At 65.3% G+C, this 56,815-nt stretch carries 47 protein-coding genes, 1 tRNA gene and 1 pseudogene (1 of these 49 cut by a window edge); 18 read left to right on the top strand and 31 right to left on the bottom strand.

Going from position 1 to position 56,815, the window contains the following annotated elements:
* On the bottom strand, positions 1–991 hold the 5' portion of the coding sequence (locus PSEMO_RS12810; protein WP_075803447.1) for an amidase. The gene continues 710 nt to the left of window position 1, outside the view; 991 of the gene's 1,701 nt are visible here — the first part of the coding sequence; it begins with the start codon at positions 989–991; the stop codon falls past the left edge of the window.
* Between the two features lie 303 nt (positions 992–1,294).
* Positions 1,295–1,369 (bottom strand) — tRNA-Gln (locus PSEMO_RS12805).
* A 326-nt stretch (positions 1,370–1,695) separates the two neighbouring features.
* On the opposite strand from PSEMO_RS12805, the gene PSEMO_RS12800 reads away from it, so the two are divergent.
* Positions 1,696–2,322: a LysE family translocator gene (locus PSEMO_RS12800; protein ID WP_075803446.1), complete on the top strand. Its 627-nt coding sequence runs from the start codon at positions 1,696–1,698 to the stop codon at positions 2,320–2,322.
* Between the two features lie 3 nt (positions 2,323–2,325).
* Here the strand turns inward: PSEMO_RS12800 and PSEMO_RS12795 are convergent, their stop codons facing one another.
* Together PSEMO_RS12795 and PSEMO_RS12790 are read right to left on the bottom strand one after the other, a co-directional pair.
* Positions 2,326–3,363 carry an LLM class oxidoreductase gene (locus PSEMO_RS12795; RefSeq protein ID WP_075803445.1) on the bottom strand — a complete coding sequence of 346 codons (1,038 nt, stop codon included), beginning with the start codon at positions 3,361–3,363 and terminating at the stop codon, positions 2,326–2,328.
* A gap of 19 nt (positions 3,364–3,382) precedes the next feature.
* On the bottom strand, positions 3,383–4,015 hold the full coding sequence (locus PSEMO_RS12790; protein WP_256721115.1) for a glutathione S-transferase family protein: 633 nt from the start codon (positions 4,013–4,015) through the stop codon (positions 3,383–3,385).
* 134 nt (positions 4,016–4,149) lie between these two features.
* Here PSEMO_RS12790 and PSEMO_RS12785 point away from each other — a divergent pair, with 134 nt between their 5' ends.
* Complete coding sequence (locus PSEMO_RS12785) at positions 4,150–5,040, top strand: LysR substrate-binding domain-containing protein (RefSeq protein ID WP_075803443.1); 891 nt, start codon at positions 4,150–4,152, stop codon at positions 5,038–5,040.
* 70 nt (positions 5,041–5,110) lie between these two features.
* On the opposite strand, the gene PSEMO_RS12780 is transcribed toward PSEMO_RS12785, so the two are convergent.
* The 3 genes from PSEMO_RS12780 to PSEMO_RS12770 are packed head-to-tail and all read right to left on the bottom strand — an operon-like array spanning position 5,111 to position 8,263.
* A complete protein-coding gene (locus tag PSEMO_RS12780; RefSeq protein ID WP_075803442.1) occupies positions 5,111–5,665 on the bottom strand; it encodes a DUF3237 domain-containing protein in 555 nt (184 codons plus the stop codon).
* Positions 5,666–5,677: 12 nt separating this feature from the next.
* Entirely contained in the window at positions 5,678–7,519 is a 1,842-nt protein-coding gene (locus PSEMO_RS12775) for a CocE/NonD family hydrolase (RefSeq protein WP_075803441.1), read from the bottom strand.
* Positions 7,520–7,534: 15 nt separating this feature from the next.
* Complete coding sequence (locus PSEMO_RS12770) at positions 7,535–8,263, bottom strand: TorF family putative porin (RefSeq protein WP_075803440.1); 729 nt, start codon at positions 8,261–8,263, stop codon at positions 7,535–7,537.
* Positions 8,264–8,482: 219 nt separating this feature from the next.
* On the opposite strand from PSEMO_RS12770, the gene PSEMO_RS12765 reads away from it, so the two are divergent.
* On the top strand, positions 8,483–9,352 hold the full coding sequence (locus PSEMO_RS12765) for a helix-turn-helix domain-containing protein (RefSeq protein WP_075803439.1): 870 nt from the start codon (positions 8,483–8,485) through the stop codon (positions 9,350–9,352).
* Positions 9,353–9,482: 130 nt separating this feature from the next.
* On the opposite strand, the gene PSEMO_RS12760 is transcribed toward PSEMO_RS12765, so the two are convergent.
* From PSEMO_RS12760 to PSEMO_RS12750, 3 genes are read right to left on the bottom strand one after another with little or no spacing between them, the layout of a single operon-like run.
* Positions 9,483–10,778 carry an NAD(P)/FAD-dependent oxidoreductase gene (locus PSEMO_RS12760; RefSeq protein WP_075803438.1) on the bottom strand — a complete coding sequence of 432 codons (1,296 nt, stop codon included), beginning with the start codon at positions 10,776–10,778 and terminating at the stop codon, positions 9,483–9,485.
* Positions 10,779–10,792: 14 nt separating this feature from the next.
* Positions 10,793–11,878 carry a polyamine ABC transporter substrate-binding protein gene (locus tag PSEMO_RS12755; protein ID WP_075803437.1) on the bottom strand — a complete coding sequence of 362 codons (1,086 nt, stop codon included), beginning with the start codon at positions 11,876–11,878 and terminating at the stop codon, positions 10,793–10,795.
* Positions 11,879–11,924: 46 nt separating this feature from the next.
* Positions 11,925–13,283, bottom strand: a complete 1,359-nt coding sequence (locus tag PSEMO_RS12750; RefSeq protein WP_075803436.1) for a glutamine synthetase family protein — start codon at positions 13,281–13,283, stop codon at positions 11,925–11,927.
* 290 nt (positions 13,284–13,573) lie between these two features.
* Here PSEMO_RS12750 and PSEMO_RS12745 point away from each other — a divergent pair, with 290 nt between their 5' ends.
* Positions 13,574–13,879, top strand: a complete 306-nt coding sequence (locus PSEMO_RS12745; RefSeq protein WP_075803435.1) for an NIPSNAP family protein — start codon at positions 13,574–13,576, stop codon at positions 13,877–13,879.
* Between the two features lie 69 nt (positions 13,880–13,948).
* Positions 13,949–14,161: a DUF3079 domain-containing protein gene (locus PSEMO_RS12740; RefSeq protein ID WP_075803434.1), complete on the top strand. Its 213-nt coding sequence runs from the start codon at positions 13,949–13,951 to the stop codon at positions 14,159–14,161.
* 3 nt (positions 14,162–14,164) lie between these two features.
* Here the strand turns inward: PSEMO_RS12740 and PSEMO_RS12735 are convergent, their stop codons facing one another.
* From PSEMO_RS12735 to PSEMO_RS12720, 4 genes are all read right to left on the bottom strand, one after another.
* Positions 14,165–15,922 carry a glycoside hydrolase family 15 protein gene (locus PSEMO_RS12735; protein ID WP_075803487.1) on the bottom strand — a complete coding sequence of 586 codons (1,758 nt, stop codon included), beginning with the start codon at positions 15,920–15,922 and terminating at the stop codon, positions 14,165–14,167.
* Positions 15,923–16,171: 249 nt separating this feature from the next.
* On the bottom strand, positions 16,172–18,364 hold the full coding sequence (locus tag PSEMO_RS12730; RefSeq protein ID WP_075803433.1) for an OsmC domain/YcaO domain-containing protein: 2,193 nt from the start codon (positions 18,362–18,364) through the stop codon (positions 16,172–16,174).
* A gap of 100 nt (positions 18,365–18,464) precedes the next feature.
* Complete coding sequence (locus tag PSEMO_RS12725; RefSeq protein ID WP_075803432.1) at positions 18,465–19,769, bottom strand: NtaA/DmoA family FMN-dependent monooxygenase; 1,305 nt, start codon at positions 19,767–19,769, stop codon at positions 18,465–18,467.
* Positions 19,770–19,897: 128 nt separating this feature from the next.
* Entirely contained in the window at positions 19,898–21,967 is a 2,070-nt protein-coding gene (locus PSEMO_RS12720; protein WP_075803431.1) for a TonB-dependent receptor, read from the bottom strand.
* Positions 21,968–22,155: 188 nt separating this feature from the next.
* On the opposite strand from PSEMO_RS12720, the gene PSEMO_RS12715 reads away from it, so the two are divergent.
* Positions 22,156–22,935 (top strand): IclR family transcriptional regulator, encoded by a 780-nt coding sequence (locus PSEMO_RS12715; RefSeq protein ID WP_178391995.1) that lies wholly within the window; start codon positions 22,156–22,158, stop codon positions 22,933–22,935.
* Between the two features lie 91 nt (positions 22,936–23,026).
* Here the strand turns inward: PSEMO_RS12715 and PSEMO_RS12710 are convergent, their stop codons facing one another.
* On the bottom strand, positions 23,027–23,821 hold the full coding sequence (locus tag PSEMO_RS12710) for an ABC transporter ATP-binding protein (protein ID WP_075803429.1): 795 nt from the start codon (positions 23,819–23,821) through the stop codon (positions 23,027–23,029).
* 222 nt (positions 23,822–24,043) lie between these two features.
* On the opposite strand from PSEMO_RS12710, the gene fepB reads away from it, so the two are divergent.
* The 3 genes from fepB to PSEMO_RS12695 are packed head-to-tail and all read left to right on the top strand — an operon-like array spanning position 24,044 to position 26,982.
* A complete protein-coding gene (gene fepB / locus PSEMO_RS12705) occupies positions 24,044–24,943 on the top strand; it encodes a Fe2+-enterobactin ABC transporter substrate-binding protein (RefSeq protein WP_075803428.1) in 900 nt (299 codons plus the stop codon).
* Between the two features lie 3 nt (positions 24,944–24,946).
* Positions 24,947–25,960, top strand: a complete 1,014-nt coding sequence (locus PSEMO_RS12700) for a FecCD family ABC transporter permease (RefSeq protein WP_256721114.1) — start codon at positions 24,947–24,949, stop codon at positions 25,958–25,960.
* Positions 25,957–26,982 carry a FecCD family ABC transporter permease gene (locus PSEMO_RS12695; RefSeq protein ID WP_075803426.1) on the top strand — a complete coding sequence of 342 codons (1,026 nt, stop codon included), beginning with the start codon at positions 25,957–25,959 and terminating at the stop codon, positions 26,980–26,982. The genes PSEMO_RS12700 and PSEMO_RS12695 overlap by 4 nt, the downstream gene beginning before the upstream one ends.
* A 117-nt stretch (positions 26,983–27,099) precedes the next feature.
* Here the strand turns inward: PSEMO_RS12695 and PSEMO_RS12690 are convergent, their stop codons facing one another.
* Genes PSEMO_RS12690 through PSEMO_RS12680 form a run of 3 tightly spaced genes read right to left on the bottom strand, consistent with a single transcriptional unit; the run spans position 27,100 to position 31,707 of the window.
* Entirely contained in the window at positions 27,100–28,386 is a 1,287-nt protein-coding gene (locus PSEMO_RS12690; RefSeq protein ID WP_081430248.1) for a di-heme oxidoreductase family protein, read from the bottom strand.
* Positions 28,383–29,675 (bottom strand): ABC transporter substrate-binding protein, encoded by a 1,293-nt coding sequence (locus PSEMO_RS12685; protein WP_075803425.1) that lies wholly within the window; start codon positions 29,673–29,675, stop codon positions 28,383–28,385. The genes PSEMO_RS12690 and PSEMO_RS12685 overlap by 4 nt, the downstream gene beginning before the upstream one ends.
* On the bottom strand, positions 29,662–31,707 hold the full coding sequence (locus PSEMO_RS12680; protein WP_075803424.1) for a TonB-dependent receptor plug domain-containing protein: 2,046 nt from the start codon (positions 31,705–31,707) through the stop codon (positions 29,662–29,664). Before PSEMO_RS12680 ends, PSEMO_RS12685 begins: the two co-directional genes overlap by 14 nt.
* A gap of 291 nt (positions 31,708–31,998) precedes the next feature.
* Here PSEMO_RS12680 and gcvA point away from each other — a divergent pair, with 291 nt between their 5' ends.
* Positions 31,999–32,919 (top strand): transcriptional regulator GcvA, encoded by a 921-nt coding sequence (gene gcvA / locus PSEMO_RS12675; RefSeq protein ID WP_075803423.1) that lies wholly within the window; start codon positions 31,999–32,001, stop codon positions 32,917–32,919.
* A 123-nt stretch (positions 32,920–33,042) separates the two neighbouring features.
* On the opposite strand, the gene PSEMO_RS12670 is transcribed toward gcvA, so the two are convergent.
* The 6 genes from PSEMO_RS12670 to PSEMO_RS12645 all read right to left on the bottom strand — a co-directional run bounded on the left by PSEMO_RS12670 (position 33,043) and on the right by PSEMO_RS12645 (position 41,267).
* Entirely contained in the window at positions 33,043–34,065 is a 1,023-nt protein-coding gene (locus PSEMO_RS12670) for an HlyD family secretion protein (protein ID WP_075803422.1), read from the bottom strand.
* Complete coding sequence (locus PSEMO_RS32525; protein ID WP_075803421.1) at positions 34,062–36,146, bottom strand: hypothetical protein; 2,085 nt, start codon at positions 36,144–36,146, stop codon at positions 34,062–34,064. The genes PSEMO_RS12670 and PSEMO_RS32525 overlap by 4 nt, the downstream gene beginning before the upstream one ends.
* A 14-nt stretch (positions 36,147–36,160) precedes the next feature.
* Positions 36,161–37,489, bottom strand: coding sequence for a glycosyltransferase family 2 protein (locus tag PSEMO_RS12660; protein WP_075803420.1), 1,329 nt, complete (start codon positions 37,487–37,489; stop codon positions 36,161–36,163).
* On the bottom strand, positions 37,489–38,856 hold the full coding sequence (locus tag PSEMO_RS12655) for a TackOD1 domain-containing metal-binding protein (protein ID WP_075803419.1): 1,368 nt from the start codon (positions 38,854–38,856) through the stop codon (positions 37,489–37,491). The genes PSEMO_RS12660 and PSEMO_RS12655 overlap by 1 nt, the downstream gene beginning before the upstream one ends.
* Before the next feature lie 94 nt (positions 38,857–38,950).
* Positions 38,951–39,601, bottom strand: a complete 651-nt coding sequence (locus PSEMO_RS12650) for a cupin domain-containing protein (protein WP_075803418.1) — start codon at positions 39,599–39,601, stop codon at positions 38,951–38,953.
* Between the two features lie 1,078 nt (positions 39,602–40,679).
* Positions 40,680–41,267, bottom strand: coding sequence for a nucleotidyltransferase family protein (locus PSEMO_RS12645; RefSeq protein WP_075803417.1), 588 nt, complete (start codon positions 41,265–41,267; stop codon positions 40,680–40,682).
* Between the two features lie 59 nt (positions 41,268–41,326).
* On the opposite strand from PSEMO_RS12645, the gene PSEMO_RS12640 reads away from it, so the two are divergent.
* From PSEMO_RS12640 to PSEMO_RS12630, 3 genes are read left to right on the top strand one after another with little or no spacing between them, the layout of a single operon-like run.
* Positions 41,327–41,830, top strand: a complete 504-nt coding sequence (locus PSEMO_RS12640; RefSeq protein WP_075803416.1) for a (2Fe-2S)-binding protein — start codon at positions 41,327–41,329, stop codon at positions 41,828–41,830.
* On the top strand, positions 41,827–42,819 hold the full coding sequence (locus PSEMO_RS12635) for an FAD binding domain-containing protein (protein ID WP_075803415.1): 993 nt from the start codon (positions 41,827–41,829) through the stop codon (positions 42,817–42,819). The genes PSEMO_RS12640 and PSEMO_RS12635 overlap by 4 nt, the downstream gene beginning before the upstream one ends.
* Positions 42,816–44,987 (top strand): xanthine dehydrogenase family protein molybdopterin-binding subunit, encoded by a 2,172-nt coding sequence (locus tag PSEMO_RS12630; RefSeq protein WP_075803414.1) that lies wholly within the window; start codon positions 42,816–42,818, stop codon positions 44,985–44,987. Before PSEMO_RS12635 ends, PSEMO_RS12630 begins: the two co-directional genes overlap by 4 nt.
* A 19-nt stretch (positions 44,988–45,006) precedes the next feature.
* Here PSEMO_RS12630 and PSEMO_RS12625 read toward each other — a convergent pair whose 3' ends face one another.
* From PSEMO_RS12625 to PSEMO_RS12610, 4 genes are all read right to left on the bottom strand, one after another.
* Positions 45,007–46,035 (bottom strand): XdhC family protein, encoded by a 1,029-nt coding sequence (locus PSEMO_RS12625; protein ID WP_075803413.1) that lies wholly within the window; start codon positions 46,033–46,035, stop codon positions 45,007–45,009.
* A 242-nt stretch (positions 46,036–46,277) separates the two neighbouring features.
* Complete coding sequence (locus tag PSEMO_RS12620; protein WP_075803412.1) at positions 46,278–47,591, bottom strand: c-type cytochrome; 1,314 nt, start codon at positions 47,589–47,591, stop codon at positions 46,278–46,280.
* 10 nt (positions 47,592–47,601) lie between these two features.
* Positions 47,602–49,830, bottom strand: a complete 2,229-nt coding sequence (locus PSEMO_RS12615; RefSeq protein WP_075803411.1) for a xanthine dehydrogenase family protein molybdopterin-binding subunit — start codon at positions 49,828–49,830, stop codon at positions 47,602–47,604.
* Positions 49,830–50,288 (bottom strand): (2Fe-2S)-binding protein, encoded by a 459-nt coding sequence (locus PSEMO_RS12610; RefSeq protein WP_075803410.1) that lies wholly within the window; start codon positions 50,286–50,288, stop codon positions 49,830–49,832. Before PSEMO_RS12610 ends, PSEMO_RS12615 begins: the two co-directional genes overlap by 1 nt.
* A gap of 268 nt (positions 50,289–50,556) precedes the next feature.
* Between PSEMO_RS12610 and PSEMO_RS12605 the strand changes: the two genes are divergently transcribed.
* The 5 genes and pseudogenes from PSEMO_RS12605 (at position 50,557) to PSEMO_RS12590 (ending at position 54,244) form a co-directional block, all read left to right on the top strand.
* Positions 50,557–51,444: a hypothetical protein gene (locus PSEMO_RS12605; RefSeq protein ID WP_075803409.1), complete on the top strand. Its 888-nt coding sequence runs from the start codon at positions 50,557–50,559 to the stop codon at positions 51,442–51,444.
* On the top strand, positions 51,434–52,450 hold the full coding sequence (locus PSEMO_RS12600; protein ID WP_075803408.1) for a GGDEF domain-containing protein: 1,017 nt from the start codon (positions 51,434–51,436) through the stop codon (positions 52,448–52,450). Before PSEMO_RS12605 ends, PSEMO_RS12600 begins: the two co-directional genes overlap by 11 nt.
* Positions 52,451–53,176: pseudogene (locus PSEMO_RS34285) on the top strand (PAS domain-containing protein); the annotation flags it as partial.
* A 93-nt stretch (positions 53,177–53,269) separates the two neighbouring features.
* Positions 53,270–53,728, top strand: coding sequence for a methyl-accepting chemotaxis protein (locus tag PSEMO_RS34280; protein ID WP_372239119.1), 459 nt, complete (start codon positions 53,270–53,272; stop codon positions 53,726–53,728).
* 96 nt (positions 53,729–53,824) lie between these two features.
* Complete coding sequence (locus PSEMO_RS12590; protein ID WP_075803406.1) at positions 53,825–54,244, top strand: hypothetical protein; 420 nt, start codon at positions 53,825–53,827, stop codon at positions 54,242–54,244.
* 9 nt (positions 54,245–54,253) lie between these two features.
* On the opposite strand, the gene PSEMO_RS12585 is transcribed toward PSEMO_RS12590, so the two are convergent.
* Genes PSEMO_RS12585 through PSEMO_RS12575 form a run of 3 tightly spaced genes read right to left on the bottom strand, consistent with a single transcriptional unit; the run spans position 54,254 to position 56,609 of the window.
* Positions 54,254–55,144, bottom strand: coding sequence for a LysR substrate-binding domain-containing protein (locus tag PSEMO_RS12585; RefSeq protein WP_075803405.1), 891 nt, complete (start codon positions 55,142–55,144; stop codon positions 54,254–54,256).
* Entirely contained in the window at positions 55,144–56,052 is a 909-nt protein-coding gene (locus PSEMO_RS12580; RefSeq protein WP_075803404.1) for a LysR family transcriptional regulator, read from the bottom strand. The genes PSEMO_RS12585 and PSEMO_RS12580 overlap by 1 nt, the downstream gene beginning before the upstream one ends.
* Complete coding sequence (locus PSEMO_RS12575; RefSeq protein WP_075803403.1) at positions 56,052–56,609, bottom strand: GNAT family N-acetyltransferase; 558 nt, start codon at positions 56,607–56,609, stop codon at positions 56,052–56,054. Before PSEMO_RS12575 ends, PSEMO_RS12580 begins: the two co-directional genes overlap by 1 nt.
* Between the last annotated feature and the right edge of the window lie 206 nt (positions 56,610–56,815).

Raw genomic sequence — 56,815 nt, 5'->3', positions numbered from 1 at the left:
CAAGCGCCTGGCGGGCCTGTTTCCACAGGTCGATCACCGAAGCGCGGGTATTGATGCGCTGGCCGGTCGGGCCGCCGATACCCGGTTCCTCGGAGGTGCCGGCGGCTTCGTCGGCATTGATGTACATGCGCGGCACACCGAGGCGCTTGCCAGCCAGGTCGCTGGCGCCCACGGCCAGTTCGGCATAGGACGCCGGGCGCACCGAGGCCACGCTCGGGATCGGCACCCAGGGTTGCAGGCGCCACAGGTCGCCGCGGGTGTCGGTGTCTTCGGCGACCACCACATCCAGCACTTCCAGCAGGTCGGCCATGGTCCGCGCGTAAGGCACCACCACGTCCATGGTCGGGGTCAGCGGCCAGTTGCCGCGTACCGAGATCACCCCACGGGACGGGGTGTAGGCGCACAGGCCGTTGTTCGACGCCGGGCCACGACCGCTGGACCAGGTTTCCTCGGCCAGGCCGAAGGCGGAGAAGCTGGCGGCGGTGGCGGTACCGGCACCGTTGGACGAGCCGGAGGCGAACGGCGCGGTCAGATAGGCGGCGTTGTACGGGCTTTCCGCACGGCCATAGACACCGCGCTGCATCCCGCCATTGGCCATCGGCGGCATGTTGGTCTTGCCCAGGCAGATCGCCCCGGCAGCGCGCAGGCGCTCGATGGTGAAGGCGTCCCGGTAGGCCATCAGGCTGGCGAAGGCCGGGCTGCCGGAGGCGGCGGTCAGGCCCTTGACCAGGTAGCTGTCCTTGGCGGTGTAGGGAATGCCGTCCAGCGGGCCGAGGGTTTCACCGCGGGCGCGACGGGCATCGGAGGCAGCGGCTTCGTTCAAGGCCTCGGCATTGCGCACCACCACCGCGTTCAGTGCGGTCGGCGTGTCTGCGCCATCGTAGGCATCGATCCGGGCAAGGTAGGCCTTGACCAGCTCGACCGCCGTGGTCTGGCCGGACTCGAGCGCGGCACGCAGTTGGGCAATGGAAACTTCGGTGACCTCGATCATGCAGCTTGCTCCGGTGGCTGACAGGTAACAGGGAAGGGGATTCCCTCACGCAGGGACATCACGCTTTTCAAATTGTTTTCTCGTTGGATACCCCGTTGTGTGGTTTTACACAACGGCTAGGCCTAAAGCGGGTGATATTTTTAACACTTGGCGATCAACAAGGGAATGGGGCGCGATGCAAACCCAGTGATTTAGCCGATAGGCCGCACTGTATCCGTTGAGTGTGTAGAAAAATATGAACAGTCGATCGCCGTGTGCTTGAGCACCGGAATCAGGAGAGGAGGGAGAGAATAGAAGAAAAAATGGCAGGGGCGGCTGGATTCGAACCAACGCATGGCAGGATCAAAACCTGCTGCCTTACCGCTTGGCGACGCCCCTGTTGCGACGGACAAAAGCTTGTCCTGATGCAGATCCCGCTGCTGGTCACTGTGTGTCCGTCGCGGGATGGGCGGCAATTTAACAAGATTTGTTACGGGTGGGAAGTATTTTTTGCAAAGAAAAGCGTTTTTAAACAGCGACTTAGTTGGAAACAAGGCGCAGGTCCGATCTGCGCGGACCTTGTGGGAGCAGGTTCACCCGCGATTACGTCGGTGAATTCACCATAGCAATCGCGGGTAAACCCGCTCCCACAGGGTCCGCGTTGCTATGCAAATCAGGTTAAAGTCCCATCACCCTGGACCTTTCCACACATCAAGGAGGATGTAATGTTCCCCATCGACATCTGGCTCGCCTATACCGCCGCCTGCCTGCTGCTGGTGATCGCCCCCGGCCCCGACAATCTCCTGGCCATCGGGCGCGGCCTGAGCCAGGGCCGCCTGGCCGCCATCGTTTCCGGCATTGCATCGGGCACCGGCATCCTGTTCCACACCACCACCGCAGCCCTGGGCCTGACCCTGCTGATGCAGACCTCTGCCGTGGCCTTCTGGGTGGTGAAGATCATCGGCGCCGGCTACCTGCTGTGGCTGGGGATCAAGGTGCTGCGCTCGCGCAACCTGATCAACTTCGCCCCGGCGGCGAAGCAACCGTTGCGCAGCATTTTCATTACCGGCTTCCTCTCGGCGGCGCTGAACCCCAAGCCGGGGTTGTTCGTGCTGGCGTTCATTCCGCAGTTCGTCAATCCGCAACTGGGCTCGGTGACCGTGCAGATGTTCGTCTATGGCCTCTGGTTCGCTTTCCTCACCGCCGTCGGCTTCGCCTTGATGGGGGTATTCGCCTCGGCACTGACCAACGCCATTCGCAACCGCCCACGGGTGGTCAATGGCCTGAATATCGGCGCCGGGGTGACTTTCGTCGCCTCCGGCGTTTCGGTGGTGACATTGAGTCAGAAGTGATCGTTACCAATCGCTTGGCAACGCAGGTGGCCCTGGCAGCGAAGGGAAGTGCGGCAGCACTTCTTCAGCCAGTTCCTGGATGACCTCGGTGGGCGGTCTTTGCGAGTGCTGGATACCCAGCGCCGCATGGTTCACTCCCGCCGCCTGCCAGCGTTCGAGCAGATCAAGAAGGCCCTTGCGACCGGTTCGCAGTACATAGCCGCCTTGCAGCGGTGTGCGTGGATAGTCCGGATCATCGACCAGATCCAGCCATTCATTGGTCATATGCGGTCGGAAGCCGCCGTCGCGGATCAGCTCGCGCCAGGCACGGATCTTTTCCGCCAGGTGTTGCGGCCCGCGTTCGTTGTGGGTCGCATCCGGGTAGGTGAGCCAGCCGTCGGCATGTTCGGCGATCCATTCCAGCGATTGGCCGGACGAGCCGGTGACGATCAGCGGGATGCCTCCCGTCGCCGGGTCGGGTAGCAGCTGTGCCCCGGTGAAGCGACCGAGTGGCGAATCCAGGGTCAAGGGGCCAGGGCCCAGCAATTGACGGAAGCACCTCACCGCTTCGGCGAAGCGTTCCCCCCGCTGCGCACGATCGATACCGTAGGCAGGAAACTCGATTGGCCGGTCGCCGGACGCAATCCCCATCACCAGACGCCCGCCAGACAGTCGGTCGAGGCTGGCCGCCGCCTTGGCCAGGTCAATGGGGTGGCGCAGGGTAAAGATGGCACTCCCGGTCGCCAGCGCCACGTTCTGCGTGCGCGCGGCAAGAAAGGCCAGGTAGGTGAACGGATCGAAGACCTGGCCCGCATCGCCGAAGGATGGATCGTATAAAGGTACGTCACGGACCCATACGGCGGCGAAACCAAGCCGGTCGATCGTGCTGGCCAGGTCGGCCTGGCCCGTCAGCACCTCCATGCGCCCCTGGTAAAAGCGCAGGGGCAGGAACAGACCGAGCGTCAGGCGCTCGGGGGCGAACATGCGCCGGTAGCCGGGATGGCCGTGGAACCTGGCCATTGGTGCGCCGGTCAGGCGCGGAGTAACAAACGCGTCGTTCATAAGTGACCTTCCTTGTGCCTCAGGCACCCGTAGCCGGTGCGGGAATGACAATGCCGCGCTGCACCGCCGGACGGGCGGCGACCCGTTGGTGCCAGGCATCGAGATGACGGTGATGGCTGAAGTCGAAGCCCACCAGCCGGGCGATATGGCTCCAGCCGAAATGCGCGATATCGGCGATGGAGTAGTGCTCTCCCGCCAACCAGGTGCGGGTAGCCAGGCGCTGGTCGAGCACGCTGAAAGCCGCCTCGGTCAGCGCCCGGTAGCGCTCGATGGCGGCGGGCAGGGGCGTCTCGGCAAACAGCTCGAAGTGCACGCGCTGGCCGAGCAGCGGGCCGACGCTGGCGGCATGGAACTGCAGCCAGGTGATCGCCTCCCAGCGCTCCCGCGCAGTGTCGGGCAGCAATTGCCCGCTGAGGTCGGCGAGGTACAGCAGGATGGCGGCCGATTCGAAGAGCGTGATATCGCGCTGGTCATCGCGCAGTACCGGGATGCGTCCGTACGGGTTCAGCGCGAGGAATTCCGCCGTGCGGTGTTCGTCGTTATCGATGCGGACGTGGTGCAGCTGATAAGGCAGCCCGAGCTCCTCCAGGGCGATGGTGATCTTGAAACCGTTGGGCGAGCTGTCGGTATACAGGTGAAGCATTGGCGGCATCCTTGTTCGGGGCGGTTTCGCTTGAGGAGTGAGCTGGCCTAAACTGCCAGGCACTCCGTTGTGGCAATGTTCCCTGATGAAGCCAATGCTGGAAAACGATGAATCATGAAGCCTGAATTTAGAAAAACTAAACCATGAACAGCATTCTTCCGTTGCTGGCCCTGCGCGCCTTTACCCAGGTCGGGCGCTTCGGCAGCGTCAAGCACGCCGCCGAGTCCCTCGGCGTGACCCCGGGTGCGGTCAGCCAGCAGATCCGCCAACTGGAAGAGCGGCTCGGCGTGCCGCTGTTCAATCGCGGGCGCAATGGCATGCACCTGACCGAGGCCGGGCAGAAGGTCTGGCCGCAACTGCTGGCCGCCTTCGAACAGATCGAGAGCGCCCTGCATACGCTGGAAGCGGACCGCCTGCGCCCGACCGTCACGGTCAGTACCGTGCCCTCGTTCGCCGCCTCCTGGCTGGTTCCGCGACTGGGCCGCTTCACCGAGCGGCACGGGCATATCGAGGTGCGGGTCGAGGCCTCGGGGGCACTGGTGGACCTGCGTCAGGAGCGGGTGGATATCGCCATTCGCCACGGACTGGGCGACTATCCGGGGTTGTCCTGCGAGCCACTGATGGCTCCGGTGCTGCTGCCGGTGGCGAGCCCGACGCTGTTCGCTTCACGGACCGGCCTGGTCGAACCGGCGGATTGCCTGGAGTGGCCTTTGCTGCAGGACGCCGATCGCGCCGATTGGGTGTTGTGGCTGGGCGCCCATGGTGTCGCCCAGGACCCGCGAGCCGAACGAGGGACGGCCTTCGATGACGATTACCTGCTGATTCGCGCCGCCGTGGCCGGGCAGGGGCTGGCGCTGGTGCCCGAGCAATATGCGGCGGAGGAAATCGCTGCAGGACGCCTGGTGCAGGTGCTGGACAAGCCATGGCCGGCACGGTTTGCCTATTACCTGGTCACCCTGGCGGAAGGGGCGCGGCGCCCTGAGGTGGAGGCGTTCATGGCCTGGATACGCGACGAGGCAGCCGACGTTCAGTGACGCACAAAAAAGCCCCCGCGACCTGACATCGCGGGGGCAAACGAGTGGACACCCCTATGCTGCGCTGCCGTTACACACCGTCCACCCGGTAAACCCCGATCAGCACCTCCTTGTCATTCACGTCGTCGATGGTCCCGACGTAGGTGTAGTCCTCCAGCCAGTCGTACTTGCCCGCTGGGGTGCTGAAGCTCGGCACGGTGCGGCAGTAGAAGTCGGCCTGGGTCAGCTCCTCGCCCTTGGCCTGTTTCGCAAGGCCCGCAGCGGTCGGCCGCCAGAGCCCGTAGTTGTGGATGATGATCACCTGGCCGTCTTCGGTCTTGAGGCGATAGAGCGCATCGATCTTCGTCACCCCGTCATTACGCTCCACCGACATGTCGGCGCCGCCGGGAATCACCTCGCCCTTGAACCCGCTCGCAACGAAGTGCCCGCCGATGATCGGGTAGTTGATCCGGTGGCCTTCGGCACCTTTGCCCATGTCCTCGTCGGCGCCGAGCTTGACGTTGATCTGCATGACCAGCTCAGTCTTGACCCGGTCCGGCTTGCTGTCCTTGAGTTCGCCGGCCTGGACGACGCCGACGAGCAGGCCGAGGGCGGTGACCAGCAGGGTGTGCGTGGTTGTTTTCATGAGTGCGCTTCCTTATTTGAGTGGGTCGGGACGGCAGGGTTGCTTGAGCAGGCTGTCGCAGGCCGGCTGGGCCTTGGGAATGGCGACGCCCTTGAGTTCGCCAAGCACCAGCGCTGACGGGTGTTCGGCGTCGTGCAGCAGCTTGGGCCGGGCGGGCAGGGCGAAGGTGTCGAAGCCGTAGCCGCCGGTGCGACCCGGCGCATCGATCCAGATACGGATGCGCGAACCGGCACGGAACGGGTGGGAGAACGGCGGGATTTCCACCCGGCCCAGGGTTGGCGTGTCCGGCAGCATCGGTTCGACCGCGTCCGGGGTATCCAGGCGCCATGGGCGCAGGGCGGTGGACTTGTGGTCGTCGAGCTTGCGCGACGACATGCGCAGCCAGCCGCGCTGCACGAAGACTTCCTGGCCGTCAGGCAGCAACTGGGTCAGGGTCACCTGCACGTCCATGTCCGGGCCCATCGGCGTCGACAGCCAGAGGTCGGCGCTGGCCGTGCCGTAGCCGAGCACATCGCGCTGCAACGGCGCGCTGGTGTAGGCCAGGCTGCCGTCCTTCCAGCCGGGCTTCTGTGCGCCCCAGGCGTTGTCTTCCTCGTAGGTGTTCACGTCCGGGCCGGCTACCGGGTAGGTGTACTCGTCCGGCTCGCCGCTGGGCTGGCCGTTCTCCAGCAGCTTGCCGTCGCCGGCCAGGGCGAAGCGCAGCGGGGTGATGTCCAGGGGCAGGCGCGGCCGTTCGATGACCCAGCCCGGGGTCGCGGTTTCGTTCAGGTCATGGGGCGTGTCGCGTTTCGGGCTGGTGGTTTCCTGCCAGATTTCCACGTGCGCGGTCTTGTCGAAGCCGTTGCCCTCGCCCTTGACGAAGTGGTCGAAGAAAGCCACCAGCTTGTCGCGGAAACGGGTCGCTTCGTAGATATCGTGGGGGCCGTTGGTTTGCACGGTCCACAGTTGCTCGGGCTTGAGCGTCTCGTGGTAATAGCCTTCGCGGGCCATCACCGCTTCGTCCTGCCAGGCCTCGAAGGACAGCACCGGGACCTGGATGCGGTGGGTGCGTGAGCGGATGTTGCGCTGTTCGGTCCATTCGTCCCGCAGCGGATGGCGGATCAACTGGTAGGTCAGGGCATGCTTGCCGATCTCCGCCTCGTTGCGTGCCAGCTGGGCCAGGCAGCGGCTGTCGTTCTCGCTCTGCGCGCTGGCCTTGACCGCTGCCCAGCGCTGGGCCAGGTACCAGTGCCAGCCGGTCACGAATTCCGGCGCCGGCACGCCGCCCGGTGCCCAGCTGTCGCCCCGGGCATCGCCGAGGACCATGCCCGGCGCAATGGCCTTGAGGCTGGCGGGGCGCTCCGAGGCGGTCATCAGTTGCGACATGCCCGACCAGGACCAGCCGAACATGCCGACCTTGCCATTGGACCAGGCCTGTTTCGCCACGAACTCCACGGCATCGCGGCCATCGGTGCCGTAGGCCGGGCCGAGGAAGTCGAAGGTGCCCTGGGAGCAACCGCTGCCCCGGGCCTGCACGCCGACTACCGCATAGCCGAGGGCGACCAGTTGCTTGTCGAGATCGACCGAGAAGGTCTCGTCGTCCGCCAGGTAGGCGCTGCCGCCGATGCTGCCGGAGTCGTAGCCGCTGTAGCGCACCAGCACCGGGAACTTGCCCGAAGTCGCCGGGAGCAGGGCGGAGTAGCGCAGTTCGGTGCCGTCGGCGGTCTTGATGTAGCCGGTCTCGCGCTTGGCCCAGAAGGGCTGCCACTGGCGGGCGGGAATGTCGCTGACGTCCTGCCCGGGGATGTCCTGGGCAGCGTGCGCGCAGGCACAGAACAGCAGGGCGGCGGCCAGCGCCGTGGTACGGAAGATCATGGCGGTTTCCTTGGGTCAGAAGAGCTTCGAAGCGGAGAGCATCACGGTCGCCGAGCAGATATCGTCGACGCCCTGGGTGGACTGGCATTCGGCCCTGGACAGGTCGGTATCGACATAGGCCAGGCGCCAGTCGATATCCAGCAGGGTCCTGTTCAGGCCCACTTCCCAGTCGTGGTAGGTGCTGCGGGTGCTGCCGTCGTGGCTGACGTAGACCGGGTCCTTGGCGTCGGAGTAGCCGTAGCGCAGGTCCAGCGAGGTTTCCCAGGGCAGCTCGAAGCGGTAGCCGGCCCAGAGCACGCTGCGGTCATCGCCGTAGGGCTTCACTTCCTTGGTGTATTTCATGCCGAAGGTGGCGTTCCAGGCACTGAGCACGCCGATCCATTCGCCGTAGTTGAAGGCGCTGTCCTTGGGGTAGTCGTACTCGTAGTAGATCAGCGAGGCGGCGATGTCCTCGTTGAAGCTGTGCTCGATGCCGGCGTAATAGTCGTATTCGCGACGGGTATCACTGTCGAAGTCGACGTTGGAGGTGAACACCCCGAGCAGCAGCCCGCTGGAGTGCCGCAGGCTCAGGTCGAGTTGCAGGGCCGGGCGGTTGAGGGTCTGGGAGACACCGCCGGTGCGGTAATCGCTCATCGCCGCGACCAGTACGTCGAGGGTGAAGTCGTCATTCAGTTCGATGGCCTGGACCGGCAGTGTCAGACCCAGGGCCAGAAGCGCGCCGAGGCGCCTGGTGGTTGCTTTCATGTGCTCCGCTCCGTTTATTATTCTTGATGGCAGATGTGCACTAACTGGTTATTGGTCTTACTTATTTTTTTTGGGTGAAGCCTGTTCGTGACTCGGTTTTGTGTCGTGAACAGGCTTAATTTATGGCTTTGCGACCTATGGTCTCTATCCGTCTTGCGCACGAAAGCCGTCCGGAACTAACCTGATGATTAATAAAATTAACAATATGGGATGTGGGCTATGACGATCAGGGTGCTGGAGGCGCAGGAGGTGAACGAGCACCGCGTCGCCCTGCCGGGCTGGCAGGAGCAGTACACGCAGATGTCTGCCGGGCGTTTCCAGGGGCGTCTTGTGCATGCCGAGACGGCGGGCGTCGAGTTGTACGAGGAGCGCATGAACCTGCGGGTCGAGCAGGAATTCCATGCGCCGGCCGATGCCCTGGTGTTCAGCTTCGACATGAGCGACAACGCCCTCTACCTGCTCGACGGCCAGACCCGCAATGCCTGGGTCACCCCCGAGAATTACCGCGAAGTGGCGGTGGTGTTGAAGCAGCCGGCGACCTGGCAGCGTTCGGCGGCGGAGTTTCGTCGGCTGGTCCTGCAGCCGCTGCGTTCCAGTGGCTGCAATGCCTTCGCCAGCTCACTCAGTGGCGTGCTCGCCGAAGCGGTGCGCGGAGAGGTGGATGTGGATGCGCCGGGGTTTGCCCGGCAGATCGCCGATGGTTGCTTCCAGTTGCTCGACGAGGCCATGGACGTGGGCGGGCGCGGGCGGGCGGAATGCCATATGCGCCGGGTGGTGGAGCGGGTCAAGGAGGTGGTCAACGACTGCCCGCAGGACAGTTTCGGCGTGCAGGACCTGGCGGATGCGGCGGGGGTCTCGGTGCGGCATCTGCAGCAATCGTTCCTGCGCTATGCCGATATGCCGCCGACGGTGTGGCTGCGTAACCGGCGCTTGAATGCGGTGAGAAGGGACCTGCTGGCGGCGGACCCGGGGCAGGTGACCGTGGCCGAGGTGGCGATGCGCTGGTCGTTCTGGCACCTGGGGCGGTTTTCCCAGTCGTACCATGGGTTGTTCGGGGAATATCCGAAGGAGACGCTGAAGCGGGGGTGAGGGCTTGGGGCCTTGTGCCGGTTTTCAGGGCCTCATCGCTGGCAAGCCAGCTCCCACAGGGTTCAGCGGCGCCGCGGACACTGTGGGAGCTGGCTTGCCAGCGATGAGGCCATCAAATACACCACATCAATCAGCCAACCATCTCCTTCACCCGATACCACAACATCCCCAGCGCCAGCAGCGGCGAGCGCAACAGCTTGCCCCCGGGGAAGGTCAGGTGCGGCACCGCGCCGAACACATCCAGCCCCTTGCTCTGCCCGAGCGAAATCGCCTCCGCCAGCAGCTTCGCGCTCCAGTGCGTGACATTCAGTCCATGCCCCGAATACCCCTGGGCAAAGAACACGTTCGGATGCTGCGCCAGCCGCCCGACCTGCGGGAAGCGGTTGGCGGTGATGCCGATCATCCCGCCCCACTGATAGTCGATGCGCACATCTGCCAACTGCGGGAAGACCTTGAGCATCTTCGGCCGCATATAGGCGCCGATATCCTTGGGGTCGGTCCCGGAATAGTGACAGGCGCCGCCGAACAGCAAGCGCCGGTCCGCCGTGAGCCGGTAGTAGTCCAGGCCGACCTTCTGGTCGCACAGCGCCAGGTTCAGCGGAATCAGGCTGGACGCCACGGCCTCGGACAATGGCTCGGTAACGATCACATAGCTCCCCGCCGGCAGCACCTTGCCACTCAGCTTCGGCTCCAGCTCATCGAGATGGGCATTGCAGCCCAGCACCAGGCTGTCCGCCCGCACCCGGCCATGGGCGCAGTGCACCACCACCTGGTTTCCATGCTCGATCCGTACGACCGGGCTCTGCTCGAAGATCTTCACCCCCAGCCGGCTGGCCGCCCGGGCTTCGCCGGTGACCAGGTCCAGCGGGTGCAGATGCCCCGAGCCCATGTCGATCAGCCCGCCGGCATAGCAGTCGCTGGCGACCACCTGGTGCATGCGCTTCGGCTCCACCAGCTCGATCGGGTGCGGATACCCCGAACTTGCCAGTGACTCGTACTCTTCACCCATCGCCGCGAACTGCGCCGGGGTATTGGCCAGTTCGCAGAAGCCCCAGCGCAGATCGCAGTCGATAGCGAACTCGTCGATGCGTTCGGCGACCAGGGTCACCGAATCCACCCCGGCCCGCTCCAGATAGCGCACGCCTTCTTCGCCGACATATTTGGCGAAGCCACTGACATCGTGGCCGATGCCACGAATCAGCTGCCCGCCATTGCGCCCGCTGGCGCCCCAGCCGATGCGCCGGGCCTCCAGCAGCACCACCGAGTGCCCGCGCAAGGCCAGCTCCAGGGCGGTGTTGACCCCGGTCAGGCCGCCACCGATCACGCACACATCGGCCTGGATCTCGCCGTCCAGCGCAGGGTAGGGCTGGCTGTCGCGGGCGGTGGCGGCGTAGTACGACGCCGCATGCTCAGCGCTTTGCATCATCAAGGGATCTCGACTCATTGGTTGAACTTGACCTTGCTCCAGCTGCGGGTCATCAGGCGCATGATCTTCGGCGACGGGGCCTTGGAGATATACAGCTTGTCCAGCACCGCCTGGGGCGGATAGACCTCGGGATTGTTCAGGGTCTCGGGGTCGATGAACGGCCTGGAGTCGGCATTGGCGTTAGGGTAACCCACATAGTCGCTGATTCCGGCGATCACCTTCGGCTCCATCACGTAGTTGATGAAGGCCAGGGCCTGGTCGGGGTTCTTCGCGTCGGCGGGAATCGCGATCAGGTCGAACCACAGGTTGCTGCCTTCCTTGGGAATGCTGTAGGCGATCTTCACCCCGTTGCCGGCCTCGCGGGCGCGGTTGGCCGCCTGCAGCACATCGCCGGAGAAGCCGAACGCCACGCAGATATCACCGTTGGCCAGGTCCGAGATGTACTTGGAGGAGTGGAAGTAGGTGACGTAGGGGCGCAGTTCCAGCAGGCGCTTTTCCGCCTTGGCGTAGTCGGCCGCGTTGGTGCTGTTGGGGTCCAGGCCCAGGTAGTTGAGGATCGACGGGATCAGCTCGTCGGCAGAGTCCATGAAGGCCACGCCGCACTTCTGCAGCTTCTTCAGGTTCTCCGGCTCGTACAGGGTGGCCCAGGAGTCGATATGGTCGACGCCCAGCACTTCCTTGACCTTGTCGACGTTGTAGCCGATGCCGTTGGTGCCCCACAGGTAGGGCACCGAGTGGCGGTTGCCGGGGTCGTTCTGTTCGAGCAGCCTGAGCAGCGCCGGGTCCATGTGCTTCCAGTTCGGCAGCTTGCTGCGGTCCAGTTCGAGGAACACCCCGGCGTCCACCTGGCGGGTCAGGAAGTGGTTGGACGGTACGACGATGTCGTAGCCGGTCTTGCCCGCCAGCAGCTTGCCTTCCAGGGTCTCGTTGGAGTCGAAGACGTCGTACACCGGCTTGATCCCGGTGGCACCCTCGAAGCCGGCGAGGGTGTCCGGGGCGATGTAGTCGGTCCAGTTGTAGATGCTGACACTGGGCTGCGCGCTGGCCAGCAGCGGCGCGGCGAGCAGGGCGAGAGGGGCAAGACGTTGCAACAGCTTCATGGCGACTCCTGATCCGTTTTTATTGTGTGCGGCGGGGCGATCGATGTCAGACGCTGAGCAGCAGGAACTCGCGTTCCCACGAGCTGATCACGCGCTTGAAGTTCTCGTGCTCGGTGCGTTTCACCGCGACATAGCCCTGGACGAACTTGCGGCCCAGGTACTGTTCCAGCACCTCGCAGTTCTCCATCGCTGCCAGGGCGTCCTCGATGGTGATCGGCAGGCGCAGGCTGCGGCGCTCATAGGCGCGGCCCTGGACCGGTGCGCTTGGTTCGATCTTCTCGACCATGCCCAGGTAGCCGCACAGCAGGCTGGCGGCGATGGCCAGGTACGGGTTGGCGTCGGCGCCCGGCAGGCGGTTTTCCACGCGCATGGCTTCCGGCGAGGACGGCGGTACGCGCAGGCCGGCGGTGCGGTTCTCTTCGCCCCACTCGACGTTGACCGGCGCCGAGGTGTCCGGCAGGAAGCGGCGGAACGAGTTGACGTTCGGCGCGAACATCGGCAACACCTTGGGAATGTACTTCTGCAGGCCGCCGATGTAGTTGAGGAACAGCTCGCTCATGCTGCCGTCTTCGTTGACGAAGATGTTCCGGCCCGACTCGCTATCCACCACGCTCTGGTGGATATGCATGGCGCTGCCCGGCTCGTCGGTGATCGGCTTGGCCATGAAGGTCGCCGCCACGTTGTGCTTGAGTGCGGCTTCGCGCATGGTGCGCTTGAACACGGTGATCTGGTCGGCCAGGCTGAGGGCGTCGCCGTGGCGGAAGTTGATCTCCATCTGCGCCGGGCCGTCTTCGTGGATCAGCGTATCGAGGTCCAGGCCCTGGGCTTCACACCAGTCGTAGACGTCTTCGAACAGCGGGTCGAATTCGTTGGCGGCATCGATGGAGAAACTCTGGCGTCCGCTTTCCGGGCGGCCCGAGCGGCCGATTGGCGCTTCCAGGGGGAAGTCCGGGTCGCTGCTGCGCTTGGTCAGGTAGAACTCCATTTCCGGCGCGACGATCGGCGTCCAGCCTTTCTGGGTGTACAGGCGCAGCACGCGCTTGAGCACGTTGCGCGGCGACAGCTCGACGGGGTTGCCGCGCTTGTCGTAGGTGTCATGAATCACCATCGCGGTGGGCTCGATGGCCCAGGGCACCAGGAAGATCGCCTCCGGGTCGGGGCGGCAGAACATATCGATGTCCGCCTCGTCCAGCAGGTCGTAGTAGATCTCGTCCTCGACGAAATCGCCGGTGACGGTTTGCAGCAGGACGCTCTCCGGCAGGCGCATGCCGCCTTCGGCGAGAAACTTGTTGGTGGGGGAAATCTTGCCGCGGGCGATGCCGGTGAGGTCACTGACAATGCATTCGACTTCGGTGATCTGGTGTTGCTTCAGCCAGGTGCTCAGCTGATGCGCGGGGGTGTTCATGCAAACCTCTGACGGGTTAGTTGGAAGGCACGCGACCGGCGTGGGCCGGTGGGCGCGTGACTAGTCTTGGTCAGAGGCGGGGGGCGGTTCTATCCGTTTTCCGCAGGAATGGCTGGTGTCGCTCTTTCGGGCCTCATCGCTGGCAAGCCAGCTCCCACAGGGTTCAGCGGCGCCGCGGACACTGTGGGAGCTGGCTTGCCAGCGATGAGGCCCGAAAGAACAGCAACTTTGTTCAAGGCCGGAACGCCTCCGGTCAATACACTTGAGTCCTTCATCCCCAAGGACTACTCATGATCACCTGCCAGGTTCGCTACATCATCGACCCCTATCAGCTACCGGCCTTCGAAGACTACGGCCGCCAGTGGATCCGCCTGGTCCAGCGCCTCGGTGGCCAGCACCACGGCTATTTCCTGCCTGCCGAAGGTGCCAACAACATCGCCTACTGCCTGTTCAGCTTCCCCGGGCTTGCAGAGTACGAGCAGTACCGCAAGCAGGCGGAGACCGATCCCGAGTGCATGGCGGCGGTAGCCAAGGCGGTACAACTGAAGTTCATCCTCAGCTATGAGCGGACCTTCCTGCGCCCCGTGCTGGAGTGACGCGTATCAATATCCCGGGCCATCCAGCGGAGTAGGGTGATACTGCCCCAACCCAGCAGGGAGCCCACCATGGCCAAGCCGTTTCCCGTCAATCCCAAGCACCCCGAGCGCATCTGCTGGGGTTGCGACCGCTACTGCGCTACGGCCGAGCTGGCCTGCGGCAACGGCGCCGACCGCACCATGCACCCCGCCGAGATGCTCGGCGAGGACTGGTACGAGCACGGCGACTGGGGCCTGGAAATCAGCGGCAAGATCGCGACCGACAAGCAGTCCCCGTCCTGACCCTCAACCCGTGTGCTCCTGGCCGCCAATGGCCAGTGCGGCGCGAATCAGGGCCAGGTGGGTCAGGCCCTGGGGCAGGTTGCCCAGGTACTCGCCGCTGTTTGGATCGATCATCTCCGCATAGATCCCCACCCCATGGGCCAGCCCCATGACCGCCGCCTCGAAGGCCCGGGTCGCGTCCTCCCGTTGACCGAGCAGGGCACGGGCCTCGACCAGCCAGAAGGTGCAGGCCAGGAAGCAGCCTTCCTCGCGATACACCTCGCTGTAGCGATAGTGGAAGGCGCCGCAGCCCAGTTCGCGCTGGATGGCATCCAGGGTGCTGTTCAGGCGCTCCCGCGTCGGATAACCGAAGTGCACGGCCAGGGCCACCGAGGCATCCAGCTGTTCGCTGCCGGGGTAGAACTGGTAGGCCTGCAGTTTCTCGCTCCAGCAGTGTTTCTCGATCCAGTCATGCACGCGCTGGCGCTCGCGGTCCCAGCGATCGCGGCAGGTGGTCGGCAGGTGGCCGTCGTCGGCCAGCTCCACCGCCCGGCTCAGGGCCTGCCAGCAGGCGATCTTGGACAGGGTGTAATGCTGCTCGTCCGGCAGTTCCCAGATACCGGAGTCCGGCTTGCGCCAGCGATCGGCGCACTGGTCGGCGATGCCGGAGAGGATCCGCGCGCTGACCGAATCGAGGATATTGCCGCAGTCGATGAAACAGCGTGCGGTCTGGAAGATATCGCCGAAGATGCCGTGCTGGGTCTGGTTCACCGCGTCATTGCCGATCTGTGGCGGCGAGTTCTTGTAGCCGGGCAGGTGCACCGGGCGGGTGCCCTTGGCGAGGTCGCCTTCGAGGGTGAAGAGCACCTGCGGACCGTGCTCGCCAAGGCGGTGCAGCAGCCAGGTAAAGGCCGCCTTGGCTTCCAGTTCGGCACCGATACCCAGAAACGCCTCGATGGTGTAGCCGGCATCGCGCACCCAGGCGAAGCGGTAGTCCCAGTTCTTCGGCCCGCCGATACGTTCTGGCAGGGAGGTGGTGGCGGCGGCCATGATCGAGCCGGTGGACGAGGACAGCAGTAGTTTCAGCGCTAGCGCGCTGCGGATCACCAGGGGTTGGTAGGCGCCTTCATAGTTCAGGCCGTCGCTCCATTGCTTCCATTCGCGGTGGGAACCGTCGATCCGCGCGTCGATCAGGTCCAGCGGCGGCACCACCAGCGGTTCGTCGCGGCCGCAGATGATCGCCAGCAGGGTCTTTTCCCCGGCCTTGAGGCTGAGACGGGCGCGCAGGCCGAGATCGTCCTTGCGTTCGACGTCCAGCAGGGCCTTGTCGTAGCAGACCAGGCCGAGGATGTGCCCGGCATGGAAGACGCAACCGTTGTGGTTGGCGGCCAGGAAGGGGCTGACGGTATCGGCCTGGGTGCCGAAGTCGATGCGGATGGCGAAGTCCATCTGGCCTTCGAGCACTTCGATGCGCCTTGCCAGTTCGCCCCAGGGCAGACGGCCGGCGGGGCCGCTGTTGAGGGATTCGGTGAGGAGGGCGCGGCCGGTAGCGCCGATGACCAGGGTTTCCAGGACGTTGCTGCCGGGCCGGTAACGGCGTTCGATGCGGTACTTGCCCTCGGGGGTGATGGCGAAGCGGCCGCCTTCAAGGGGCGAAAGCAGGCGGTCGAACAGCGGTGGGGAGTCCATGTGCGGCACGCACCACCAGTCCACCGAGCCGTCCCAGCCCACCAGGGCCACCGAGCGACCGTCGCCGAGGGCGGCGTAGCCTTCCAGCGGCAGCCAGCCGCCGGCGTCCCGTTGCGGTTCGCCGAGCTGGTAGCCGTTCATCACGCTGTCGTCCACGGGGAGGGTCTCCGAAATGCAAAGGGGTCATTCGGAGAGATTCGTGGGGGAGGGGTTTGGTTCCGGGAGGTGTGTTGTTGCTGAGGGCCCTATCGCTGGCAAGCCAGCTCCCACAGTGTCCGCGTCGCTGCTGAACCCTGTGGGAGCTGGCTTGCCAGCGATGAGGCCCGAGAGAACACTACAGAATCAGGCTTTTGCCGCCCGAGCCGCATGCAGCTTCTTGTAGCTCTCGATCAACCGCAGATGCCGGTCCAGGCCTTCCAGCTTCATGCTGGTCGGGGTCAGGCCGTGGAAGCGCAGGCTGCCTTCGACCGAGGCCAGCACCGCATCCATCCGCGGATTGCCGAACATGCGGCGGAAGTTGACCTCGTAGTCGGCCATTTCCAGGTCGCTGTCCAGCTCCACTTCCAGCACCACGTTGAGCGCCTGGTAGAACAGCCCGCGCTCGACGGTGTTGTCGTTGTACTGCAGGAACATCTCCACCAGTTCCTTGGCATCGTCGAACTTCTTCAGCGCCACCTGGATCAGGATCTTCAGTTCCAGCACCGTGAGCTGGCCCCATACGGTGTTGTCGTCGAACTCGACGCCGATCAGCGTCTTGATCTCGGTGTATTCGTCCAGCTCCGACTCCAGCAGGCGCTCCAGCAGGCTTTCCAGGGCATCGTCGTCGAGGCTGTGCAGGTTGAGGATGTCCTCGCGGAAGAACAGGGCCTTGTTGGTGTTGTCCCAGATCAGGTCGTCCACCGGGTAGATTTCCGAGTAGCCCGGCACCAGGATGCGGCAGGCCGGGGCGCCCAGATGGTCGTAGGTGGCCATGTAGACCTCCTTGCCCATGCCTTCGAGGATGCCGAACAGGGTCGCGGCTTCCTCGGCGTTGGAGTCTTCGCCCTGGCCGGAGAAGTCCCACTCGACGAACTCGAAATCGGACTTGGCACTGAAGAAACGCCACGAGACCACACCGCTGGAGTCGATGAAGTGCTCGACGAAGTTGTTCGGCTCCATCAGCGCATGGCTTTCGAAGGTCGGCTGCGGCAGGTCGTTGAGGCCCTCGAAGCTGCGGCCCTGGAGCAGTTCGGTGAGGCTGCGCTCCAGCGCCACCTCGAAGCTCGGGTGGGCGCCGAAGGAGGCGAACACACCACCGGTGCGCGGGTTCATCAGGGTCACGCACATCACCGGGAATTCACCGCCCAGGGAGGCGTCCTTGACCAGCACCGGGAAGCCTTGTTCTTCCAGGCCCTGGATACCGGCGAGGATGCCCGGGTACTTGGCGATGACCTCCTGCGGCACATCCGGCAGGGCCAGTTCGCCTTCGAGGATCTCGCGCTTCACCGCCCGTTCGAAGATCTCCGACAGGCACTGCACCTGGGCTTCCACCAGGGTGTTGCCGGCGCTCATGCCGTTGCTCAGGTAGAGGTTCTCGATCAGGTTCGACGGGAAGTACACCACCTCGCCGTCGGACTGGCGCACATAAGGCAGCGAGCAGATGCCGCGCTCGATATTGCCCGAGTTGGTGTCGTACAGGTGCGAGCCGAGCAGTTCGCCGTCCGGGTTGTAGATCGCCAGGCAGTACTCGTCGAGCAGCTCTTTCGGCAGGGCGTCCTTGCGCCCTGGCTTGAACCAGCGCTCGTTCGGGTAATGCACGAACCCGGCATTGGCGATTTCCTCGCCCCAGAACTGGTCGTTGTAGAAGAAGTTGCAGTTCAGCCGCTCGATGAACTCGCCCAGGGCCGAGGCCAGCGCGCTTTCCTTGCTCGAACCCTTGCCGTTGGTGAAGCACATCGGCGACTGCGCATCGCGGATATGCAGGGACCAGACGTTGGGCACGATATTGCGCCAGGAGGCGATCTCGATCTTCATGCCCAGGCCCGCGAGGATCTCCGACATGTTGGCGATGGTCTGCTCCAGCGGCAGGTCCTTGCCCGGGATGAGCGTGCGGGTCTCGCCGTCCAGGCCCGGCATCAGCAGGGCCTGGGCGTCGGCATCGAGGTTCTCGACCTCCTCGATGATGAACTCGGGGCCGGTCTGCACCACTTTCTTCACGGTGCAGCGGTCGATGGAGCGGAGGATGCCCAGGCGGTCCTTCTCGGAGATATCCGCCGGCAGCTCGACCTGGATCTTGAAGATCTGGTTGTAGCGGTTTTCCGGGTCGACGATGTTGTTCTGCGACAGGCGGATGTTATCCGTGGGGATGTCGCGGGTCTGGCAGTACAGCTTGACGAAATAGGCCGCGCACAACGCCGAGGAGGCCAGGAAGTAATCGAACGGACCCGGTGCCGAGCCGTCGCCCTTGTAGCGGATGGGCTGATCGGCGATCACCGTGAAGTCGTCGAACTTGGCTTCGAGTCGGAGGTTGTCGAGAAAATTGACCTTGATTTCCATGCGGGTTCCGTAGCGGGCGAATCGATTTTGGCGGCCATTATCCGGTTTTTCGCCGGGAAGTCTTGTCCTTTCACCCGCGGCCGCCGGGCGGGCAGGGAGGTTAGTCCTCCTCCAGATGATGGACAAAGGTCGCACCGCTGTAGGCCTTGCGGAACAGGCCCAGTTCCACCAGCCGTGGCATCACCTGCTCAAGGAACAGGTGCACCGATTCCACCGAGCCGCCGGGCGCCGCGATAAACCCGTCCATGGCCCCGGCCTCAGCCCACTCGACGATGCTCGCTACCGCGTCGTCCACCGTGCCGATCACCTGCCAGTGGGCGGCCGAGATCACTTCCGGCTTCAGCAACAGCTGATCTACGGTCAGCGACTCCCGCTCGATCAGGCGGCGCAGCAGGCTGGTGTGGGTGCGGCTGTTGGTCTTGGCCAAGGGCGGCGGCAGGTCGTCACGGGTCACCGGGCGATCCGCCGGCCAGTCGCTGAGGTCGAGGCCGGTCATTTCCTTGATCGAGGCGAACTTGCGCTGGCGGTCGAGGCGGGCATGGGTTTGCATGAACAGGGCGCGGGCTTCTTCCCGGGTCGGCGCCAGGTACAGGCTCAGGCCGGGCAGCAGGCGGACATCCCGGGGATCGCGGCCATGGGCCTCGGCGCGGCGTGACAGGTCCTGGCGCAGGTCGATGGCGGCCTCGATATCCGGGGTCGGCGAGAACACCAGGTCGGCCACCGAGGCGGCGAAGTCGCGCCCGGATTCCGACGCACCAGCCTGCACCAGGGGAATCCGCGCGCCGCCGAAGGCCGGCAGGTTGAGCGGGCCCTTGACCTTGAAGTGGGGGCCTTCGTGGTTGACCGGGTGGATCAGCGAGGTGTCGGCGTATTGACCGGCGGCGCGGTCGAGCTTCAGCGCCTCGTTGGGGAAGCTGGCCCACAGTTGCCGGACCAGTTCGGTGAACTCGGCGGCGCGTTGGTAGCGCTGCTCGGCGTCGGGCATGCGCTCCAGGCCGAAGTTCTCGTGGCCCTGCAGGGCGGTGACGATGTTCCAGCCGACCCGGCCCTTGCTGATCCAGTGCAGGGATTGCAGTTGCCGGGCCACCACGTAGGGCGGGTAGAAGGTGGTGGAGACGGTGGAGACCAGGCCGATATGGGTGGTTGCCTGGGCGACGGCGGCGAGCAGCACGGTGGGGTCGAGGCTGGCGAAGCCGGGAGCGTGTTCCATCACTTCAACGGCCAGGCTGCTGACGTCGGGGCGGAACACGAAGTCCAGGTGCGCGGCTTCGGCGCGACGGGCCAGGTCGATGGCGAAATCGGCGCTGAAGAGGTGCTCGATATTGCTGTTGTCGCGCCGCCAGCCGTCGCCGCTGAGCCAGGTGGGGGCGAGGGAGAGGCCGATGTGGAGCTTGCGGTGGGTCATTGAGAAATCCTTTGATGGCTTTACACAGACCCCTGTGGGAGCTGGCTTGCCAGCGATTGCTGTAGTGAATTCACCATAGCTATCGCTGGCAAGCCAGCTCCCACAGGGTCAAGCGGTGCTCTGACGATTTAGAAGGAACCCTTGACCCCGACCCCGAACATCCGCGGCGTGGTCATGCTCGCCTCCGTCCCGCCTATCCCGCGGTTCTGCTGCATGTACAGCGGCGACCGATCATCGAAGACGTTCTTCACATAGCCATACAGCTCCACTTCCTTGCTGTAGCGGTAGCCCATGCGCATATCGGTCAGGGTGTAGGCGTCCACGGCATAGGCCTTGGTGTTGGCGGTGTCCGAGTAGTAGCCATCCACGTGCCGCACCTGGGCCGAGACGTTCAGCCTGTCGGTGACATCCCAGCTCGGCCCGAAGCTCAGGCTGTAGCCCGGCGAACGGGCGAATTCATTGGCCTCGTAGCTGTCGTTGCCGGAGATCCTGTCGATCCGCGTGCGCAGGGTGCCGGCGCTGGCTTTCAGGGTCAGGTTGTCCAGCACCCGGTAGTCGGCGCTGAGTTCCAGTCCGTAGGCGTGGGCCTTCTCGGCATTGATGGTGTAGGACTGGGTGATGCCGGTGGAGATCACCACCGGGATGTTGTACTGGGCATCCTTGTGGTCCATGTAGAACAGGTTGCCGCTCAGTTGCAGACGGTCGTCGAGCAGGCTGGCGCGGGTGAACAGCTCATAGTTCCACACCGACTCTTCCTTGAACGACATCCAGTTGCGGGTGGTCAGGTTCAGCGCCACGCCGCCCGGGTTGTAGCCACGGCTGACCATGCCGCCGACGGTCCAGTCCGGGGTCACGGCAAAGGCCAGGGACAGCTTGGGTAGCAGGGCAGAGAAGGTCTTTTCGTAGTCCAGCGGAGTCGGCGCCAGTACCGAGCGGCCTTCGCGTTCGATGCGGTCTTCCTGGTAGCGCAGGCCGCTGCCGAGGGTCCAGCGGTCGGTCAGGCGGTAGCTGACATCGCCGAACACGCCGAGGTTTTCCTTGCGGTCATCGAAGGTGGACAGCCCGCTGAGCAGCAGGCTCTCGTCGGACTTGGTCTTCGCCACGTAGATCCCGGTGGTGCCGCTGACCGCGCTGTCCTGGTCGCCGAAGTTCAGGCGGGTTTCGTTGGACAGGCTCTTCTGCTGGATATCGGCGTCGCCGTTGCCGGGAATCCCGGTGTAGCGCTGCACATGGGACAGCGAGTACTGCGCCTGGTTGAGCAGCTTGAGGCCGTTGTCGAAGTCGTAGCTGACATCGAGGATGCTGGTGTTGGTCGACTGCTCCCAGCTCGGCATGGTGGTCGTGGTGTGTTCCAGCTTGTGGTACGGCGCCGCCGCAGCTTCCTGGCTCGGGCGGTTGGCGTCGCCGTGGGAGAAGGTGTACTTGGCTTCCAGCCCGGGCAGGGCGCTGGGCAGCCAGAGCAGCTTGGCGCGTGCGGTGATGGAACTGAAGTTCTTGTCCGCCTTGCCTTTCTGGAAATTCGGGTTGGTGTAGTCGATGAAGGTGTCGCGGGCCGAGTGATCCACGGTGATCCGCCCGGCCAGGTCATTGCCCATCAGCGGCCCGGAGGCCATCAGTGAGGTGCGGTGCGAGTCGTAGTTGCCGACTTCGGCCTGGTAGGCGGCTTCGGGGGTGAAGCTCGGGTCCTTGGTATTGACGATGATCGCCCCGGCAATGGCATTGGCGCCTTGCGAGGTGGTCTGCGGGCCGCGGAAGACCTCGATGCTGTCCAGGTCCCAGACCGAGGTGGCGCCGAAGTACATCTCGTTGTAGTTCAGGTAGTGGCCGTCGAGGTTGATGGTCGCCCGCGGCACGGTGCCGCCCCAGAACACGTTCTGCCCGTTGTTCGGGCCCTGGCTGTCCATGCCGCGGATCACCGGGGCGCCGACGCTGTCGGTGTAGATCACGTTGGGCACGTCGTTGAGCACTTCGGTGACGGTGGAGCTGCCGGTCTTTTCCTTGTCGATTTCCTGCCCGGTCTTCACCGTCACCGAAGAGGCGGTGTCCTTCAGTTCGCGCTCGACTTTTTCACCGGTGATCACGATCGGCTCGAAGGTCAGGCTGGCGGGTTCCGCCATGGCCGACGTGGCGCCGAGCAGGGTCGACAGGGTCAGGACGCTGAATCCGCCGGTGAGGGTGAGAGGGGAGTAGGGCTTCAAGGGTACTGCTCCTGAATGAGAATGGTTGCGATTTGCCGAAAGGCTATCACGCAGCCATCACATTCCTCAATAAAGAATTCATTCCGCAATGTGGTTTGTGCTTTTTGCCTCGGGCAAAATCGGTATCATGCCCAGCGCGACGGAAACCAAGCCTGAGGAGAGGTCATTTGAACAACGACGAGTCCACCCTGGACGACGCCCCGCAAGCCCCCGGCGAAAAGCGCTCTGGCACTATCCAGTCGGTGGCCATCGCCACGCGTTTTCTCCAAGTGCTGGCCAGTGCCGAGCGCGAGCTGGCGTTGGGTGAAGTGGCCCGGCGCACCAATACCGGCGGGTCCACCACCCACCGCTATCTGCAAAGCCTGGTCAAGGAAGGCCTGGCCCGGCAGGATCCGGCCACGGGGCTCTATGACCTCGGGCCGACGGCGCTGAGCATTGGCATTGCTGCGCTGAAGCGGGTGGATGCGGTGGAAATCGCCGCCAGCCACATGAAGGCCCTGGCCCACCGCCAGGCGGCCAGTGGTGGCGTGGCGATCTGGACGGAGCGCGGGCCGACCCTGGTGCGCTGGTATCGCAGCGCGTATTTCTCGGTGAACCCGCTGGCGCTGGGGGATATCCTGCCGCTGGACAACACCGCCTGCGGGCTGGTGTTCCAGGCGTTCCTGCCCAAGGCCACCATCGATGCGGCGCGCAAGCAGCAGCCGGCGCATTTCCGCGGCACGCCGCCGAGCAAGGCGGTGCTGGACGAAGTGCGCAACAGCTGCTGGGCGGAGCTGACCAGTCACCTGCTGTCGAACGTCACTGGGCAGGCTGCGCCGGTGTTCGATGCGCAGGGGGAGATTGTGTGCTGCATGACTACGGTGACGGATCTCGGGCGCTTGAATTCGCCCGAGGACCGGGATGCGCTGTTCAGGGAGGCGGGGGTGGTGAATCAGGCGACGGGTGGGGCGGCTTCAGGGTTGTGGTGATGCATCCGGCCTCATCGCTGGCAAGCCAGCTCCCACAGGGTTCGCGGCGCACACAAGACCTGTGGGAGCTGGCTTGCCAGCGATGAGGCCCTTAAGAGCGACTCCGGGCCAGCCCCTTCGCCACCAACATCGGCGTCCCCGTCACCGGATCCTCGATGATCAACGCCTCCAGCCCGAACACCCGCTCCACCAACGCCTCGGTAAACACCTGCGCCGGCGCCCCGCTGGCAACGATCTCGCCATCCTTCATCGCCACCAGGTGCGTGGCATAGCGGCAGGCCTGGTTCAGTTCGTGGAGCACCGCGACGATGGTCCGGCCCTGGCGGTTCAGTTCGGCCAGCAACTCCAGCAACTCGATCTGATGAGCGATATCCAGGTAGGTGGTGGGCTCGTCGAGCAACAGGATCGGCGTCTGCTGCGCCAGGACCATGGCGATCCACACCCGCTGGCGTTGGCCGCCTGACAATTCGTGCAAAGGCCGCTCGGCCAGTTCCTCCACCCCCGTCGCCTGCATCGCGTCCTGCACCGCCTGCTCGTCCGCTTTCGACCACTGTCGCAGGAACGACTGGTGCGGATAGCGCCCGCGCGCCACCAGGTCGGCCACGGTGATGCCGTCTGGCGCCGTTGCGCTCTGTGGCAGCAGGCCGAGGATCCGCGCCACTTCCCGGGCCGGGAATTCACGGATCGGACGCTGATCGAGCAGCACCTCGCCGGCGCTCGGCACCAGCAGGCGGGAGAGGGCACGCAACAGGGTGGACTTGCCGCAGGCATTGGGACCAACGATCACGGTGAAGGAGCCGTCGGGGATGGCGATGCTCAGGTCGCTGGAGAGGGTCCGCTGCTCATAGCGCAGGGTCAGCGCATCGGCCCGCAGGCGGTGCGTCATGGCGGGGATTCCTTGAGGATGATGGCGCGGCAGTATTGCATGCGTGGAACTTATTCCGCAATATGGAATGCGAAAGCCTCTCAATCGTATCGTTACCCTTGAATTCGTGGTGTCCCAATCGCTGGCAAGCCAGCTCCCACAGGGTCCGCAGCGCTGCTGAACCTTGTGGGAGCTGGCTTGCCAGCGATTGGCCCGACCAGACAGCGGACCTGAACCTGCCCAATGAAAACCCTGACTCCTCTACTGCGCCTCGCCGCCACCACCCTGGCCCTGATGGCCGGCCTGGCCCAGGCGGTGGAAACGCCGAAGCGCATCGTCTCGACCACCCCCAGCGTCACCGGCATCCTTTTGGCGATGAACGCCCCGCTGGTGGCCAGTGCCGCCACCACGCCCAGTCGCCTGTCCGACGCCAAGGGCTTCTTCACCCAATGGGCGAAGGTCGCCGATGAGCGCGGCGTCGAAGTCCTCTACAAGAACCTGGTCTTCGATATCGAAGCGGTGATCGGCCAGGACCCGGACCTGCTGGTGATCTCCGCCACCGGCGCCGACAGCGTGATCCAGCACCAGGGCGAGCTGGAAGCCCAGGGCATCCGCACCACGGTGATCAACTACTCCAACCAGAGCTGGCAGGACATCGCCACCGAACTGGGTCGCCAGACCGGTCTGCAAGCCCAGGCGGCCGCGGCCATCAAGCGCTTCGACGACTACACCGCCGAAGTCGCCGCAACCCTCAAGCCCGCCAGCGGCAGTGTCAGCGTGGTCGGCTACAACATCGGCGGCAGCTACTCCATCGCCCGGGAAAACAGCCCGCAGGCGCGGGTGCTGAATGCCCTGGGCTTCAAGGTCAGCGGCCTGCCGGCTGCCCTGGAGTCCCAGGTGCAACGCAGCTCCGACGTGGCGTTCATTTCCCGCGAGAACCTTTCCGCGGCGATCGCCGGGGACAGCGTCTTCCTCCTTAGCGCCACCGACGCCGACGTCCGGGCCTTTCTCAATGACCCGGTGCTGGCCAACCTGCCGGCAGTGATCCACAAGCGGGTCTACGCCCTGGGCCCGAGTTCGTTCCGTATCGACTACTACTCCGGCCGCGAGATGATCGACACCGTGGCGCGGAATTTCCGTTAAGTGGTGCTGGCAAGACGACGTCGCCAACGCGCGTGGGGGCTGCTTGCCGGGTTGGGCTTGCTGGCACTGGCGGTGGTGCTGAGCCTGACCCTGGGCTCGCGCACCCTGGCCCTGGCCGAAGTGCTGGACGCCCTGCGCCATTACGACCGGCATAACGACCTGCACCTGATCGTCCGCGAGATGCGCATCCCGCGCACCCTGGTGGCAATCCTCGCCGGGCTGGCCCTGGGCCTTGCCGGGGCGATCATGCAGGCGGTGACCCGCAATCCCCTGGCCGAACCCGGCCTGCTGGGGATCAACGCCGGCGCGGCGCTGGCAGTCATCGGTGCTGCCGCGACCTTCGGCATGGCAAGCATGGCCAGCTACGTGTGGTTCGCCTTTCTCGGCGCCGGGCTGGCAGGCGCGGCGGTGTTCATGCTGGGGCAGGCCCATGAAGTCAGCACCAACCCGGTCAGGCTGGTGCTGGCCGGGGCCGGCCTGTCGGTGCTGCTGGGCTCGGTCACCGGGGTGATCGTGCTCAATGCGCCGCCGGAAGTGTTCGACCAGTTCCGGCATTGGGCCTCGGGCTCCATCGAGCGTGCGGATTTCAGCGCGGTGTGGGTCCTGCTGCTGGCGGTGCCGGCAGGTTCGCTGGCGGCGTTTGCAATTGTCGGCAACCTGAATGTCCTCGCTCTCGGCCGCGATCTGGGCCAGGCCCTCGGCGCCAGCGTGCGCGGCACCTGGTGGCTGGCCTGTCTGGCGGTGATGCTGCTGGCCGGCGCCGCGACGGCGGGTGCCGGGCCGATCGCTTTTGTCGGACTGGTCGCGCCCCATCTGGCACGCCTGCTGGTGGGGCCGGATTACCGCTGGCTGCTGCCGTACTCGGCGCTGTTCGCGGCGGTGCTGTTGCTGCTGGCGGATGTGCTGGGGCGGGTGGTCGGCGGCACGACCGAGATCGCTGCCGGGATCATCGCCGCCGTGCTCGGTGGTCCGTTCTTTATCGCCGTGGTGCGCAAATACCGGTTGAACAGACTATGAACAGAACCCTGCGTTTTGCTGGAGTGTCCCTGCGCTGGCAGCCCCGGATGGTATTGCTGTGCCTGGTGCTGGCGTTACTGGCCGTGGTGCTTGGCGTCGTGCTGCTGGGCATCGGCAGCCTGCACCTGAGCCCGGCCCAGGTCGTCGACAGCCTGGTCGGCACGCCGGACAACCTGACCGCGCAACGGGTGATCACCCGGGTGCGCCTGCCTCGCGTCCTCACCGCCTTGCTGGTGGGCGCGTCGTTGGGCATGGCCGGGGCGATCTTCCAGTCGATCTCGCGCAATGCCCTGGGTTCGCCGGACATCATCGGCTTCACGACTGGCGCGGCCAGCGGGGCGATTGTCCAGCTGATCCTGTTCGATGCCGGGCCCCTGGGGACCTCGTTGGCAGCGGTGGCGGCGGGGATGGTCACGGCGGCGCTGGTGTTCGTGCTGGCGATGAAGGGGCGCAGTACCGGTGGCTACCGGCTGGTGCTGGTGGGGATTGGCGTGGGGGCGATGCTGTCCGGGTTGAATACGGTGTTGCTGGTGGTCGGTGATCTCGACCGGGTGATGACGGCACAGCTGTGGCTGGCGGGATCGTTGAATACCCGGACCTGGGCCCATGTGCTGCCGGCGGCGCTGGGCTTGCTGTTGATTGGGCCGCTGGCGCTGTATCACGGGCGGCAGATGAACCTGCTGGAGATGGGCGATGATGCGGCGAGCCAGCTGGGTGTAGCGGTTGAGCGCACGCGGTTGACGATGGTGCTGGCGGCGGTAGGGCTGACCGCGATTGCCACGGCGGCGGCCGGGCCAATTGCCTTTATCGCGCTGGCGGCACCGCAACTGGCGCGGCGCTTGAGCGGGGCGGGGCAGGTGCCATTGCTGGCCGGGGCCTTGATGGGGGCGGTGTTGCTGCTGGCGGCGGATTTGCTGAGCCAGCGGTTTGCCGGGGCGGTGAACATGCCGATCGGGTTGACCACGGGGATGTTGGGTGGGGTTTATCTGTTGTGGTTGCTGGCCTGCAACCGCCGAATATAGATCATGCACATAACCTGTGGGAGCTGGCTTGCCAGCGATTGCTGTAGTGAATTCACCATTGCAATCGCTGGCAAGCCAGCTCCCACAGGTTCTGTGCAGTTTTCAGGGGCGAGGTTCTCAGAGGGATTGCAGGAACAGCAGCAGCGCCTGTCGGTCTGCCTTGTCCATCCCGGCAAAACGCTCCCGCGCAACCCCGGCTTCCCCGCCATGCCACAACACCGCCTCGCTCAAGCTCCTTGCTCGCCCATCATGCAGATACCCGGCCCCCGGATTGATCCGCTCGATCAGCCCCACACCCCATAACGGCGGCGTGCGCCACTCCGTGCCGGTGGCCAGGAAATCCTCGCGCCCATCCGCCAGGCCGTCGCCCATGTCATGCAGCAACAGATCGGTATACGGCTCGATCACCTGCGCCCCGGCCTTGAGCTGCGGCCGGTGGCAAACCGCGCATCCAGCCTCGGCGAACAGGCGTTCTCCTTCCAGCACCCTGTCCCGGTCCCGCCGCGCAGGCGGAGCCAGATTGACCAGGTAGAAATGCAGCTCGCTCAACTGCATCGCATCCACCTCCGGCAGCCCTCCACTCAAGGCCTGCTGGCAGTCCCGCTGCTGCGGCGCGCAGTTTTCCTCGGGATACAGCGGCGAGGTGATCCCCAGGTCTCCATGCAGGGCGCTGGCGATCTGTTGCAGCAGGTCCGGCTGGTTGGCCTTGAGCCCGAAACGCCCGGGCTCCAGGCGCTGGCGCTCGACGCTCCAGACCTGGTTGACCTTGCCGCGCACGCCATCGGCCTTGGGCTCATCGGCCATGCGCTGCAACTCCGCGGCGCTGACCTGTTCCAGCAAGCCCAGCCCGAACACCGGATTACCCACCCGCATTGACGTGTGGATGTCCCCAAGCGGCCCGTAGCCCAGCTCACTGAACAGCAGATGCGGTTGGCGCAGGCTCAGGGTTTCGCCATTGGCAAAGCGCACCGGCCGTTCTTCCCAGCGAATCCGAGCCTGGCCTTCGCCACGCACCCCGGGAATCCCCAGTTCATTGAGCTGATCGCCATAGGCCGGATGCGGCAGCGGCCCGCCATGGGCATCCTTCCCCGGCAGCGACAGACGCACCAGCATGGTCCGCATCGGTGCCGTTTCATCCGCAGGCGCCTGACCCCGACCGTTCTTCGGGTGGCAGGCGATACAGGTGATCCGGTTGTACAGCGGCCCCAGCCCGTCCACCGCCTCGTCCCGCGACGGGGCGATCACCCAGGCCTGGCGAAACAGCCCGCGGCCCTTGAAGAAGCGCTCCAGTTGCATGTCGTCGTCGAGCCCTGGCAGTGGCCGGGCGAAGGCTTCACGGTCGGCCCGGGCACTGGCGGAAAACACCACCAGTGCGCCGAGCAGCAAGGCGCCGAGCCGCCTCACAGCCCCATCTCGTCGAGCAACCGCGCCGCCTCGGCCAGACGCGTAGCGCCCTGGAACTGCCAGGCGATTTCGAGTTTGCCGAGTGCGTCCTGGTCGCTGGCCGGCTGGTGCTCCATGCCGCTGTCCTGGCGTGCGCCGAACAGCTTCAGCAGATCCGTCGAAGCAGCCTGCCCGGCACTCAGCGGCGGTACCGTCAGATAAGCACGGACCGCTTGCAGGTCGCGGCCCATGGCTTCCCCGGCATGCACCCGTTGCCACAGTTCGGTCAGGCGCTCATGGGGCTGCCCCAGCCATTGCACGAACAGCGACGTAACCAGCGCCAGACGCTCGCGGGACGCTGCCTTGTAGCTATAGGCACCCTGTTGCGCTGCCACGAACGGATCGTGATAGCCCGCTGGGAGTTCGGCATAGACGCTGGGGCGTACCGGCAACTTGCGGATATCCGCATCGGCCAGCAGCTTCTGCCCGGCATCGGACAGCACGAAACGCACGAAGGCGCGTGCGCCGTCCGCCTGTTTCGTGCTCCGGGTGATCGCGATATGCGCCGGATTCAGCCCGCCATGGGCCGGATAGACGAACGCCACCGGTTGCCCGTTGCTCACCGCCGAGGCGACGAAGAAGTCGATGGACAGGCCCACCGCTGCGCGCCCGTTGGCCACCTCGTCGCTGACCAGGGTGCCGCCGCGGCTGACCAGCCGCGACTGCCCGGCAATCTCGCTCCACAGCGCCCAGCCGCGCTCCCAGCCGTAGTGCTGCAGGACGATATCCAGCAGCACCGGGGCGAAGCCGACCCGGCCCGGATCGGGCAGGGCGATGCGCCTGCGCAGACGCGGATCGAGCAGGTCGGTCCAGTCCTTCGGTGCTTCGATGCCCAGTTCAGCGAGGGCCTTGGGATTGGTGGCGAAGCCATAACCGGCCAGTTCCGTGGCCTGGTAGCGGGCGTCCAGGTCGCGCAGGGCCGTAGCGCCGATCCGTGGCGGCAGACCCTGCAGGTCCACGCCCAGCGGTTGCCAGCTTCCGTCCTTGGCCAGCCGGGCGAAATTGCCCGGCGACGGCGCCCAGTACACATCGACGCCACCCTGGTCCGCCTGGCGCAGGAAGGGCAGAGCATCGAAGCCCTGGCGCCAGAGGATCTGCAGGCGATAGTCCGGGTTGGCCTGTTCGAAGGCTTCCTCGAAGCGGCTCATCATCTCTTCGGGGTAGCTGGTCAGGACCACCACCGGTTCGGCCGCGAGCAGGCTCGCCGGGCTCAGCGCCAGGGCGAGCAGCCAGGCCTTACAGCGGAACATTGAACTGCACGAAGTAGTTGCGGCCCATCTCTGGGTAGCCCTCGCTGTACTCGTAGAGACGGTCGAACAGGTTGCGCACCCCGGCCTCGACCAGCACGTCGTTGCTGAAGCGGTAGCCGCTCTTGAAGTTGTACACCGCGTAGCCGCCAGACATCTGCGAGCCGTCGGAGACGTTGTAGCGCCTGGAGGCAGCCTCGGCGCTGCCGGTCAGGCGCCAGGCGTCGTGGTTCCAGGTGGCCGAGGCGAACAGGTTGTGGCGCGGCGTGTCGATCGGGTGCAGCTCGGGATTGCTGCGGTTCTCGCGGTCGAGGAAGGTGTAGCTGGCGCCCAGTTCCCAGTCGCCCAGGTCACCCTTCAGGCCCAGTTCAACGCCCTGGTTACGTGCCTTGGCGATGTTCTGGTACTGGCCGCAGGGCGCTGCGCAGTTGAGCTGTGCCGGGACGGTGACCTGCTGGATCGAGTCCTCGATATTGGCCACGAACAGCGCCGCATCCAGGTTCCATTGCGAGGTCAGCGCGCCGCTGTAGCCCAGCTCGTAGTGGGTGGCCCGTTCAGACTTCAGGTCGGGGCTGGCGATCACCGTGCCGAAGCGGGTCGAGTAGCGGTCCTTGATGGTCGCGAAGCGGCTCTTGCGCGAGACGGTCAGGCGCACCTGGCCGTTGTGGTCGATATCCAGCAGGGGGCCTGTGTTCATGAACAGGCCGAGCTGGCTGTTGACCGCGTCGTCGCTGCCGGTGGGCTCGTCGTACAGGGTCTTGACCCGTGGCGAGCCGGGGTTGGTGCCGTAGTTCTCGGCGTCCAGGCTCTTGCGGTAGTTGTAGGACACGCCACCGACAATGCTGAAGATCTCGTTCAGGCGCAGGGTGTCTTCCAGGGCGATGGACTGGGTCTGGTCGCGGAAGTGGGTCTGCGGGTCGCTACCGTCGCGGGAGCGGTGCACGTCTTCCTTGAAGTGGTAGGCCACGCCCAGGCGGTTGCCCTCGGTCAGGGCCAGGTCGCCTTCGATGGAGAAGCCGGTGGATTCGTCGTCATACTTGCTCGGGAAGCCGGATTGTAGCGCGCCGGGGATACCGTTGTTGTAGACGTAGCTTTCCAGGGAGTTCTTGAAGGTGTCGTGGTAGACCCGGGTCTTCAGGCCATGCTCGCCGAAGCGGGTGTTGGTGGCGACGAACAGGCTGGTCTTGTCCCAGGTCGGCCATTCCCACCAGCGCTTGCGCTGGCCGGTGGCGGGCAGGTCGCCGGCATAGGGCGGCTGGCCCTTGCTGCCTTCCTGCTGGACGTAGCCGACCACGTATTCGTCGGTCTCGTTGGGGGTGAAGCCGAGCTTGAAGCTGAACTTGCCATCGCGCTTGTTGCTGTTCTCGCGGCGGCCTTCGCCTTGCTGGTTGTTGGTCGGCTTGAAGTCGTCCGGGAGCATCGTGTAGTCGTAGTCGACATAGGACACGCCGCCTTGCATCCACCAGTTGCCCTGGTTGGAGCCGACGTTGGCGTAGCTGCGCCAGGCGTTGACGTTGCCGTGGTCGGTCATTTCCAGGCCGCCGCCCACTTCACCCTCGAAGGCCTGGGTCGGGCGCCGGGTCACCAGGTTGATCGCCCCGCCCAGGGTGTTCGGGCCATACAGCAAGGAGGCGAAGCCCTTGGCCACCTCGATGCGCGACAGGTCGTAGGTGGTGAAGCGGCCCAGGTCGATATTGCCGTCGTAGGGGACGTAGGTGGGGATGCCGTCGATATATACCGGCACCTGCAAACGATCGAAACCGCGCACGTAGACCACCTGTTCGGCGCGGCCGCCGATGTAGCTCTGGTTGACGCCTGGGGCCAGGGCCAGGGCGCGGTCGACGGTTTCCCGGTCGTGCAGGCGGATGTCCTGCAGCTCGACCACGGTGCTGCCAGTGGCGAGTTTTTCGTCCTGCGGCGCGGCGATCTGGATTTCGCCGAGGGTGAAGGGCTTGCTGTCCTCGGCGGCGAGGGCGGACTGGGCGCTGATGGCGGCGATGGCCAGCACCAGGGTACGGGGGGTGAAGGGTTGCATGACTGCTCCATGGTTATGGGGCTGAACGAATCCAGCACTCGTTATATATTTTTCTATACAGCGATACCCGCAAAAACAGCTCGGGCCTTCCTCCCCGAAGACAGCGAACCATTTGGACATCCAGCGGACAGGGTCCGGCAGAAAAGCGGACCGGGGCGGATACTAGCCTCGCGAGGGGCGTGATGACAACGCTGTATATCAATTTACATAACGATATTGTCGTGATGGCAATGCAGCGGTGTCGTGATCAGGCAGGTAAGCTAGCGGCCTGTCCATGGGGAAGCCTTTTCAATGTCACTGGCCTATCTCAACGCCTTGCGCGCCTTCGAAGCGGCGGCGCGGCACCAGAGTTTTTCCGCAGCGGCGGCGGAACTGAACGTCACCCCGGCGGCAGTCGGGCAGCAGGTGCGCAGCCTCGAAGCCTGGCTCGGCATCCCGCTGTTCACCCGCGCTGGCAGTGGTACGGCGCGGCTGATGCTGACCGATATCGCTCGCTCGGCCTTGCCGGATATCCAGGCCGGGTTCGACCGGCTCACGGTGGGGCTGGCGCGGCTCAAGGATGCTGGTGTGCATACGGGGCTGACGGTCAGCGTCAGTCCGGCCTTCGCCTCGAAATGGTTGCTGCCGCGGATCGAGCGGTTTCAGCAGGCGCATCCACGACTGGATGTGCTGCTCGATACCAATGCCCGCTCGGTGGATTTCCAGGCCGAGCGGATCGATATCGGTGTGCGTTATGGCGCCGGGAAATGGCCGGGGCTGACGGCGCTGCACCTGATGGCCGAGACCTTGTTCCCGGTGTGTGCGCCGGATTATCCGTTGTTGAAGAAAGGACGTTTGCCGGAGAAGGTGCTGGACCGCTGCACGCTGATTCATGACCTTTCCATGGCGGGCGATCCGGACTATCCGACCTGGCGGATGTGGATGGATGCTTCGGGCTTTACCGGGATCGATACCGACCATGGCCTGCGCATCAACAACTCGGCGGCGGTGCTTCAGGCGGCCATGGACGGGCAGGGCTTGGCCCTGGCGCGCAGCGTGATGGTCAAGGATGACCTGGCGGCAGGGCGGTTGATCCGGCCGTTCGCCGACAAGGGGCTGGATTGTCCGTTGACCCAGGCGTACTACGTGGTCTATCGGCCGGAGTGTGGGGAGTTGGGGAAGGTGCAGGCGTTTCGGGATTGGTTGCTTTCGGAGGCCAGTGCACAGCACTGACTTTTTCGGTGGCAGGACCGGCCTCATCGCTGGCAAGCCAGCTCCCACAGGGTTCTGCAGCGACTCGGACCCTGTGGGAGCTGGCTTGCCAGCGATGAGGCCCGACCAGTCAACCCATCATTTTCAGATCGCCCAACCAAACACCCGGAAATGCTGATTGGCAAACCTCACCCGTACCGGCAGCGAATCGATCCTCCATTCACTGGCCAGCGGCTCATTGAACCTTGCCGGCACCATCAACCCCCGGGTCGGGCTGCTGAACGGTTTGCGCAGGTCACTGGGCAGCGGGTTGGCGCTTTCCGCCGGGCTGATCACCTGCGCGCCGACCCATTCACCATTGGGCAGCAGCACATCCAGCGCCGACCCCGGCGTCGAGTGCTCGACATCCTTCGGGTCCAGGTACACCCACAATTGCGCCGGCCCCTCGCGCTCCAGGCGCATCAGCAAGGTCCCCGGACCGACATTCTCACCCGGCGCGGCAATCACCTCGGCAACCCGTCCGGCCTCGCTGGCATGCACGTCCATCCGCGCCAGTTGCTCCTTCAGCCATTGCCCCTCGCGCTCCTGCTGCCGGGCGTAGTCCTGCGTCGCACCACCACTCAGGCTGCGCTCGAAGGCCAGCAACTCCGACTCGCGACTGTCCAGGGCATTCTGTGCTTCCAGCAGCTCGCCACGGGTCGCGGCACCCTGCTGCACCAGCCGGCGCACTTCGCCAACATGTGTCGAGGCCCGTTGCACCAGGCTGCGCAGCACCGCGCGGTTCTGCTCGTTCACCGAGGCACTGGCAGCCGGCGCCGAGCCGGCCTGCAACAGGCTCAGGCGCAGGCGCCATTCCGGGTTGTCCAGGTCGGCCAAAGGTGTGCCGGCCTGCACATGATCCCCGGCCTGGACCCGCAACGCGCGGATCTCGCCAGGCTGCATGGCGCGCACCTCCAGGGTCGGCAAACGCACCAGGGCTGGCGCCTCGATGCGCAACAACGCCAGCCCGTAGCGCCCGGCAAGCCAGAGCACCGGCAGGCAGATCAGGAACAGGATCAGGTACCAGCGCAGCCTGAACGCCAGGCGCTTGCCCGGTGCGTAGAGCACCTGCATGCCGCTGTCTTCGGTGGGGTGTTGTTCCTTGGCACTGCTGAATTTGATCTTCATCGGCTTCTCGGGTACTCGCTCCAGGACTGCCAGTCGATGCCGCTGATGCCGGCGGGCAGCAGCGCGTTTTTCCAGTGGGTGGTCTGCTCCTGCAGTTTCTGCTGGCCCGCGTCGGCCCAGCTGAGGTCCTTCGGTTGATCGGTTTCCACGCTCTGCGCCAGACGCAGGTGCAGGCCCGGCCATTTCTTCGCGATCTCCGTCGCCCGGTTGGCGCTGGAGGTCGGGTTGCGGGTGTAGATCATCAGGCTGATTTCACCTACGCCCAGCTGCTGCAACTCGCAGGGCACGCAGGGGTTGCGCCGGGCCTCTTCGAGGAACCAGCGCGGATGGCTGGACAGGTTCAGCGGCCACGGGCTTGCCGCCTTGGCCTCGCGCAGGGTGGCGAGCCAGTCCTTCAGGCGCTGGTCCGGCACCGGCCAGCCCAGTTGCTCGACTTCCAGGTCCAGGTGCAGGCCGTCGAAGGGCAGGGCGCTCAGTTGACGGATCAGCGCCACCAGTTGCGCGCGCTCCCGGGGCTTGATCCAGGCCGGATCGCCCAGCAGCAGGTTGACCTTGAAGCCCTGGGCATGGGCGCTGCGCAGTAGCTGGTCGAGGGCGGGCCGGGTGCGTTCCATGGCGGCCACCTGCACGGCGTCGAGGCCAAGATTCAGCACCTGCATGCCAGCCTGTTTCAGCGCGCGCAACTCACCGTCGCGGGTCCGTGGATCGAGCAGTATCTCGCTGTGCCAGAGGTAAACACCCTGGCGCCAGTCGCTGGATGCGGCCGGTGGCTGTTCCTCGTCGACCGGCTGCCAGCGCAACCAGTGATCGCCCAGCAACGCCTCGAAATCTGCACTGTCATCACCGAACAGACGCAGCGCCGCGTCCTGCAACCAGGCCGCATGCCAGGCGGAAATCTGCGCGAAGCCGGCGTTGTAGTGGTCCACCTCGGCCTGCAGCAGGCGCAGGCTGGCTTCGCCGGAGTCCAGGCCGGTGCGCTGGCGGCGTTCGGCGACGATGCGGTCCACGGCAGTGCGTCGCTCACTGCGCCACACGTATTCATTGGCGTTGCGCCGCTGCTGCTCCAGCACCTTGCCCAGCTCGCGCAGCAGCACGCCGTGCTCCTGTTCCTTCGCTTGCACCGCCGCCTGGTAGCGGGCCTCGCCTTCGCGACTGCGGGCGGTGCCGTAGTCGAGCAGGTCGAGTGGCGCGCTGAAGGTCACTCCGGCGCTCAGGCCGCTACCGTTCTCGCCGGCACCGCTGCGCTGCTCGACGGTCTGGGTCACGTTGAAATACGAGTCGATGGCGCTGTACCAGGGGCGATGGCGGTTCTGCTCGGCCAGGCTCAGCTCGGCATCGCGGCGGGCCATGCGCGGGTTGCTTTCCAGTTGCGTGCGCCAGGCTTCCAGCGGGCGGGGCTGGCCGGCGAGGGGGATGGCGACCGGGGTCGATGACTCGTCCACCGGCACACCGAGGCTGCGCAGGCTGGCGCGGATATCCGCGAGCAGATCGCCCTGCATGTCGCAGCGGCGGGTGACGGAAATCCATTCACTGCGCATCAGCTCGGCATCGGACGGCAGGATCCACTGGCCTTTCAGGCGGGTGCGCAACTGTTCCTCGGCATCACGCGAGGCGGCCTGCACGTCCTGGCACAGTTGCTTTTCCTGGGTCGCCCGCCACCAGTCGGCGTAAGTGCTGCGGATCGCCAGGCGCTGGCGCGCGCGCTGGTAGCCCTGCTCGATCTCGCCGACCCGCACATCGCGCTCGCTGGCCCTTACGGCCTCCATGCGCCGGGCCAGGCTGCCAAGCAATGGATAGCGCACGCCGATGGCGGCATTGCGGCCGTAGTAATCGTCGCGGATATCGTCGGTGACCAGCTCACGGTAATGGCCGACATTGGCATTGCCATAGACCTCCCAGCCGCTCTCGCTTTCACGCTGTTCCCTGGCCGCATAACGCGCCTCCAGTTCGGCATTGCTGGCGCCGACGCCACGGCCGTCGCCGGCCTGGCGCAGGGCCTGGTCCAGGGGCAAGGGAGCCGCCTGGGCCAAAAGCGGCGCGCAGAAGGCCAGCGGCAGCAGCCGCAGTGCTGTTTTCATCATCAGTAGGGAATGCCTTAGAAACGGTTGGCCCGCTTGAGTACCCACCAGGGCGCCATGCTCGATTCCTCGTGCCCGCGCCGCAGGGTTTCATTGAGAATGGCGACCACGCTCCAGCAGCGCAGGGCGTACATCGCCAGGGGGTAGAAGGGCAGTACCCAGATCAGCGCCAGGTCTTCCCGCGGTCGTTCGCTGACCATCAGCATCAGCCCCAGGTACAGCAGGCCGCTCATGGCCAGGTACAGGGTGTAGATCAGCAGCGAATAGAACAGGAACGCCGTCGGCGGCAGGATGAACAGCGCCACCAGGCTGTAGCCGACGATGATGAAGGGCAGCACCAGCTGGAAGAACAACCCGCTGACCATCAGCATCAGGAAGTTCGGCCAGCCCAGCAGGCGCGGGGTGAAGGCATGCCGGTGCTTGCGCAGGTAGACGAAGAACAGGTCGCCGTCCCAGCGCAGGCGCTGGTCGAGGAAGCTGCGCAGGGTCGCCGGCGCATCGGTGTGCCCGATGGCCCGGGGCTCGAAGGGAATGCGCAGGCCGTAGCGGCGGAAGTAGCTCTTGATGCGCAGGGTCAGGTCGAGGTCTTCGGCGGTGTGGGTGTCCCAGCCGCCGATCTGCTCGAGGAACTCGCGGCGGAAAGCGCCGAAGGCTCCGGACACGTTGTTCACCAGGTTCCACTCGGCCAGGCCGATCTTGCACATCTGGATCGACAGCAGGTACTCCAGCGCCTGGATCCGCGCGATCCACGACTGCCGCGCATTGCGCACCCGCAGGCTGCCGGCCACGGCGGGCACCTTGGGGTCGCTGAAATGGCGGACCATGCGCAGGACCATGTCGTTGTCGAAGGAGGTATCGCCATCGACATTGATCAGGATCTCGCCGCTGCTGAAGGCCAGCCCGCTGTTGAGCGACGACACCCGCCCGCCGCGCTGCCACTTGGCAATCGGCCGCAGCACCCGGTTGCCCGGCAGCTTGTGCTCGGCCTTGAAGCGTCGCACCACCTCGGTGGTCTCGCGGTTGACGCCGGCGCCGTCGACGATGGGAATGATCTCGATCATCCCCGGGTACGTCTGTTCGGCGAGGCTGCGCAGGGTCAGCTCGACATCCTTGCCCTCGCTGTAGCAGGTGATGATGCACGACACCCGCGGGTACCAGGCCTCGTTGCGCGGCACGGCGCTGTGTTCGCGCACGAACCAGCGCAGGGTGCCGAGCAGCACCAGCAGGTTCAGCGGCACCTCCAGCAGCAGGAAATACGGAAACACCATCAGGAACAGCCGCCAGTGCCCGTCGGGCCCCTGGATCTCGGCCAGCCAGGCATCGAGGTGAGCGAGCAGGGCATCCATCAGAGCGCCCCCGCCAGACGCGCCATCAGCAGCTCGGCGTCTTCCTTCTCGGCCAGGTCGGCCGGGGCCACGCAGCCGCTGGTGGTCAGCACGATGTCCTGCAGGTCCTGGCCGACGAACAGCTCGCTGATCTGGTTCAGGCGCTCGGTCACCCGCTCCAGGCCGACGCGGTCGGTGCACATCAGCAGCAGCCACAGCTGTTCCTCGCTGGTGCGGGTGCAGCGGTCGGTATCACGGATGGCCACCTGGATGCGTTCGATCAAGGTATCGAGCAGGGCGTGGCCGCGTTGCGGGCCGAGGCGGGCGAGGGCGCCGCCAAGGTTCTTGAAGCGGATGCCGAGCAGGGCGAAGGTTGGCGAGCCGTGGCGGGCGATCAGTTCAAGCTGCCAGTCGAGCAGGGTCTTGAAGGCGTTCACCCCGACCAGGGACAGGCCGCCGAAGTACTGATCGAAATCCCGCTCCAGGCCCTGGCGAGCGCTGATCAGGCCGGTCTCTGACAAGCGATGGTCATGCACCTGGCGCACCAGCAACTCGTCCGGCGCATGGTGCTCGCCGCAATCCAGGCATCGCGCCTGGATATCGCCATCGACGAAGAAGGCCGAGCAGGATTGGCAGCGGTAGTTTTCCAGCGGCCGGTCGTAGTCGGTGCCGATATGGCGCAGGCGGGTCAGGCAGTTGGGGCACACCAGCACGCCGTCCTTCAGGTACTCGGCCTGGGCGCCGACATGGCCGCAGGTGAAGCAGTGCAGGGACGGCTCGCGGACGATATCCAGCGACGTGCATTCGACGCACACATCCACGTAGTTCAAATGCCCGCTGCCGCAGCGGCGGCACAGGCGGATGCGGTCCACCAGGCTGACGCTGTCCAGCAGATTGCGCTGGACCAGGCTTTGTACCAGGGCGTGGCCGTTGAGCTGGTCATCGCCGAGGGCGTCGATCAGCGGGTAGTGGTAGAGCGCCGGGGAATCGGGTTTGCGCAGGGCCTTGAGCTGGCCGGGGGCGCGCAGCCAGAGCCAGGCGATCAACTGCGCCTCAGGGCCTTCCGGGGCGCGGCCGCGGTTGAACAGGGCGAGGCGTTCGCGCCATTGGTGAAAGGCTGGTGCCGGGTCGGCGGGAGGTAGGCCGTCGCACAGGGCCTCGGTCAGAGGGTGGTCGCCGAGGCAGTAGATCAGGCTCAGGGTGTAGGCCGGATGGCGGCGCAGTTTCTGGGCGGATTCGGCGTTCTGCTCGGGGCTGCCGGTGAGGATCAGCACGTCGAAAGCGGGCTGCTCCAGCAGGTCTTCAACGGTGGTGAAACAGGTGGTGGAGGTCGGAAGGGTGAGGTGGCCGGGGCCTATCGCAGCAACGCGGAGGGTCGTAACGGTCATCGGACTTTTCCAGGCATCAGGTCTGTTTGGTCCGAGCCTGATATCGCGGAAAAGTTCTACAAGTGTTTGGCTTGTACAAGTTTCATGTACAAATTTACGGGGTGTTCATTCCGAGGTCCAAAGGGGCGTCCTTGAGCCAGAAACGGGTGCCGTTTGGTCCCGATCGTGCGTAGAAGTGATGGCCTGGAGGCAGGCGTAGCCAGCTGAGTATTTCCAGTTTTAAATCAGCGGTTTGCAAATCACCCTCGAGGATCAGAAGCTCGAGTCCGCGTGGGTTTTCCAGGGTGATTGCCGTGTTTTTCGCGACCGTTCGCAGCCAGACGCGTTCGTGGATGTTTTCGAATAGCAGTTCGTCGGTTTGAGTGGGTAACGGGCGGGCGAGGCGGACGGAATCGCGGGGGTGGAACTGGCGCAGGCGGACGAAGATCGTGCAGCCGTTTGTGGAGCCGGGGGTGTGCTGGCTGCCGGGTGGGTTGCGCACGTAGGTGCCGGCGGGGTAGTGGCCGTGTTCGTCTTCGAAGGTGCCTTCGAGGACCACGAATTCCTCGCCGGCGCCGTGGAGGTGGGGGCTGAAATGGCTGCCAGGGGCGTAGCGCACGATCGAGGTGGCGCGGGCCTGTTCGGCGCCGAGGCGGTAGAGCGGACGGCGCTCTACGCCGGGTAGCGGACTGGCAAGCCAAGGCAGGGTGGGGGCATGCATCACTGCTGGCAGGGTCAGGTCTGCGTTCAGGTGTTCGTTGAGCATGGTGGGCTCCGGTGGGCTGGCCACGAAATTATCGCCGCGGAAGGAGGCTGGAGCGAGTGAGGAATTCTGTGGGGGGCAAACAAATGCTTTGCGATGCGGGCTGGGTGAGAGCTGGCGTCATGATATACGCGGACCGGGTGGGAGCGGGTTCAGCCGCGATTGCGGTAGTGAACCCACCACCGAAATCGCTGGCAAGCCAGCTCCCACAGTGTCCGCGGCGAGCACAAATACCGTGGCTGACTCAGGTCCCTGTGGGAGCTGGCTTGCCAGCGATGGCGTCAGTCCAGACACCCAGTAATTCACTGATATACGCGGACCGGGTGGGAGCGGGTTCAGCCGCGATTGCGGTAGTGAACCCACCACCGAAATCGCTGGCAAGCCAGCTCCCACAGTGTCCGCGGTGAGCACAAATACTGTGGCTGGCTCGGGCCCCTGTGGGAGCTGGCTTGCCAGCGATGGCGTCAGCCCAGGCCCAGTAAATCACTGATATACGCGGACCGGGTGGGAGCGGGTTCACCCGCGATTGCGGTAGTGAATCCACCGCCGCAATCGCTGGCAAGCCAGCTCCCACAATGTCCGCGGCGAGCACAAATACCGTGGCTGACTCAGGTCCCTGTGGGAGCTGGCTTGCCAGCGATGGCGTCAGTCCAGACACCCAACATTTCCCTGATAAAGCCGGTCCCGATGTTTGCAGAAGGCGGAGCAGGTGGCGACTGTGGCACAGGTTGGTCAACCGGGCCTAAGGATACCGGCGCGCTTTCGGGCGCCCTGTACACAGCCGCCATAACTCGATCTCGGTGAGCGGGGAGGCAACTGCACGCAGGTTGGTCAACCGGTCTCAAGGCATCCCGGCGCACTCGAAAGTGCCCCGCGTACAGCAGCCATAACGCATGTGCAACGTTGCACGCTCAAACGGGGCGACGACCGCACGCAGAGTTGGTCAACAGGTACCGAGGCAAACCTGCTCGCCTCAAGGCGCTCCACGCACGGTCGCCATTTCGATTGGAGCCAGATGATTGAAGCTGAACAATCGCAACGTCACCTGCCCTCAGCAGGATTGAATTGTAAGTTTCCATGCTCAGCTCGCGAGGCCGGGCGAATCCATGTCCTTGGTTACCCCATGATCCTTGACTGCCACGGGCAGGTACGCCTGCAGGTTCCCGTCGATCACCCGCTTGCCTCCCTGATCTCCTTCCAGATCCATCAGGTCCCCCCAAAAACACTTGCCAAACACCACCGGGTGACCTCGCTTCCCCTCGAACACCGGCACCACAATCCGTTCTGTTCCCGCTAACCCCTTCAACTTCACCAGCGTTTCCACCTCGATCCAAGGCATATCCCCCAGCAGCACTGCCACCGCCTCAGCATCCGAAGTCCCGGCCACGACCCGAATACCAGCCGCCAGACTCACCCCCATCCCGTCATCTGCCCGCTCAGCCCTGACTACGGTCACCCGCGGATCCACACCCAGCGCCGCCGGATCGTCTCCCGGTCGCAACACCACCCAAACGTCATCGAACGCTTCCATCACCCGCGCCAACGTCGTCTCCAGCAACCGCTTCCCGCCCGGCAACACCGCCACCCGCTTGTCACTCCCGAACCTGCGCCCGCGCCCCGCCGCCAGCACCAGCGCGGCACACCCCCCGGTCAATCCCTTTGAACCCATCTCTTCACCCCCCGGTCGGACCTGAAAAGCACAAGCATACCTACCGTGAGGCCTTTGTCATGAGCGATGTCCCAACCGAGCCGAGCACGCACCCCATCGGCCTGCAGATCAACGGCAATCTCCACCAGCTCCAGGTCCCGCCCTGGCTGACCCTGCTCGACCTCTTGCGCGACGAACTCGATCTCGTCGGCAGCAAAAAGGGCTGCGACCACGGCCAGTGCGGCGCCTGCACCGTGCTGCGCAACGGCCGCCGGGTGAACGCCTGCCTGACCCTGGCGGTCATGTGCGACGGCGACGAACTGACCACCATCGAAGGCCTCGCCGACGGCGACCGCCTGCACCCGCTGCAACAGGCGTTCATCACCCACGACGCCTTCCAGTGCGGCTACTGCACCCCCGGCCAGATCTGTTCCGCCGTGGGCCTGGCCCGTGAGGGCAGGGCGACGTCGCGGGCGCAGATCCAGGAGGCCATGAGCGGCAACCTGTGCCGCTGCGGTGCGTACAGCAATATCGTCGCGGCGGTGGAAGAAGCACTGCCGCACATGGGAGGACCACGCCTATGATGCCCTTCGCCTACAGCAAGCCCGACAGCATCGAACAGGCCGTGCAGCAGGCCGGACCGGACGCACGCTTCATCGCCGGCGGGACCAATCTGCTCGACCTGATGAAAGAGAACGTCGAGCGCCCCTCACGGGTGATCGATATCACCGGCCTGCCCCTGGGCGAGGTGCGCGCCACGCCCCTCGGCGGCTTGCGCATCGGCGCCCTGGTGAGCAACGCCGAGCTGGCCTGGCACCCGGAAGTGGAGGCGCGCTATCCGTTGCTGAGCCAGGCGATCCTGGCCGGGGCCTCGCCGCAGTTGCGCAATATGGCCAGCACGGGCGGCAACCTGTTGCAGCGCACCCGCTGCCATTACTTCTACGACCCGGCAGTGCCCTGCAATAAACGCCACCCCGGCAGCGGCTGTCCGGCGCGGGACGGGCTGAATCGCCAGCACGCGATCCTCGGCGCCAGCGAGCAGTGCGTGGCGGTGCATCCATCGGATCTGTGCGTGGCCCTGGCGGCACTGGACGCGCGGGTGCTGGTGCACGGCAAGCAGGGCGAGCGGGCGATACCCTTCGCCGACTTCCATCGCCTGCCAGGCACCACTCCCGAACAGGACAACGGTCTCGCACAGGACGAGCTGATCGTCGCCATCGAACTGCCGCAGCCCCGCTTCGTCGCGCGCTGCCGTTATCTGAAGATCCGTGACCGGGCGTCCTATGCCTTTGCCCTGGTATCGGTGGCAGCCGGCCTGGCACTGACGGACGACAACCGCATCGCCGAATTGCGCGTGGCCCTTGGCGGCGTGGCGCACAAACCCTGGCGCGAGGCCGAGCTGGAGCAGTCGATGCACGGTCGCCCCGCCAGCCGCGACACCTGGGCCGACTTCGCCGACCAACTGTTGCGCGATGCCCGCCCGCTGGAGCACAACGCCTTCAAGATCACCCTGGCGAAGAACGCCATCATTCGTGCGCTGAGCCAGGCACAGGCCGCGGAGGAGCAGCCATGAACAGTCCCCTGAGCGGCCAGCCACTGGACCGGGTGGACGGCCCGGCCAAGGTCACCGGCAGCGCCCGCTACGCCGGCGAGTACCCCGAGCAGGGCTTGCTCTTTGGCAGCGTGGTCAGCGGCAATGTCGCCCGCGGCCGGATTCGCCGCATCGATTGCGACGCGGCGCTGGCGGTGCCCGGCGTGGTCGCGGTGCTGCACCATCTGAACCGACCGAGGATGGCCGGGGACGACGAGTCCTATGAGGACGCCGACTCCGCCGACGGCAAACCTTTTCGTCCGCTGTTCAATGATCGCGTGCTGTACAGCGGCCAGCCGTTGGCGCTGGTGGTCGCCGAGAGCCTGGAACTGGCGCGCCACGCCGGTTCGCTGGTCAGGATCGAGATCGACGAGGAGCCACACCAGACCGATCTGCTCGCCGATCTGCCCAAGGCCCACGCTGCCCCGGCAGAACTGCCCAAGCCCCGGGGCGACTTCGCCAAAGCCTTCGAGTCCGCAGCGTACAAGGTCGATGCCACCTACAGCACGCCGATCGAGCACCACAACCCGATGGAGCCCCACGCCTCGACGGTGATCTACAACGCGGACGGCAGCCTCCAGGTCCACGACAAGACCCAAGGTACCCAGAACAGTCAGGACTACCTGCACAAGGTCTTCGACCTGCCCAAGGACAAGGTGCGGGTGTGCGCGGCCTATGTCGGCGGCGCCTTCGGCTCCGGCTTGCGCCCGCAGTACCAGTTGACCCTGGCGGTGATGGCGGCGCTGCTGTTGCAGCGCTCCGTGCGGGTCACCCTGACCCGCCAGCAGATGTTCACCTTCGGTTATCGTCCGCGCACCGTGCAGCGCATGCAGCTCGGTGCGGACCCGCAAGGCGGACTGCTGGCGATCTCCCACGAGGCGACCGGGCAGACCTCGCGCTTCGAGGATTTCACCGAGCATCTGGTGGAGTGGTCGGGGATGCTGTACCGCTGCGACAACGTTGCCATGGGTTACCGCCTGGTACCGCTGGACGTCTACACGCCGCTGGATATGCGCGCGCCGGGTGCGGCTTCCGGGGTGATCGCCCTGGAGTGCGCCATGGACGAGCTGGCCTGCGCACTGGCGATGGACCCGGTGGAGCTGCGCCGGGTCAATTTCGCCGACAGCAATGGCAACGAGGGCAAGCCGTATTCCAGCAAGGCGCTGCTCGACTGCTATGCCCGGGGTGCCTTGCGCTTTGGCTGGCACAGTCGCGATCCGAAACCGCGGAGCATGCAGGAGCAGGGCGAGCTGATTGGCTGGGGCATGGCCGGCGGCGTCTGGGAAGCCATGCAGATGAAGGCCAGCGCCCGTGCGCGACTGGACCGGGATGGACATCTGTGGGTGAGCAGCGCGACCACCGATATCGGCACCGGGACCTATACGGTGATGACCCAGATCGCCGCCGATGCCTTTGCCGCCGAACTGGCCGACGTGACCTTCCAGCTTGGCGACAGCAGCCTGCCGACGGCGCCGTTGCAGGGCGGTTCATTTACTGTGTCGTCGGTAGGTTCGGCGGTGCGGCAGGCATGCCAGGCGCTGCGCGGCAAGCTGGTGGCCTGGGCCAAGGGGCGCTATCCGGAGTTGGCGGCGCTGGAAGCCGAGGCGTTCATCGTTCGTGACGGGCAGTTGCAGGTCAATGGCCGAGGGTATCCGCTGGAGGACCTGGAAGCGCGGGTCGACGCCGAGCCGTCGGCCAGGCGCCAGGGCTTCGCTAGCGCAACCCATTCTGCGGTGTTCGTCGAGGTGCGGATCGATGAAGCCCTGGGCACCTTGCGCGTCAGCCGGGTGGTGAGCGCGGTGGCGGCGGGGCGGGTGATCAATCCCAAGACCGCGCGCAGCCAGATCCTCGGCGGCGTGGTCTGGGGGCTGGGAATGGCCCTGCACGAAGAGACGCAGATCGATCATCGATTGGGCCGCTACATGAACCACAACCTTGCCGAGTACCACATCCCGGTGAACGCCGATATTGGCGAGATCGAGGTGATCTTCGTCGACGAGCCGGACGATATCGTCAATGAACTCGGGTCAAAGGGCGTGGGTGAAATCGGCGTGGTCGGCGTGGCGGCGGCGGTGGCCAACGCGGTGTTTCATGCCACCGGGAGGCGGGTGAGGGACTTTCCGCTGACGGTGGAGAAGCTGATGGGTTGAGGGTGCTGTTCAGGCGCCCTTAAATCCCGGCCAGGTGCAGGTCGCACTCCTGCGCCTGCTTGGCCTTGACCACGGAAAACTCCGTTGGCAACACCACCGCATTCTTCTCTGCCAGCACCTCCGCCATCACACTCACCGCAATCTCCGCCGGGGTCTTGCTGCCGATATAGATTCCGATCGGCCCATGCAGCCGCTGTAACGACGCCTCCGTCTCCCCAAAATGCTCGATCAACCGCTCGCGCCGGCTCTGGCTGTTACGCCGCGACCCGATCGCGCCGATATAGAACGCCGGGCTGTGCAGGGCCTCCAGCAGCGCCAGGTCATCCAGTTTGGGGTCGTGGCTGAGGGCTATGATGCAGGTGCGCAAATCGGGAGCGAAGGCGCGGACGATATCGTCGGGCATACCGACCAATTGCTCGACACCGTCAAGACTCCAGGCCTCCATGTACTCCGGGCGCGGGTCGCAGACGCTGACCTTGAAGCCGTTGAACTGCGCCATGGTCGCCAGGTATTCGGCGAGGGCACCGGCACCGATCAGCAACATGCGGTAGCCGGGGCCGAGGGTGGTGAGCATGCGTTCGCCATCGAAGGCGAACTGTTCAGGGTTGAGCGTGGTTCGAAGCGAGACCCGGCCGCTAGCGAGATCAAGGCTGCGGCGCACCAGGTGGCCGTTGTCGAGATGCTGGAGAAGCTGGCCCAGGCTGTCGGCGCAGGGCGCAAATTCGAGGACGATTTCCAGCGTTCCGCCGCAGGGCAGGCCAAAGCGGTGGGCTTCGTCGGCGTCGATGCCGTAGCGCACCAGGCGCGGCAAACCGTTGGGTAGTCCGGGACCTTCATAAGCGGTGGTGTAGCGATGGATCAAATCGTCCTCGATACAGCCACCGGAAACACTGCCGATGACCCGGCCATCGCCGCGCAGGGCCATCATCGAGCCGACCGGGCGCGGGGAAGAGCCCCAGGTGCGGACCACCGTGGCCAGCAGGGTGCGCTGGCCCGAGGTGAGCCAGTCGTGGGCGGTGCGCAGGACCAGGAGGTCGATGCTTTCCATGGGGTGGGCCTCTGTTGATATGACGTTCAGGCTGGCCGCGATCCCTGTAGGAGCTGGCTTGCCTGCGATGGACCGCGAAGCGGTCCCAAAACCTGCCACGCCGGGGTATCTGGAAAACCACAATCGACCAGGCGCTGAATCCACAACTTCATATGACCACAACTCGTGCTGGATGGTTTGGGACCGCTTTGCGGTCCATCGCAGGCAAGCCAGCTCCTACAGGGGATTGCGGTGTCCCGGGATCAGCGCATGCGCAGCACGATCGGGCTGGCACTCGCCGGGTCGGTGCGCTCGCGCAGCTTTCCAACATCCTTTACATCCACAGCACCGCCCTGATTCCCCCATTGCGTCCTGACGAAACTCAACACCTCGGCAATCTCCCGATCCGACAACTGCTCCCTGAACGCCGGCATCCGGTAGGCATCCGGCACCCCGGCCGCCACCACCCGCTGCGCACCATTCAAGGTGATGTTGATGCTCGACGCATTCTCATGGGCCATTGACGAAGAAGCCCCCGCCAGCGGTGGCATCCATTCGCTTTGCCCACGCCCGTCGAGACCATGGCAGGACGCACAGCGGGTCGCATAGGTATGCGCGCCCGGCGCATCGGCCTGCGCCGCCTGGTACTGCCATGCCGGCCCATCGCGCTGCGGATCACCCGGCAGCGACTTGAGATAGCGGGCAATCGAGGCGAGGTCGTCATCGGTCATGAACTGCGTGGAGTTGTTGAACGCCTCGGTCATCGAGCCGAACACCACCGCATGTTTGTTACGCCCGGTCTTGAGGAACTGCGCGATCTCCGCTTCGCTCCAGCGCCCCAGCCCGGTATTCGGGTCGTCGCGCAGGCTTGGCGCATACCAGCCATCCAGCAGGGCGCCGGAGAGGTAGGCGTGCTTGCTGCCGTCCAGGGCCTTTTCGTTGAAGGCCAGGCCCCGTGGCGTATGGCAACTGCCACAGTGGCCAGGACCTTCGACGATGTAGGCGCCGCGATTCCATAGCGCGTCCTTGCCCGCATTATCGGCATGGGGCGCGGAGTGACTGAACAGCCCGTTCCACAGCGCGATCGGCCAGCGCAGGTTCAACGGCCAGGGAATCTCGCCCGGCTTGTTCGCCTCGGCAACCGGCGCCACGCCCTTGCTGAAGAAGGCATACAGCGCCCGCACGTCCTCATCGCTAAGCCTGGCGTAGGACGGGTAGGGCATCGCCGGATACAGCCGCCCGCCATCCGGCCGCACGCCATGGCGCACGGCGCGGTCGAAGTCGGCGAGGCTGTAGGTGCCGATACCGTGCTCGCGGTCCGGGGTGATATTGGTGGCGTAGATCGCCCCCAGTGGCGTGTCCATCTTCAGACCACCGGCAAAGGGACGCCCCTCCGGCAGGCTGTGGCAGGCCACGCAGTCACTGAGACGGGCGACATATTCGCCGCGCTTGATAAGTTGCTCATCCGCCCCGTCGTCCGCCTGCGCCACAAAAGGCGAGGCGGGGGTGCGGGTGACGTACCAGCCCAGCACAGCAACGCACAGCAGGACCAGCAGGCCCAGTCGTTTCACAGTCATCGACGGCCCCTTAGCTGAAGTTGTAGCGTGACAGCGGCATGCTGCGAATGCGCTGGCCGGTCAGGTGCGCCACGGCATTGGCCACCGCCGGCGCCGTGGCCGGCAGCGGTGGTTCGCCGATGCCGCCCATCTTCGCGCCGCTTTCGATGATCTTCACATGCACCCGGGCCATGCGCGCCGGGGGCAGGATCGGGTACAGGTCGTAGTTGCGTGCCCGTGGCTTGCCGTCGATATACACGGCTTCCTCCACCAGCGCCTGGGACAACCCCAGGGCCACTGCGCCATTGACCTGGGCGTCGATGATCGCCGGGTTGACGATGCTGCCCGGGTCAATCGCCTGCCAGATCTCGTGGACCTTGACCTGGCCGTGCTCGATGGACACCTCGGCGATCACCGCCGCTTCCGAGCCGAACGGCGAGGCCATGGCCACGCCACGGGCGCGACGGGTGCCGTCTTCGGCGATATACGGGCCGCGTTTCCAACCGCCGGACAACTCGCCCACGGCCTTGAGCAGGGTGGTCAGGCGCGGGTTGTCGCGCAGCAGTTTCAAGCGCAGGTCGAAGGGGTCGTGCTTGCCCTGGTCGGCCAGCTCGTCGAGGAAGGCTTCGTAGAAGAAGTCGTTCAGCGAGTTGCCCACCGAACGCCAGTAACCCAGCATCGCCGGGCCTTTCACGTAGTTCTGGGCGATACGCCGGTTGGCGATGGCGTAGGCCTTGCCGGCCAGGCCCTCGACGGCCGTGTTGTCGATTTTTTCCCCTTGCTTGCCGGCGATGGCTTCGGTGGGGCCTTCGGTGGCGCTGACTGCTTCCAGGGCCACGGGCAAACCGTCCTGGTCCAGCGCGGCGCGGAACCTGACCACGGCCATGGGCCGCAGGGCATCACGGACGAACTCTTCCTCGCGGCTCCAGATCAGCTTGATCGGGCGCCCGGTGGCCTTGGCCAGTTCGATGGCCTGGGGGTACGGGTTGGCGCTTTCGTAGAGGAAGTGGCGCCCGAAGAAGCCGCCGAGCAGCGGCGAATGCAGGCTGATCTTTTCCGGATCGAGGCCGGTGCGCTTGGCGATATCGGCGCGGAACATGTCCGGCGCCTGGTTCGGCAGCCACACTTCCAGCGTGCCGTCCGGGTTGAAGCGGGCGGTGGCCGACGGCGGTTCGAGCTGGGCGTGGTTGAGGTACTGGTTGTGGTAGGTGGCTTCGACCTTGGTGGTCGCCTTGCTCCAGGCGCTGGCGAAATCACCTTCCTTCTCCGCTTCGCGGCCCGGGCCGGTTTCTGCAGCCAGGCGCTCGCGATGGCCGTCGCTGGAGAAGTCCGCCGGCATGGGCCGTAGTTTCGAGTCGGGGCCGGCTTCCTGCCAGTCCACCTGCAAGGCTTCGGCCGCACGCTTGGCGTGCCACCAGCGTTCGGCGACCACCGCCATGGCGCCCGGCAGACGGTGCACGGAATGCACGCCCTTCATGGCCTTGACCTGGTCTTCGTTGCGTACGCTGCCGACCGTCATGCCCAGGCGCGGCGCGTGCTGCACGGCGGCATGGAGCATGCCCTCGACCTTGATATCGATGCTGTACACGGCCTTGCCGGTGGACTTGTCGTAGGCATCGACGCGCTGTACCGGCTTGCCGATCCAGCGGAACTGGCTCGGGTCGCGCAGCGGCACGCTGTCGGCGTTCGGGACCGGCAGGTCCATCGCCCGTTCGGCCAGTTCGCCGTAGCCGAGGGAGCGGCCGGACGAGGCGTGGATCACCCGGCCGGGCTCGGTGGTCAGTTCGCTGACCGGCACCTTCAATCGTTCGCTGGCTGCCTGCAGCAACATGGCCCGGGTCAGGGCGCCGAGCTTGCGCATGGTCGGGTAGCTGGTGCGCACCGACATGCTGCCGCCGGTGATGCGCAGGCCGTTGTCCATCACCACGAAGGCCGGGCCGGCCGGCGCGGCTTCGACGATGAAGTGGGCGGGGTCGACATCCAGTTCCTCGCCGACGATCTGCGCCATGGCGGTGTAGATGCCCTGGCCGCCTTCCATGAACGAACAAAGCAGGCGCACGCGGCCGTCGGGGCGGATTTCCAGCAGGGCCGGGACTTTGATGCCGGGCGCCGCAGTCTCGGCGGCTTCGACGCGGCTGATGCCCAGGGGCAGGCCGCAGCCAATGACCAGGGCGCCGGCCGCAGCGCCGGCACTGGCGAGCAGGAAACGGCGCCGCGACAGGTTGACCGGCTCGCCGAGGGGCAGCTGTTCAGTGCTCATCAGGCAGCCCCCTCGTTGTTGGCCACTTCGTGGACGGCGCTGCGGATGGCGTTGTAGGTGCCGCAGCGGCACAGGTTGACCATGGCCGCTTCGATCTCGCCGTCGTTGGGGCGGGCGTTGTGCTTGAGCAGGGCGGTGGCGGCCATCACCTGACCGGACTGGCAATAGCCGCACTGGGCAACCTGATGCTTGACCCAGGCCTCGACCACGCGCTTGCCGACGTCATCGGCCTCGACGGCCTCGATGGTGGTGATTTCGCGGCCCACCACGCCGGCCACCGGGGTCACGCAGGAACGCACCACATTGCCATCCACCAGCACCGAGCAGGCGCCGCACTGGGCCAGGCCGCAGCCGTACTTGGTCCCGGTCAGGCCGAGGTCGTCGCGCAGCACCCAGAGCAGGGGCGTGTCCGCATCGGCGTCGACCTGGTAGGTCTGTTGATTGATTCGCAGGTCCATGGGATCACCAGTCTTTTCGGTCGGTTGTCTGATCGGGCTTTTTATAGGCAGCCGTGCGCTTCGGTGCGTGAGCCCGTCGGGAAACGCTAGCACAGGGATGCATGAAGGATGACCGGACCGCTTCGCTAGGTGCTAGCGATGGGATTGATCAATCCCCCGTGCTGAAACATTTTTGGGGTGATCCGAACCCCGGCACCGGAGTCCTTATAATCGGCAGCGATAGGTAATGGCCACATGATGCTATTCATTCCAGGTAGCCTGAAATTCGATGACGCGAGCCGAACTGCTGGATTGTCTGCAACACACCGTCGGCGACTTCTACAAAGGTGAAATCGACGAAGCCATAACCCTTCATCTGGAGTTGATGCTCGATGACTACCAGCGCAAACCATTCTTTTACAAGAGCCTGTTGAAGTACGACCGCTTCATGGTGGTCCTGTCGCTGTTTGCGTTTCATTACCGCGATCCACTGACGCCGCTTTCCCAGGTCAGGGAGTTTTGTCTGCGGCGAGGGTACCTGTCGCGCAACAGCCTGGAGTCCTATTTCTCGTTCTTTATCATCACCGGCTACATGCATGTGAGTGTGCATCCCGAAGATGCCCGGTTGCGTATCTACCGCCCGACCCGCTTCGCCGTCGAGGAAGCCGCACGGCTTATCAAAGCCTATCTGCTGCCTGGTTGCCTGCTGACGCCGGGCGGCGGCGCGTACGGCAGGGCCAATGACGCGGCCACGTTGCTGCGGCGGTTTTTCACCGGCCTGGTGCAGTTCCTCGATGCCGACATTCTTCTCGACAGCCTGCTGCCGGGTGCCAAGTGGATCATGAACAAGGATGGTGGTCACCTGCCGATGCTGGCGCTGTACCTGGATGCTCTCAGGCACCGCCCGGCCAATGGTGGCTACAAGGTCTCGACCTATGCCGAGCTGTCGTCGCGCCTGTATGTGTCGCGAACCCATGTCATGCGCCTGGTCCGCGAGGGAGAGACGAAGGGCTACTTCCGCTGCTGCGGTAACACGGTGGAAATGCGGCCGATGTTTGCCGAGCTGGTCAGGCACACCATGGCGATCAATTTTGCGGTTGCGCGGGTCAGTATGGAGCTAGGGGCGGATGTCAAGGAAACCGAAGTGTTCAAGCCAGGCGCCGGACGTGTCGGCTAGTCAGGGACAGCGCATCCGGCTGCTGCTTCGCGAAGGCGTTATCGCTGCCCAGATGCTGGTGCTGGCCACCTGGATGCTGATCCATGTGGTGCTGTTCGAGCGGGCAGCCGGCCCGGCCGCCTGGGGGCCGCTGCTGGTTTCCGGGGCGCTGGCCCTGTTGCAGACCTTTACCGCGTCCGACCGGATCTGGCGCTTCTCCGGGCTGGCCTTCGTGCTGGTGGTGATGGTCGGCTTCAAGCTGATCTTCATCGAATACCCGCTGTTGCATCAGCGCTTCTCCCTGCCGCTGACGGTGCTGGCGGTCGTCGGTGCATCGCTGCTGATTCGCGGGGCCTGGGATTACCTGGTCGTGGCGGTGCTGACCTGGATCGTGATCGGCCCCTATGTGAACGGTGAACCCGACGACCTGTATTTCCTGGGCCTGTTCGTGGTGTGCTCCATCAGCCTGGGCTGGATCAACAGCCGCACCTATATCCGGGCCCTGAAGAACACCCTGGATATCGAGCGGCACTACCGCACCTTGTCGGAGACCGACGACCTCACCTCGCTATACAACCGTCGGGCGCTGATGGCGCGCCTGGAACGCTGCGTCGCGTCGGGCACCGGCGGGTTTTTCATGATGATCGATGTGGACGACTTCAAGAGCATCAACGACCGCTTCGGCCATGCTGTCGGCGATGACGTCCTGCGGATGCTGGCCGATCGGCTGAAGGCCATGGCCGTCGGGCATTGCGTGGGACGACTGGGCGGCGAGGAGTTCGGCGTCATCATCGATGCCCGTGACCCGCGCAAGGCCCGGGCATTGGCGCAGCAGTTGCTGGAAGGCGTGCGCGAGTGTCGCGGAGCACCGGTGCCGTTCACCTTCAGCGCCGGCCTGGTGCCCTTTGCCCGGGACCAGGACCTTTCCGAGATTCTCATTCATGCCGATCGCAACCTGTACAAGGCCAAGCGCGCCGGCAAGAACAGGGTGCATCCGGGCACCCGGGACAGTCATTCCCGTCAGTAAATGGAGTCAGCCATGTTCAACCGTCGTTGCCAGCAGGACCTGCGGGCCTGCCAGCAGGAGTTGCAAGCGCTTCAGGGATCGCTCGCCTGTCTCGGACAGGGCCTGGCCAGTATCGCCCTGGATGAGCGAGGGCAGATCTGTGCGGTCAACCAGGTGTGCGCCGAGGCCCTCGGGCGCCCCTCGACGCGGCTGCTCGGCATGCGTCCGGGCGAGTTGCTGGAGCCTGGCGCCGAGTGGTCGGCGCAGCCGCAGACCGCCACCCGCTGGCGCTGCCGCGGGACCGATGGGCGTTCGGTGATGCTGGGCCTGTACTGGCTGTGCGATGGCCATGGCGGTTGCCGGGGCTACGGCTCTGCCTGGCCGGTGCCAAGCCGCCAGGAGCGGGACGGGCTGGAGATGTTCCAGGCCCTGAACCGTTCGACGGCGATCATTCAGTTCAACCTTGAGGGCACCGTGCTGGATGCCAACGACCCTTTCCTGCAGGCCATGGGCTACGGCCTTACCTCGATCCTGGGCAAGCATCACCGGATGTTTTGTCGGGCCGAGGACGCCGCTTCGCTGGAGTACACCGAGTTCTGGCGGGCGCTCAAGCGCGGCCAGTTCATCGCGGGACGGTTCCAGCGCCTGGACAGCCGCGGTGAGGTGGTTTGGCTGGAGGCGACCTACAACCCGATCAAGGATGCGTCCGGCAAGGTCTACAAGGTCGCCAAGTTCGCCAACACCGTCACGGCGCAGGTCGAGAAGGCCGATCTGGTCAAGCAGGCCGCCGGGCTGGCCTTTGATGTCGCCCGGGTCACCGACCAACACGCGCGGCGTGGCATGGGCGTGGTCGGTGAAGCGGCCACGGCGATGCGCGATATCGCCGGTCAAATGCAGGCATTGACCGAGAGCATGGGCGCTCTGGAAAACCAGTCGCGGCTGATCGCGTCGATCGTCGAGACCATTGGTGCGATCGCCACCCAGACCAACCTGCTGGCGCTCAATGCGGCGATCGAGGCGGCGCGTGCTGGCGGACAGGGCAGGGGCTTTGCGGTAGTGGCCGATGAGGTCCGCCGGTTGGCCGCACGTACCACCGAGGCGACCGCGGAAATCTTCGATGTGGTCAAGCAGAACCGCACCCTGACCGATGCCGCGACCCGCGGCATCGAGTCCAGCCGTGCCCACACCGACCAGGTTCAGGCCCTGGCCGAGCAGGCCGGCAGCACCATGCTGGAGATCCAGCAAGGCGCGAGGCAGGTGGTCGAGGGGATTGGGCGCGTGGTGAGTGATCTGGGGTAGACGCGTGTGCCGGTCCATTTCTGGGGAGAACGAATCGCCGAAGACTGGCCTGTTAGCCTGACCTGAATTCAACAGCTATTGCGAGTGGAGGAAAACATGGCTGATTTGGTAGTGCGGGTGACGGGGCTACAGGCGAACACCGACAAAGCAGTGCTTCGGATGCAGACCCCGATGAAGCCGCTGGACAAGGAGGCTTCCGAGCTCGATAGACAAGGATCGGATGCCATGGGAACCCTGTTTGCGCTGGAACAGGGCAAGGAAAACCAGCAGGATCTCCTGCGGCGTACTCGGGAACTGATCCAGGAGGCGCAAAAACGCTTGCAGCAAGAGCAGCAGAAGCTTGATCGGCTTGCCGCCGAGGCGGCGGAAAATCCCTCTGCCTCGGCGGCGTTGTCTGCCCAGCGCACTACTGTCTCGGCCGCCAATGCGCAACTGCTCGCCCTGCATGCGCAATTGATCCAGTTGATGAGCCAGGCCCCGGGGGTTTCGGTGGGTCGGGTCGACACGACGGCCTGAACCTGGTGCTCAGGTCAGGCGCAGTTCATCGATCACCAGGCACATCGCCCGCGACACCTCGCGCTGGTTGGAGTAGTACAGATGAAACCCCGGAAACTCCCGCCACCAGTCTTCCAGTACCGGCAGCAGCCGCCCGCTGTCGAGGTGCGGGCGGGCCATGCCCTCGGGCACATAGGCCAGCCCGTGCCCATCCAGCGCTGCATTCATCACCTGGTAGATCCCGTTGAACACCAGCCGCCCGTTGACCCGCACGTTCAGCTCCCGCTCGCCCCGTTTCAGTTCCCAGGCGTACAGGTTGCCCATGGTTGGCAGGCGCAGGTTGATGCAGTCGTGGTTCATCAGCTCTTCCGGGGTCAGCGCCACCCCGCGCTCGGCCAGGTAAGCCGGTGCAGCAACGATGGCCAGGCGGAAGTCCGGACCGATGCGCACCGCCTGGATATCCTTCGCCAGACCGTCCCCGAGGCGTACGCCGAAGTCATAGCGGCCCTGGACGATATCGGTGAAGGCGTAGTCCGAATGCATCTCTACCTGCAGGCGCGGGTAGCGTTGCAGCAGGGGTGCCAGTTTCGGCCAGAGCAGGGTGTCGATGGCGTGGTCGCTGGCGGTGAAACGCAGGGTGCCACCGGGGCTGTCGCCCAGCTCGCTGACTGCGCGCAGTTCTTCGGCGATGTTCGCCAGACGCGGGCCTACCGCCTCAAGAAGGCGCTCGCCGGCTTCGGTCAGGGACACGCTGCGGGTGGTGCGGGTGAGCAGGCGGATGTCCAGGCGCTTTTCCATCTCGCGGATGGTGTAGCTGAGCATCGACTGGGACATGCCCAGTTGCGCCGCCGCCCGGGTGAAGTTGCGTTCGCGGGCCACGGCCAGCAGGGCGAGCAGTTCACCGTAACGTTCCCGGGCCATCAGTCGGTCTCCAGGCGCAGGGCGGCGATCAGCAGGCTCATGGCCCCCGATGGCTGGCGCCGGCTTGGGTAGTAGAGGTGCAGGCCCGGCCACGCCGGGCACCAGTCTTCCAGCAGGCGCACCAGGTGGCCGGAGCGCAGCCAGGGATCGGCCATCTCCTCCGGTACGTAGGCCAGGCCGAGGCCGGCCACCGCCGCTTCGACGCAGTCGGTGGCGCGGTTGAAGGTGAGTTGGCCATCAACCCGCACCGCCAGTTCCTTGCCATCGCGTTCGAATTCCCAGGCCCAGAGGTTGCCATGGGTGGACAGGCGGATATTGATGCAGTTGTGCCGGGTCAGGTCCTGCGGATGCTCAGGAGCGGGATGCCGGGCGAGGTAGGCCCTGGTCGCGACCAGGGCGAAGCGCAGGTCCGGGGCGATGCGTACGGCGATCATGTCCTGGGCCAGGGATTCGCCCAGGCGCACCCCGGCATCGAAGCGCTCGGCGGCAATGTCCACCAGGGCGTTGTCGATGGAGATCTCCACCTTGATTCCCGGGTAGTGCGGCAGGAAGCGCTTGAGCTTGCCCATCAGCACCGATTGCACGGCGTGGTCCGAGGCGGTGATGCGGATGCTGCCGGTGGGTGTATCGCGCAGTTCGTCGAGGGCCTGGAGTTCGGCGTCGATCTGCGCCATCTGCGGCGCCACCTGCAGCAGCAGGCGCTCGCCGGCTTCGGTCGGCACCACGCTGCGCGAGTTGCGCGACAGCAGACGTACGCCCAGGCGCGCTTCAAGGTTGCGGATGCCATGGCTGACGGCGGTCTGCGACAGGCCGAGGCGTGCGGCGGCCCTGGTGAAGCTGCGCTCCTCGGCGACGGCGAAGAACAGCGGCAGGCCGGCGAAGGCGTCACGCAGATGGCGGTGTTCCATCAGCGACCGCGACGCCGCGAGACCACGGCTTCGATATTCTTGCGGCCGATCAGTTTCGGCTGCTCGGGCTCGCCCAGCCACTTGTACATCACCAGGCAGTCGACCAGGCCCACGCGGGCGTGGCGGTAGGCCTTGGGCAGGCGCCCGACCGTCTCGAAGCCGAGCTTGGTCCAGAGGGCGACGGCTACTTCGTTGGTCGACACCACCGAGTTGAATTGCAGGGCGAGAAAGCCCGAGGCGCGGGCCAGTTGCTGGGAGTGTTCGCACATCTGCCGGGCGATGCCGCGACCGCGGGCATTTTCGCTGACCATGTAGCCGCAGTTGCCGACATGGCTGCCGGGGCCGGCGGCGTTGGCCTTGAGGTAGTAGGCGCCGAGGATCTCGCCGTTTTCTTCGGCAACCATCGTGTGCACGGGGAGGTCGAGCCAGAGATGGCGGGCCTGTTCCTGGGTCATGGCCGGGTCGTAGGCGTAGGTTTCCCGGGCCGCGACGATGGCCTGGAAGGTGGGCCAGAAACGGTCGAAGTCGGCGGCGGTCATCGGGCGGATCTGCAGCATGCGGGGGCCTTGGCTGGGGGAGGGCAGCCGGCATTCTAGGGGATTTGCGTGGTCTGTGCCGGCCTCATCGCTGGCAAGCTGTTCTGGTCAAGTTTTTCCGGACACCGATTACGGTGATCAGGCCGCCTGCTGCTCCATAGCTATCGGCGACAAGTAATTGTTGTGGCTGTGGAGCCTGACTCGGTTGTATCGCATGAAGAAGCTGG

Origin of the sequence: Pseudomonas putida, assembly GCF_001941965.1 — a bacterium.
Lineage (GTDB): Bacteria > Pseudomonadota > Gammaproteobacteria > Pseudomonadales > Pseudomonadaceae > Aquipseudomonas > Aquipseudomonas putida_L.
This window is presented reverse-complemented; position numbering and strand designations above follow the sequence as displayed.

Coding starts and splice junctions, on each gene's coding strand:
- PSEMO_RS12640 (WP_075803416.1), top strand. CDS start 41,327: ATGAGCGATGTCCCAACCGAGCCGAGCACGCACCCCATCGGCCTGCAG.
- PSEMO_RS12645 (WP_075803417.1), bottom strand. CDS start 41,267: ATGGGTTCAAAGGGATTGACCGGGGGGTGTGCCGCGCTGGTGCTGGCG.
- PSEMO_RS12670 (WP_075803422.1), bottom strand. CDS start 34,065: ATGAAGATCAAATTCAGCAGTGCCAAGGAACAACACCCCACCGAAGAC.
- PSEMO_RS12610 (WP_075803410.1), bottom strand. CDS start 50,288: ATGGACCTGCGAATCAATCAACAGACCTACCAGGTCGACGCCGATGCG.
- PSEMO_RS12575 (WP_075803403.1), bottom strand. CDS start 56,609: ATGCTGCAGATCCGCCCGATGACCGCCGCCGACTTCGACCGTTTCTGG.
- PSEMO_RS12765 (WP_075803439.1), top strand. CDS start 8,483: ATGACGATCAGGGTGCTGGAGGCGCAGGAGGTGAACGAGCACCGCGTC.
- PSEMO_RS12585 (WP_075803405.1), bottom strand. CDS start 55,144: ATGGCCCGGGAACGTTACGGTGAACTGCTCGCCCTGCTGGCCGTGGCC.
- PSEMO_RS32525 (WP_075803421.1), bottom strand. CDS start 36,146: ATGATGAAAACAGCACTGCGGCTGCTGCCGCTGGCCTTCTGCGCGCCG.
- PSEMO_RS12655 (WP_075803419.1), bottom strand. CDS start 38,856: ATGACCGTTACGACCCTCCGCGTTGCTGCGATAGGCCCCGGCCACCTC.
- PSEMO_RS12795 (WP_075803445.1), bottom strand. CDS start 3,363: ATGAACGACGCGTTTGTTACTCCGCGCCTGACCGGCGCACCAATGGCC.
- PSEMO_RS12760 (WP_075803438.1), bottom strand. CDS start 10,778: ATGATGCAAAGCGCTGAGCATGCGGCGTCGTACTACGCCGCCACCGCC.
- PSEMO_RS12800 (WP_075803446.1), top strand. CDS start 1,696: ATGTTCCCCATCGACATCTGGCTCGCCTATACCGCCGCCTGCCTGCTG.
- PSEMO_RS12625 (WP_075803413.1), bottom strand. CDS start 46,035: ATGGAAAGCATCGACCTCCTGGTCCTGCGCACCGCCCACGACTGGCTC.
- PSEMO_RS12725 (WP_075803432.1), bottom strand. CDS start 19,769: ATGACCCACCGCAAGCTCCACATCGGCCTCTCCCTCGCCCCCACCTGG.
- PSEMO_RS12770 (WP_075803440.1), bottom strand. CDS start 8,263: ATGAAAGCAACCACCAGGCGCCTCGGCGCGCTTCTGGCCCTGGGTCTG.
- PSEMO_RS12710 (WP_075803429.1), bottom strand. CDS start 23,821: ATGACGCACCGCCTGCGGGCCGATGCGCTGACCCTGCGCTATGAGCAG.
- PSEMO_RS12755 (WP_075803437.1), bottom strand. CDS start 11,878: ATGAAGCTGTTGCAACGTCTTGCCCCTCTCGCCCTGCTCGCCGCGCCG.
- PSEMO_RS12745 (WP_075803435.1), top strand. CDS start 13,574: ATGATCACCTGCCAGGTTCGCTACATCATCGACCCCTATCAGCTACCG.
- PSEMO_RS34280 (WP_372239119.1), top strand. CDS start 53,270: ATGGGCGTGGTCGGTGAAGCGGCCACGGCGATGCGCGATATCGCCGGT.
- PSEMO_RS12790 (WP_256721115.1), bottom strand. CDS start 4,015: ATGCCGCCAATGCTTCACCTGTATACCGACAGCTCGCCCAACGGTTTC.
- PSEMO_RS12650 (WP_075803418.1), bottom strand. CDS start 39,601: ATGCTCAACGAACACCTGAACGCAGACCTGACCCTGCCAGCAGTGATG.
- PSEMO_RS12580 (WP_075803404.1), bottom strand. CDS start 56,052: ATGGAACACCGCCATCTGCGTGACGCCTTCGCCGGCCTGCCGCTGTTC.
- fepB (WP_075803428.1), top strand. CDS start 24,044: ATGAAAACCCTGACTCCTCTACTGCGCCTCGCCGCCACCACCCTGGCC.
- PSEMO_RS12620 (WP_075803412.1), bottom strand. CDS start 47,591: ATGACTGTGAAACGACTGGGCCTGCTGGTCCTGCTGTGCGTTGCTGTG.
- PSEMO_RS12635 (WP_075803415.1), top strand. CDS start 41,827: ATGATGCCCTTCGCCTACAGCAAGCCCGACAGCATCGAACAGGCCGTG.
- PSEMO_RS12730 (WP_075803433.1), bottom strand. CDS start 18,364: ATGGAAATCAAGGTCAATTTTCTCGACAACCTCCGACTCGAAGCCAAG.
- PSEMO_RS12695 (WP_075803426.1), top strand. CDS start 25,957: ATGAACAGAACCCTGCGTTTTGCTGGAGTGTCCCTGCGCTGGCAGCCC.
- PSEMO_RS12750 (WP_075803436.1), bottom strand. CDS start 13,283: ATGAACACCCCCGCGCATCAGCTGAGCACCTGGCTGAAGCAACACCAG.
- PSEMO_RS12615 (WP_075803411.1), bottom strand. CDS start 49,830: ATGAGCACTGAACAGCTGCCCCTCGGCGAGCCGGTCAACCTGTCGCGG.
- PSEMO_RS12775 (WP_075803441.1), bottom strand. CDS start 7,519: ATGATCTTCCGTACCACGGCGCTGGCCGCCGCCCTGCTGTTCTGTGCC.
- PSEMO_RS12660 (WP_075803420.1), bottom strand. CDS start 37,489: ATGGATGCCCTGCTCGCTCACCTCGATGCCTGGCTGGCCGAGATCCAG.
- PSEMO_RS12630 (WP_075803414.1), top strand. CDS start 42,816: ATGAACAGTCCCCTGAGCGGCCAGCCACTGGACCGGGTGGACGGCCCG.
- PSEMO_RS12685 (WP_075803425.1), bottom strand. CDS start 29,675: ATGTTCCGCTGTAAGGCCTGGCTGCTCGCCCTGGCGCTGAGCCCGGCG.
- gcvA (WP_075803423.1), top strand. CDS start 31,999: ATGTCACTGGCCTATCTCAACGCCTTGCGCGCCTTCGAAGCGGCGGCG.
- PSEMO_RS12740 (WP_075803434.1), top strand. CDS start 13,949: ATGGCCAAGCCGTTTCCCGTCAATCCCAAGCACCCCGAGCGCATCTGC.
- PSEMO_RS12590 (WP_075803406.1), top strand. CDS start 53,825: ATGGCTGATTTGGTAGTGCGGGTGACGGGGCTACAGGCGAACACCGAC.
- PSEMO_RS12785 (WP_075803443.1), top strand. CDS start 4,150: ATGAACAGCATTCTTCCGTTGCTGGCCCTGCGCGCCTTTACCCAGGTC.
- PSEMO_RS12680 (WP_075803424.1), bottom strand. CDS start 31,707: ATGCAACCCTTCACCCCCCGTACCCTGGTGCTGGCCATCGCCGCCATC.
- PSEMO_RS12605 (WP_075803409.1), top strand. CDS start 50,557: ATGACGCGAGCCGAACTGCTGGATTGTCTGCAACACACCGTCGGCGAC.
- PSEMO_RS12780 (WP_075803442.1), bottom strand. CDS start 5,665: ATGAAAACAACCACGCACACCCTGCTGGTCACCGCCCTCGGCCTGCTC.